At 72.7% G+C, this 54,319-nt stretch carries 60 protein-coding genes (1 of these 60 cut by a window edge); 28 read left to right on the top strand and 32 right to left on the bottom strand.

Annotation, left to right across the window (positions count from 1 at the left end):
- Positions 1-161: 161 nt before the first annotated feature.
- Positions 162-1,172, bottom strand: a complete 1,011-nt coding sequence (locus ACIPKM_RS08040) for an aldo/keto reductase family protein (protein WP_071296510.1) — start codon at positions 1,170-1,172, stop codon at positions 162-164.
- 193 nt (positions 1,173-1,365) lie between these two features.
- On the opposite strand from ACIPKM_RS08040, the gene ACIPKM_RS08035 reads away from it, so the two are divergent.
- Positions 1,366-2,010: a hypothetical protein gene (locus ACIPKM_RS08035; RefSeq protein ID WP_071296509.1), complete on the top strand. Its 645-nt coding sequence runs from the start codon at positions 1,366-1,368 to the stop codon at positions 2,008-2,010.
- A 58-nt stretch (positions 2,011-2,068) separates the two neighbouring features.
- Positions 2,069-3,061 carry an SDR family oxidoreductase gene (locus ACIPKM_RS08030; protein WP_071296508.1) on the top strand — a complete coding sequence of 331 codons (993 nt, stop codon included), beginning with the start codon at positions 2,069-2,071 and terminating at the stop codon, positions 3,059-3,061.
- Between the two features lie 118 nt (positions 3,062-3,179).
- Here ACIPKM_RS08030 and rocD read toward each other — a convergent pair whose 3' ends face one another.
- Positions 3,180-4,406 (bottom strand): ornithine--oxo-acid transaminase, encoded by a 1,227-nt coding sequence (gene rocD, locus ACIPKM_RS08025; RefSeq protein ID WP_402736523.1) that lies wholly within the window; start codon positions 4,404-4,406, stop codon positions 3,180-3,182.
- Complete coding sequence (ddaH, locus tag ACIPKM_RS08020) at positions 4,403-5,290, bottom strand: dimethylargininase (RefSeq protein WP_402736522.1); 888 nt, start codon at positions 5,288-5,290, stop codon at positions 4,403-4,405. The genes rocD and ddaH overlap by 4 nt, the downstream gene beginning before the upstream one ends.
- 246 nt (positions 5,291-5,536) lie before the next feature.
- Here ddaH and ACIPKM_RS08015 point away from each other — a divergent pair, with 246 nt between their 5' ends.
- The 4 genes from ACIPKM_RS08015 to ACIPKM_RS08000 are packed head-to-tail and all read left to right on the top strand — an operon-like array spanning position 5,537 to position 7,960.
- On the top strand, positions 5,537-5,974 hold the full coding sequence (locus tag ACIPKM_RS08015) for an Lrp/AsnC family transcriptional regulator (RefSeq protein WP_070417337.1): 438 nt from the start codon (positions 5,537-5,539) through the stop codon (positions 5,972-5,974).
- A gap of 10 nt (positions 5,975-5,984) precedes the next feature.
- A complete protein-coding gene (locus ACIPKM_RS08010) occupies positions 5,985-6,365 on the top strand; it encodes a hypothetical protein (protein WP_261646094.1) in 381 nt (126 codons plus the stop codon).
- A gap of 3 nt (positions 6,366-6,368) precedes the next feature.
- The gene (locus ACIPKM_RS08005; protein ID WP_402736521.1) at positions 6,369-7,202 is read left to right on the top strand and encodes a nitroreductase family protein; all 834 of its coding nucleotides are present in this window, start codon (positions 6,369-6,371) and stop codon (positions 7,200-7,202) included.
- Positions 7,199-7,960, top strand: coding sequence for a YqjF family protein (locus tag ACIPKM_RS08000; RefSeq protein ID WP_254790938.1), 762 nt, complete (start codon positions 7,199-7,201; stop codon positions 7,958-7,960). The genes ACIPKM_RS08005 and ACIPKM_RS08000 overlap by 4 nt, the downstream gene beginning before the upstream one ends.
- Here the strand turns inward: ACIPKM_RS08000 and ACIPKM_RS07995 are convergent.
- Positions 7,932-8,582 carry a hypothetical protein gene (locus ACIPKM_RS07995; RefSeq protein WP_070417340.1) on the bottom strand — a complete coding sequence of 217 codons (651 nt, stop codon included), beginning with the start codon at positions 8,580-8,582 and terminating at the stop codon, positions 7,932-7,934. The two genes, ACIPKM_RS08000 and ACIPKM_RS07995, sit on opposite strands and share 29 nt — an antisense overlap.
- A gap of 91 nt (positions 8,583-8,673) precedes the next feature.
- Between ACIPKM_RS07995 and ACIPKM_RS07990 the strand changes: the two genes are divergently transcribed.
- From ACIPKM_RS07990 to ACIPKM_RS07975, 4 genes are read left to right on the top strand one after another with little or no spacing between them, the layout of a single operon-like run.
- Positions 8,674-9,672, top strand: coding sequence for an SDR family oxidoreductase (locus ACIPKM_RS07990; RefSeq protein ID WP_071296503.1), 999 nt, complete (start codon positions 8,674-8,676; stop codon positions 9,670-9,672).
- Positions 9,669-10,007, top strand: a complete 339-nt coding sequence (locus ACIPKM_RS07985) for a hypothetical protein (RefSeq protein ID WP_071296502.1) — start codon at positions 9,669-9,671, stop codon at positions 10,005-10,007. The genes ACIPKM_RS07990 and ACIPKM_RS07985 overlap by 4 nt, the downstream gene beginning before the upstream one ends.
- Before the next feature lie 10 nt (positions 10,008-10,017).
- Complete coding sequence (locus tag ACIPKM_RS07980) at positions 10,018-10,605, top strand: dihydrofolate reductase family protein (RefSeq protein WP_071296516.1); 588 nt, start codon at positions 10,018-10,020, stop codon at positions 10,603-10,605.
- Positions 10,606-10,636: 31 nt separating this feature from the next.
- Entirely contained in the window at positions 10,637-10,834 is a 198-nt protein-coding gene (locus tag ACIPKM_RS07975; RefSeq protein ID WP_070417343.1) for a hypothetical protein, read from the top strand.
- A gap of 46 nt (positions 10,835-10,880) precedes the next feature.
- Here ACIPKM_RS07975 and ACIPKM_RS07970 read toward each other — a convergent pair whose 3' ends face one another.
- Positions 10,881-11,612 carry a tyrosine-protein phosphatase gene (locus ACIPKM_RS07970; protein WP_071296515.1) on the bottom strand — a complete coding sequence of 244 codons (732 nt, stop codon included), beginning with the start codon at positions 11,610-11,612 and terminating at the stop codon, positions 10,881-10,883.
- The gene (locus ACIPKM_RS07965) at positions 11,605-15,174 is read right to left on the bottom strand and encodes a bifunctional proline dehydrogenase/L-glutamate gamma-semialdehyde dehydrogenase (RefSeq protein ID WP_071296501.1); all 3,570 of its coding nucleotides are present in this window, start codon (positions 15,172-15,174) and stop codon (positions 11,605-11,607) included. Before ACIPKM_RS07965 ends, ACIPKM_RS07970 begins: the two co-directional genes overlap by 8 nt.
- 117 nt (positions 15,175-15,291) lie before the next feature.
- On the opposite strand from ACIPKM_RS07965, the gene ACIPKM_RS07960 reads away from it, so the two are divergent.
- Positions 15,292-15,768 carry a MarR family winged helix-turn-helix transcriptional regulator gene (locus ACIPKM_RS07960; RefSeq protein ID WP_071296500.1) on the top strand — a complete coding sequence of 159 codons (477 nt, stop codon included), beginning with the start codon at positions 15,292-15,294 and terminating at the stop codon, positions 15,766-15,768.
- A 71-nt stretch (positions 15,769-15,839) separates the two neighbouring features.
- Here ACIPKM_RS07960 and ACIPKM_RS07955 read toward each other — a convergent pair whose 3' ends face one another.
- The 4 genes from ACIPKM_RS07955 to ACIPKM_RS07940 form a co-directional block, all read right to left on the bottom strand.
- Positions 15,840-16,520: a hypothetical protein gene (locus ACIPKM_RS07955; protein WP_070417182.1), complete on the bottom strand. Its 681-nt coding sequence runs from the start codon at positions 16,518-16,520 to the stop codon at positions 15,840-15,842.
- A 179-nt stretch (positions 16,521-16,699) separates the two neighbouring features.
- A complete protein-coding gene (locus ACIPKM_RS07950; RefSeq protein WP_070417345.1) occupies positions 16,700-17,398 on the bottom strand; it encodes an anti-sigma factor in 699 nt (232 codons plus the stop codon).
- Positions 17,395-17,907 (bottom strand): sigma-70 family RNA polymerase sigma factor, encoded by a 513-nt coding sequence (locus tag ACIPKM_RS07945; RefSeq protein ID WP_071294337.1) that lies wholly within the window; start codon positions 17,905-17,907, stop codon positions 17,395-17,397. Before ACIPKM_RS07945 ends, ACIPKM_RS07950 begins: the two co-directional genes overlap by 4 nt.
- Positions 17,907-18,653 carry a YceI family protein gene (locus ACIPKM_RS07940; RefSeq protein ID WP_229084570.1) on the bottom strand — a complete coding sequence of 249 codons (747 nt, stop codon included), beginning with the start codon at positions 18,651-18,653 and terminating at the stop codon, positions 17,907-17,909. The genes ACIPKM_RS07945 and ACIPKM_RS07940 overlap by 1 nt, the downstream gene beginning before the upstream one ends.
- A gap of 40 nt (positions 18,654-18,693) precedes the next feature.
- Here ACIPKM_RS07940 and ACIPKM_RS07935 point away from each other — a divergent pair, with 40 nt between their 5' ends.
- Entirely contained in the window at positions 18,694-19,557 is an 864-nt protein-coding gene (locus ACIPKM_RS07935) for an NAD-dependent epimerase/dehydratase family protein (RefSeq protein WP_071294335.1), read from the top strand.
- A 26-nt stretch (positions 19,558-19,583) separates the two neighbouring features.
- Positions 19,584-19,922: a hypothetical protein gene (locus tag ACIPKM_RS07930; protein ID WP_071294334.1), complete on the top strand. Its 339-nt coding sequence runs from the start codon at positions 19,584-19,586 to the stop codon at positions 19,920-19,922.
- 300 nt (positions 19,923-20,222) lie between these two features.
- On the opposite strand, the gene ACIPKM_RS07925 is transcribed toward ACIPKM_RS07930, so the two are convergent.
- Complete coding sequence (locus tag ACIPKM_RS07925) at positions 20,223-21,161, bottom strand: DNA-3-methyladenine glycosylase family protein (RefSeq protein WP_402736538.1); 939 nt, start codon at positions 21,159-21,161, stop codon at positions 20,223-20,225.
- A 207-nt stretch (positions 21,162-21,368) separates the two neighbouring features.
- On the opposite strand from ACIPKM_RS07925, the gene ACIPKM_RS07920 reads away from it, so the two are divergent.
- The 4 genes from ACIPKM_RS07920 (at position 21,369) to ACIPKM_RS07905 (ending at position 25,028) form a co-directional block, all read left to right on the top strand.
- Positions 21,369-22,397 (top strand): 6-phosphofructokinase, encoded by a 1,029-nt coding sequence (locus ACIPKM_RS07920; protein ID WP_070419301.1) that lies wholly within the window; start codon positions 21,369-21,371, stop codon positions 22,395-22,397.
- A gap of 56 nt (positions 22,398-22,453) precedes the next feature.
- On the top strand, positions 22,454-23,431 hold the full coding sequence (locus ACIPKM_RS07915; protein ID WP_071294332.1) for an MDR family oxidoreductase: 978 nt from the start codon (positions 22,454-22,456) through the stop codon (positions 23,429-23,431).
- A gap of 80 nt (positions 23,432-23,511) precedes the next feature.
- A complete protein-coding gene (locus tag ACIPKM_RS07910; RefSeq protein ID WP_070417351.1) occupies positions 23,512-24,192 on the top strand; it encodes a GntR family transcriptional regulator in 681 nt (226 codons plus the stop codon).
- 41 nt (positions 24,193-24,233) lie between these two features.
- Positions 24,234-25,028: an ABC transporter ATP-binding protein gene (locus ACIPKM_RS07905; protein WP_071294331.1), complete on the top strand. Its 795-nt coding sequence runs from the start codon at positions 24,234-24,236 to the stop codon at positions 25,026-25,028.
- A 235-nt stretch (positions 25,029-25,263) separates the two neighbouring features.
- Here ACIPKM_RS07905 and ACIPKM_RS07900 read toward each other — a convergent pair whose 3' ends face one another.
- The 12 genes from ACIPKM_RS07900 to hemE form a co-directional block, all read right to left on the bottom strand.
- Positions 25,264-25,737, bottom strand: a complete 474-nt coding sequence (locus ACIPKM_RS07900; RefSeq protein WP_071294330.1) for a DIP1984 family protein — start codon at positions 25,735-25,737, stop codon at positions 25,264-25,266.
- A gap of 99 nt (positions 25,738-25,836) precedes the next feature.
- The gene (hemL, locus tag ACIPKM_RS07895) at positions 25,837-27,168 is read right to left on the bottom strand and encodes a glutamate-1-semialdehyde 2,1-aminomutase (protein ID WP_071294329.1); all 1,332 of its coding nucleotides are present in this window, start codon (positions 27,166-27,168) and stop codon (positions 25,837-25,839) included.
- A complete protein-coding gene (hemB, locus tag ACIPKM_RS07890; RefSeq protein ID WP_071294368.1) occupies positions 27,165-28,166 on the bottom strand; it encodes a porphobilinogen synthase in 1,002 nt (333 codons plus the stop codon). Before hemB ends, hemL begins: the two co-directional genes overlap by 4 nt.
- A gap of 50 nt (positions 28,167-28,216) precedes the next feature.
- The gene (locus ACIPKM_RS07885; protein ID WP_402736520.1) at positions 28,217-29,176 is read right to left on the bottom strand and encodes a uroporphyrinogen-III synthase; all 960 of its coding nucleotides are present in this window, start codon (positions 29,174-29,176) and stop codon (positions 28,217-28,219) included.
- A gap of 90 nt (positions 29,177-29,266) precedes the next feature.
- Positions 29,267-30,253 carry a hydroxymethylbilane synthase gene (gene hemC, locus ACIPKM_RS07880; protein ID WP_261645793.1) on the bottom strand — a complete coding sequence of 329 codons (987 nt, stop codon included), beginning with the start codon at positions 30,251-30,253 and terminating at the stop codon, positions 29,267-29,269.
- Positions 30,250-31,485 carry a ferrochelatase gene (locus tag ACIPKM_RS07875; protein ID WP_374930692.1) on the bottom strand — a complete coding sequence of 412 codons (1,236 nt, stop codon included), beginning with the start codon at positions 31,483-31,485 and terminating at the stop codon, positions 30,250-30,252. The genes hemC and ACIPKM_RS07875 overlap by 4 nt, the downstream gene beginning before the upstream one ends.
- Positions 31,482-32,207 carry a hydrogen peroxide-dependent heme synthase gene (gene hemQ / locus ACIPKM_RS07870; protein WP_071294326.1) on the bottom strand — a complete coding sequence of 242 codons (726 nt, stop codon included), beginning with the start codon at positions 32,205-32,207 and terminating at the stop codon, positions 31,482-31,484. The genes ACIPKM_RS07875 and hemQ overlap by 4 nt, the downstream gene beginning before the upstream one ends.
- A gap of 57 nt (positions 32,208-32,264) precedes the next feature.
- Positions 32,265-32,495 (bottom strand): DUF3618 domain-containing protein, encoded by a 231-nt coding sequence (locus ACIPKM_RS07865; protein WP_070417357.1) that lies wholly within the window; start codon positions 32,493-32,495, stop codon positions 32,265-32,267.
- A 43-nt stretch (positions 32,496-32,538) separates the two neighbouring features.
- Positions 32,539-32,997 (bottom strand): phage holin family protein, encoded by a 459-nt coding sequence (locus ACIPKM_RS07860; RefSeq protein ID WP_071294325.1) that lies wholly within the window; start codon positions 32,995-32,997, stop codon positions 32,539-32,541.
- On the bottom strand, positions 32,994-33,248 hold the full coding sequence (locus tag ACIPKM_RS07855; protein ID WP_070417359.1) for a hypothetical protein: 255 nt from the start codon (positions 33,246-33,248) through the stop codon (positions 32,994-32,996). Before ACIPKM_RS07855 ends, ACIPKM_RS07860 begins: the two co-directional genes overlap by 4 nt.
- Before the next feature lie 98 nt (positions 33,249-33,346).
- Complete coding sequence (locus tag ACIPKM_RS07850; RefSeq protein WP_402736519.1) at positions 33,347-34,696, bottom strand: protoporphyrinogen/coproporphyrinogen oxidase; 1,350 nt, start codon at positions 34,694-34,696, stop codon at positions 33,347-33,349.
- Positions 34,693-35,817, bottom strand: a complete 1,125-nt coding sequence (hemE, locus tag ACIPKM_RS07845) for a uroporphyrinogen decarboxylase (RefSeq protein ID WP_402736518.1) — start codon at positions 35,815-35,817, stop codon at positions 34,693-34,695. The genes ACIPKM_RS07850 and hemE overlap by 4 nt, the downstream gene beginning before the upstream one ends.
- 90 nt (positions 35,818-35,907) lie before the next feature.
- Here hemE and ACIPKM_RS07840 point away from each other — a divergent pair, with 90 nt between their 5' ends.
- Together ACIPKM_RS07840 and ACIPKM_RS07835 are read left to right on the top strand one after the other, a co-directional pair.
- Positions 35,908-37,230 (top strand): glutamyl-tRNA reductase, encoded by a 1,323-nt coding sequence (locus tag ACIPKM_RS07840; RefSeq protein ID WP_071294366.1) that lies wholly within the window; start codon positions 35,908-35,910, stop codon positions 37,228-37,230.
- Positions 37,227-37,658 carry an NUDIX domain-containing protein gene (locus tag ACIPKM_RS07835; RefSeq protein ID WP_302847771.1) on the top strand — a complete coding sequence of 144 codons (432 nt, stop codon included), beginning with the start codon at positions 37,227-37,229 and terminating at the stop codon, positions 37,656-37,658. Before ACIPKM_RS07840 ends, ACIPKM_RS07835 begins: the two co-directional genes overlap by 4 nt.
- 1 nt (position 37,659) lies before the next feature.
- Here the strand turns inward: ACIPKM_RS07835 and ACIPKM_RS07830 are convergent, their stop codons facing one another.
- Positions 37,660-37,935: a hypothetical protein gene (locus tag ACIPKM_RS07830; protein WP_071294322.1), complete on the bottom strand. Its 276-nt coding sequence runs from the start codon at positions 37,933-37,935 to the stop codon at positions 37,660-37,662.
- Between the two features lie 103 nt (positions 37,936-38,038).
- Between ACIPKM_RS07830 and ACIPKM_RS07825 the strand changes: the two genes are divergently transcribed.
- Together ACIPKM_RS07825 and ACIPKM_RS07820 are read left to right on the top strand one after the other, a co-directional pair.
- Positions 38,039-38,734 (top strand): DUF4232 domain-containing protein, encoded by a 696-nt coding sequence (locus tag ACIPKM_RS07825; protein ID WP_402736517.1) that lies wholly within the window; start codon positions 38,039-38,041, stop codon positions 38,732-38,734.
- Between the two features lie 19 nt (positions 38,735-38,753).
- Positions 38,754-39,170, top strand: a complete 417-nt coding sequence (locus tag ACIPKM_RS07820) for a GNAT family N-acetyltransferase (RefSeq protein WP_261645797.1) — start codon at positions 38,754-38,756, stop codon at positions 39,168-39,170.
- A gap of 10 nt (positions 39,171-39,180) precedes the next feature.
- Here the strand turns inward: ACIPKM_RS07820 and ACIPKM_RS07815 are convergent, their stop codons facing one another.
- Genes ACIPKM_RS07815 through ACIPKM_RS07800 form a run of 4 tightly spaced genes read right to left on the bottom strand, consistent with a single transcriptional unit; the run spans position 39,181 to position 43,917 of the window.
- Complete coding sequence (locus tag ACIPKM_RS07815) at positions 39,181-39,525, bottom strand: YciI family protein (RefSeq protein WP_261645798.1); 345 nt, start codon at positions 39,523-39,525, stop codon at positions 39,181-39,183.
- Between the two features lie 16 nt (positions 39,526-39,541).
- Positions 39,542-40,498, bottom strand: a complete 957-nt coding sequence (locus ACIPKM_RS07810) for a serine hydrolase (RefSeq protein ID WP_071294319.1) — start codon at positions 40,496-40,498, stop codon at positions 39,542-39,544.
- Positions 40,498-42,462 carry a M13 family metallopeptidase gene (locus tag ACIPKM_RS07805; RefSeq protein ID WP_092385735.1) on the bottom strand — a complete coding sequence of 655 codons (1,965 nt, stop codon included), beginning with the start codon at positions 42,460-42,462 and terminating at the stop codon, positions 40,498-40,500. Before ACIPKM_RS07805 ends, ACIPKM_RS07810 begins: the two co-directional genes overlap by 1 nt.
- A 39-nt stretch (positions 42,463-42,501) precedes the next feature.
- Positions 42,502-43,917 (bottom strand): hypothetical protein, encoded by a 1,416-nt coding sequence (locus tag ACIPKM_RS07800; protein WP_402736516.1) that lies wholly within the window; start codon positions 43,915-43,917, stop codon positions 42,502-42,504.
- Between the two features lie 100 nt (positions 43,918-44,017).
- Between ACIPKM_RS07800 and ACIPKM_RS07795 the strand changes: the two genes are divergently transcribed.
- The 4 genes from ACIPKM_RS07795 (at position 44,018) to ACIPKM_RS07780 (ending at position 48,714) form a co-directional block, all read left to right on the top strand.
- Positions 44,018-45,355 (top strand): uracil-xanthine permease family protein, encoded by a 1,338-nt coding sequence (locus ACIPKM_RS07795; protein ID WP_402736515.1) that lies wholly within the window; start codon positions 44,018-44,020, stop codon positions 45,353-45,355.
- A gap of 144 nt (positions 45,356-45,499) precedes the next feature.
- A complete protein-coding gene (locus tag ACIPKM_RS07790; protein WP_402736514.1) occupies positions 45,500-46,810 on the top strand; it encodes an MATE family efflux transporter in 1,311 nt (436 codons plus the stop codon).
- Positions 46,807-48,042, top strand: coding sequence for a lipopolysaccharide biosynthesis protein (locus ACIPKM_RS07785; protein ID WP_402736513.1), 1,236 nt, complete (start codon positions 46,807-46,809; stop codon positions 48,040-48,042). Before ACIPKM_RS07790 ends, ACIPKM_RS07785 begins: the two co-directional genes overlap by 4 nt.
- Positions 48,043-48,072: 30 nt before the next feature.
- The gene (locus ACIPKM_RS07780) at positions 48,073-48,714 is read left to right on the top strand and encodes a GNAT family N-acetyltransferase (RefSeq protein ID WP_402736512.1); all 642 of its coding nucleotides are present in this window, start codon (positions 48,073-48,075) and stop codon (positions 48,712-48,714) included.
- Positions 48,715-48,769: 55 nt separating this feature from the next.
- Here the strand turns inward: ACIPKM_RS07780 and ACIPKM_RS07775 are convergent, their stop codons facing one another.
- Positions 48,770-50,215: a family 20 glycosylhydrolase gene (locus ACIPKM_RS07775; RefSeq protein ID WP_402736511.1), complete on the bottom strand. Its 1,446-nt coding sequence runs from the start codon at positions 50,213-50,215 to the stop codon at positions 48,770-48,772.
- A 179-nt stretch (positions 50,216-50,394) separates the two neighbouring features.
- Here ACIPKM_RS07775 and ACIPKM_RS07770 point away from each other — a divergent pair, with 179 nt between their 5' ends.
- Positions 50,395-50,949 carry a hypothetical protein gene (locus ACIPKM_RS07770; protein WP_402736510.1) on the top strand — a complete coding sequence of 185 codons (555 nt, stop codon included), beginning with the start codon at positions 50,395-50,397 and terminating at the stop codon, positions 50,947-50,949.
- Here the strand turns inward: ACIPKM_RS07770 and ACIPKM_RS07765 are convergent.
- From ACIPKM_RS07765 to ACIPKM_RS07755, 3 genes are all read right to left on the bottom strand, one after another.
- Entirely contained in the window at positions 50,946-51,167 is a 222-nt protein-coding gene (locus ACIPKM_RS07765; protein ID WP_402736509.1) for a hypothetical protein, read from the bottom strand. The genes ACIPKM_RS07770 and ACIPKM_RS07765 overlap by 4 nt on opposite strands.
- Positions 51,160-51,339 carry a hypothetical protein gene (locus tag ACIPKM_RS07760; RefSeq protein WP_402736508.1) on the bottom strand — a complete coding sequence of 60 codons (180 nt, stop codon included), beginning with the start codon at positions 51,337-51,339 and terminating at the stop codon, positions 51,160-51,162. Before ACIPKM_RS07760 ends, ACIPKM_RS07765 begins: the two co-directional genes overlap by 8 nt.
- A 66-nt stretch (positions 51,340-51,405) precedes the next feature.
- Positions 51,406-52,608: a LacI family DNA-binding transcriptional regulator gene (locus ACIPKM_RS07755; protein WP_402736507.1), complete on the bottom strand. Its 1,203-nt coding sequence runs from the start codon at positions 52,606-52,608 to the stop codon at positions 51,406-51,408.
- 85 nt (positions 52,609-52,693) lie between these two features.
- On the opposite strand from ACIPKM_RS07755, the gene ACIPKM_RS07750 reads away from it, so the two are divergent.
- Together ACIPKM_RS07750 and nucS are read left to right on the top strand one after the other, a co-directional pair.
- Positions 52,694-54,019 carry an MFS transporter gene (locus tag ACIPKM_RS07750; RefSeq protein ID WP_402736506.1) on the top strand — a complete coding sequence of 442 codons (1,326 nt, stop codon included), beginning with the start codon at positions 52,694-52,696 and terminating at the stop codon, positions 54,017-54,019.
- A gap of 9 nt (positions 54,020-54,028) precedes the next feature.
- Positions 54,029-54,319 carry the 5' end (the start) of an endonuclease NucS gene (gene nucS, locus ACIPKM_RS07745; RefSeq protein ID WP_070417381.1) on the top strand. It continues 405 nt past the right edge of the window, so only the first 291 of its 696 coding nucleotides appear in the window; it begins with the start codon at positions 54,029-54,031; its stop codon lies beyond the right edge, outside the window.

Here is a 54,319-nt window from a genome sequence, read left to right as displayed (position 1 = left end):
ACTCTAAAACACCCCCCCCGCCCGGCGTCTGGCGGCGGGCCCCCCCCGGGCCCCCCCCCCCCCCCGGGGGGGGGGGGGGTTGTGGGGGGGGGGCGCCCCCCCCCCCCGCGCGGGGGGGGGGGGGGGGCCCCCCCCCCCCCCCCGCCTCCTGGGACGGGCACCTACGCCTCGCGCGTCTTCGGGCTGCTCTCCTCGGTCTTCGCCGGGTCGCGTTCGACCACCGAGCCGAGGGCGTCGTCGATGCGGGACAGCAACTCCGCGGGGATCGTCACCCCGGCAGCGCCGGCGTTGTCGTGCACCTGCTCCGGACGCGAGGCACCGATGATCGCGGACGCCACGTTCTGGTTCTGCAGCACCCAGGCGACCGCGAGCTGCGCCATCGACAGGTCCAGCTCGTCGGCGATCGGCTTGAGCTCCTGCACGGCGGACAGCACCTCGTCGCGCATGAACCGCTCGATCATCTTCGCGCCGCCCTTGTCGTCGGTGGCGCGGGAGCCCTCGGGCAGCGGCTGACCGGGCTGGTACTTCCCCGTCAGCACACCCTGCGCGATCGGGGACCAGACGATCTGCGAGATGCCGAGCTCCTCGGACGTCGGGACGACCTCGCCCTCGATGACCCGCCAGAGCGCCGAGTACTGCGGCTGGTTCGAGATGAGCTGGACGCCGAGGTCGTCGGCGATCTCGTGTCCCGCGCGGAGCTGCTCCGCCGTCCACTCGCTCACGCCGATGTAGAGCGCCTTGCCCTGCCGGACGACGTCGGCGAACGCCATCATCGTCTCCTCGAGCGGCGTCTCGTAGTCGAACCGGTGTGCCTGGTAGAGGTCGACGTAGTCGGTCTGCAGCCGCTCGAGCGAACCGTTGATCGACTCGAGGATGTGCTTGCGGCTCAGGCCGGTGTCGTTGTGCCCCTTGGGTCCGGTCGGCCCGAACACCTTCGTGGCGATCTCGAGGGACTGGCGTCGCTCCCCCTTCAGCGCCTCGCCGAGGACGGTCTCGGCACCGGTGTTGGCGTAGACGTCGGCGGTGTCGAACGTCGAGATGCCGACGTCGAGGGCTGCCCGGACGCAGGCGATCGCCGCGTCGTTCTCGACCTGGGAGGCGTGGGTGAGCCAGTTGCCGTAGGTGATCTCGGAGACCTTGAGGCCCGAGTTGCCGAGGTAGCGGTACTCCATGTGCGTGTCACTCCTGTCGTGGCCGCGTCGGTGCGGCTCCGTCGGCGACGGTAGTCCTCGGGACCTCCGTGCGAGCCAGTGACTGTACGCTGATGTTTCAGGCGCGATGGGCAAAGACGAAACCCCGGCGATGTGGCCTGGGCCAGTGATCGTTCCGGGGTCTTCGTGGACAACGGTAGCAGACAGGGGTCTGATGCAGGAAGACGAGCTCGAGCGCTTGATCACGGCCGATCGGCTCCGTTCGTACACCGAGCGGACGGGGTCCTCGACCGGCGCGTTGCGGCTGTACGAGTGGAACATGCGCGCCGCGGCGTCGGTCATGGAACTCACCGGCGTCGTCGAGGTGGTCGCTCGCAACGCACTCGACCAGGAGCTCCGCGCCTGGACGGCGGATCGAACCGGGAAGCCGTGGTTCGACGTCGCGCCGCTCGACGCTCGCGGACGCGCTGACCTGGCGAAGGCACGGGCTCGGGCGAGTCGAGACGGACGGCGCGACGAAGTGCACGGACGCGTCATCGCGGAGCTCGGCTTCGGGTTCTGGCGGTACCTCGTCGAGTCGCGGTACCTGACCGCGCTGTGGACACCCGCGCTGCACCGGGCGTTCCCGCACGGACCTGCGGACTCCTTGACGCGACAACGGGAGGTACGTGGCCGACTGCAGCAGCTGCACTTCGTGCGGAACCGGGCGGCGCACCACGAACCCATCCACGCACGTGACCTGCAGCGGGACCACGACTACGCGCTCGAGCTGCTCGGCTGGATCAGTCCGCACGCGGCGCTGTGGGCGGCGGACACCACCTCGCTCCGAGCCGTGCTCCGCGCCCGTCCCGACGGGTAGGTGCAGGATCGGAAGGGTTGCGGTGCAGTGGTGCACCGCCGGGAGCGAAGGAGCGTCCATGTCGGGAGCCAGCGTGCTGTTCATCGGCGGCAGCGGGGTGATCAGTGCCTCCTGTGTCCGCGAAGCCGTCGAGCAGGGGTTCGACGTCACCGTGCTCAACCGGGGGACCACCGGGGGCAGGCCGATCCCGGAGGGTGTGACGCGCCTCCAGGCCGACGTCTCGGACCGGAACGCCCTGGCGGAGGTGGTCGGCGACCGACACTGGGACGTCGTCGTGAACTGGATCGCCTTCACGCCGGACCAGGTGCAGGCCGACGTCGACTTCTTCGCCGGGCGGACCAGGCAGTACGTGTTCATCAGTTCGGCCTCGGCGTACCAGACCCCGGCGACGCACCTGCCGATCACGGAGTCGACGCCCCTGAAGAACCCGTACTGGCAGTACTCGCGGGACAAGATCGCGTGCGAGGAGTTGCTGATGGCGGCGTACCGGGAGCAGGACTTCCCGGTGACGATCATCCGGCCATCGCACACCTACGACGAGACGAAGCTCCCGCTGACGGGCGGCTGGACCGCGGTCGCGCGGATGCGGGCCGGCAAGCCGATCATCATCACGGGCGACGGCAGCTCGCTCTGGACGATCACGCACAGCCGGGACTTCGCGGTCGGGTTCACGGGGCTGCTCGACCGGGCCGAGGCGATCGGCGAGGCCTTCACGATCACGAGCGACGAGGCGCCGACCTGGAACCAGATCGCGCACGAGATCGCAGCGGCAGCAGGCGTCGAAGACCTGCGGATCGTGCACGTGCCGGCGGATGCGATCAACGCCGTGGACCCGGAGTGGGGTGCGGCGCTCCTCGGCGACAAGGCGAACAGTTCGGTGTTCGACAACAGCAAGGTGCGGTCGCTCGTGCCGTGGTACCGGCCGCGGACGCCCTACCGGCAGGGCGTGCGCGAGGTCATCGCCTGGTACGAGGCGAACCCCGACGCGCAGGTCGTCGACGAGCGGCTCGACGCCCTGATGGACGAGCTGGCGGCGCGCTGGGCGGTGTGACGGGCGGGGCGCTGCGGCGCGGCCGTGCTTCGTGAGCAGAAATGGTCGGGTCGCCCGAGGGCACCCGACCATTTCTGCTCACGAAGCGAGCGCGGAGCTCACGAAACGAGCGCGGAGCTCAGGCTCGCGCGCGCAACACCTCGGCGAGGGCGCCGATCGCCAGGCGCACCTCGTCGTCGGTCACGACGAGCGGCGGCGCGAAGCGGATCGTCGACCCGTGCGTGTCCTTCACGAGCACCCCGCGGTCGGCGAGGTCCTGCGCGATCTGCTTGCCCGTGCCGAGCGCGGGGTCGATGTCGATGCCCGCCCAGAGTCCGGCGACCCGGTGCGAGACGACCCCGGAGCCGACCAGGTCGTCGAGCAGCCCGCGGAGCAGCGGTTCGCCCTCGAGCGCCCGCTGCTGGAACGTGCCCTCGTCGAGCATCGCCACGACCTCGGAGCCGACGGCCGCCGCGAGCGGGTTCCCGCCGAAGGTCGACCCGTGCTCGCCCGGACGCAGGACGCCCAGCACGTCACGCCGACCGACCACGGCGGACACGGGGACGATCCCGCCGCCGAGCGCCTTGCCGAGCGTGATGAGGTCCGGGCGGACCCCGACGCGCTGCACGGCGAGGGTGTGGCCGGTGCGACCGAGCCCGGACTGGATCTCGTCGGCGACGAACAGGGCGCCGAACTCGTCGCAGATCGCCCGGACGTCCGGCATGTAGGACGGAGGCGGGATGACGACCCCGCCCTCGCCCTGGATCGGCTCGAGCAGCACCGCGACGACGGTCTCGTCCATCGCCTCGCGCAGGGCATCGGCGTCGCCGTACGGCACGGTGCGGAAACCGGGCGTGAACGGCCCGAAGTCGTCGTGCGCCGACGGGTCGTCCGAGAACGAGATGATCGTCGTGGTGCGACCGTGGAAGTTCCCCGAGGCGACGATGATCGTGGCGCGCTCGGCGGGGACGCCCTTGACGCGGTAGCCCCAGGCACGGGAGACCTTGATCGCGGACTCCACCGCCTCGGCACCGGTGTTCATCGGCAGGACCATGTCGGTCTCGGTCAACGCGGCGAGCGCCGAGGCGAACGGCCCGAGCTGGTCGTTCACGAACGCGCGCGAGGTCAGCGTGACCCGGTCGAGCTGCGCCCGCGCGGCATCGAGCAGCCGGGGGTTGCCGTGACCGAAGTTCACGGCGGAGTAGGCGGCGAGGCCGTCCAGGTAGCGCTTGCCGTCGACGTCCGTGACCCACGCGCCGTCGCCCGATGCGATGACGACGGGCAGCGGGCTGTAGTTGTGGGCGAGGGAGCGTTCCTCGACGGCGAGCGCCGCAGCGGTCCGCGAACCGAGCGACGAGGCCGTCATCGCGCGACCGAGGTGCCGGTGCCGACGGGGTGCAGGTCGAGCGTGCAGCACTTCACGCCGCCGCCGCCGAGCAGCAGCTCGGACAGGTCGACGCCGATCGGGTTGTAGCCCTTCTCGCGGAGCTGCGACGCGAACGTGGTCGCGCGCGAGGCGATCACGACGTTGTACCCGTCGGAGTAGGAGTTCAGGCCGAGGATCGCAGCGTCCTCCTCGGTGGCGATGATCGCGTCCGGGAAGCGCTCGCGCAGGATCGCCAGCGACGGCTCGTCGAAGGCGCTCTCGAGGTAGGCGATGTTCGACGTGCCGTCCGCGGCGGGCTCCGGGTCGAGGACCGCGATCGCCGTGTCGAGGTGGTAGAAGTTCGGGTTGATGAGCTTCAGGGTGACGACCTCGCGGCCGGAGATCCGCGCGAGCTCCTCGTGCGAGGTGCTGTCCGAGCGGAAGCCCGTGCCGGCGAAGATGGTGTTCCCGATGAGCAGGAAGTCGCCCTCGCCCTCGTTCGTCTCCTCGGGCTCGGCGACGGTCAGGCCCGCGCTGCGGAACCAGTCCATGTACGCCGGACCCTCGGGCTGACGCTCGGGGTACTGGAACTTCGCGCCGTACGCGACGCCGTCGAGCACGAACCCGCCGTTGGCCGCGTAGACCATGTCCGGCAGACCCTCGATCGGCTCGATGTACGAGATGTCGAAGCCGAGCTGCTCGTAGACGTCCACGAGGGACTGCCACTGCTCGACGGCCTTCGACGTGTCGGTCGGGTCCTCGGGGTGCATCCACGGGTTGATCCGGTAGCTGACCGTGTAGTGCGTCGGCTTGCACATCAGGATCGTCCGCTTGGTGGCGGTACGGGCCGGTGCATCGGTGGTCGAGGGTGCGGTGTTCGACATCAGTCCTCCTGAGAAGGGGCCGGGGCCCGAGCCTGCCAGGAACCGAAACGGAACGAAGGAGAGGTGCTCCGGCGAGATGCAGGCTCACTCGCCGTAGCGGACCAGGTCGACGCCACGTCGATCCTGACACAGACCGTCCGGCAAGTGCAGTACCGGGAGCGAAGCGCCGTGGCACCCGTTCGGGTGACGCACGTTTCGTGCGCCGAACCCACCGGGCGTGCAAGAAGTCCGCGTACCATGGGTGCAATGGATTCGCTCGACCACCGCATCCTGGATCAACTCCGGGAGAACGCCCGCGCCGGCTACGGCGACATCGGGTCGGTGGTCGGACTCTCGGCCTCCGCCGTGAAGCGTCGCGTCGACCGGCTGGTGGGCGACGGCGTGATCCAGGGCTTCACGATCAAGGTCGACCCCGCCGTCGAGGACCGCGGCACCGAGGCCTGGGTGGAGCTCTACTGCCGCGGCACGGTCTCCCCCGACGAGCTCCGCACCCTGCTCGACAGCGTGCCGGAGGTCATCGACGCCGGCACGGTCACGGGCAGCGCCGACGCCGTCGTGCACATGCGCTCGAAGGACCTCTCCGCGCTCGAGGAAGCCCTCGACAAGGTCCGCCTCGCACCCCAGGTGGACCACACGCGGTCCGCGATCGTGCTCTCCAAGCTGGTCAGTCGCGAGACCGCGTAACGTCCCGAACATGCGACGGATGTGGGCCGGGAGGCGCGGATCGCCTCCCACGGGTTCGCGCACGGCCCGCCGTCTGGTCACCGCTGCGAGCGTCGCCTACGTCGCGAACTGCGCCTGGGGCACCGCCGTCGCCGTGCGGCTCATCCGGACGAGGAAGCTGCGCGTCGTCCACCACGGCCTGTTCGTCGTGACCGCCACGCTGACCGGTGTCGCGGCGACCACCCCGGTCTGGACGCGAAGCCGATCGGCGCTCTTCCTGCTCCCGGCGCTCGTGCCGCTCGCGGTCGCACCACGCACGAACCCGCGCTCCGGAGCACACTGGCAAGTCGCGGTCGCCGCGGCGCCGTCCTACCTGGGGGCATTGCTCGCGGGCCGCCGAGCAGAGAGGTGAGCAGTGGAGCTCTTCGAGGCGATCAGACGCCGGCGGACCACCAACGGACCGTTCCTCCCCGACCCCGTGTCGCCCGAGCACCAGCGGCTGCTCATGGAGCTGGCCGGCCGGGCACCGTCGCAGCTCAACAGCCAGCCGTGGCGGTTCGTCCTCGTCGAGGAGCGCGACACGATCGACCGCGTCGCCGAGATCAGCGGCTCGTCGATGACCCGGACCATGGCCGAGGGGACGTCCTTCGAGCGGTACAAGCCGTACTTCCGGTTCTCCCAGGCCGAGATGGACGAGCGGCGCGACGGCATGCTGTTCGACAAGCTCCCCGGACCGCTCAAGCCCTTCACGAAGCAGGTGTTCACGAAGCGTGGGCAGCTGCTCATGAACACACTGCGGGTGCCGCACACCCTCGGTGAGGAGAACCGGAAGCTCGTCGCCGGGTCGCCGCTGCTGCTCGGCGTGCTGCTCGACCGGCACGAGTACCGGAAGGAGGAGCTCTCGGGCTTCTACTCGGTGTTCAGCATGGGTGCGGCGATGGAGAACATCTGGCTCGCCACGACCGAACTCGGACTCGGCATCCAGTTCGTGTCCTTCCCGATGGAGACGCCCGGGGCGTGGGAGGAGATCGAGGGACTGCTCCACGTCCCCGAGTCGCTCGAGCTGATGGCCGTCTACCGGATCGGGTACCTCCCGCCCGAGCGCCGGCGTCCCGCGATCGACTGGACGTCGAGCGAGCGGAAGCGGCCGTCGCAGTACGTCTTCCGGGGGACCTGCGACACCCCGCAGCTGGGGTGGGACGACGCGCCCGTGGCGGGGCACATCGCCCCGGAGGCGACCACCTCGTGACCGCGGCCGTGCCCGCCGGGGGCGAGCCGCGCCTCCAGGCCGTCGCTCCCGGATTGACCGGACGCCCCTGGATCTCGCAGGACTGGCTCGACGTCGTCTTCGTGCACTGGCGCGTCGACGTCTCGGCGGTGGCGCCGCTGCTCCCCGCCGGCACCCGGCCGGACACCCTCACTGCGGACGGCACCGACGACGGGGCGACCACGTGGGTCGGCCTCATCGCGTTCCGGTTCGAGGACACCCGGTTCCCGCCGATCTCGACGGGGAGGATCGGGGACTTCGTCGAGGTGAACGTCCGCGTCTACACGATCGACGACGAAGGGCGGCACGGTGTGGTGTTCCTGTCGCTCGACGCCGGCAAGCTCCTGCCGACGATCGGCGCGCGCGTCGCGACCGGTCTGCCGTACTGGTGGGCCGATGCCGAGACGCGGAACGGCGACGGCCGCGTCGGCTACGCGATGCGACGACACGGGACGCACCTGCGGTCCCTCGTCGAAGTGCGGGTCGGTGCGGAGGTGACCGAGCCGACGGTCCTCGAGACCTTCCTGACCGCGCGGTGGGGCATGCACGTGCACCGAGCCGGCCGGACCCGGTTCTGGCCGAACGAGCACGAGCCGTGGCCGCTCCACCGGGCCTCGGTCGTGTCGCTGCGGGACGACCTGATCGGTGCGGCCGGACTCCCGTTCGGCCTGGCCTCGCTCGAACCGGACTCGGTGCTCTACTCGCCGGGGGTCACGACGCGGTTCGGTCTGGGGCGCTGAGCGGCGGTGCCCCCGCGGTCCGCTCGGCGACGGCGAACTGCACGACGGCCATCACCACGGCGAGCGCCGCGAAGAGCGATCCCGGGCCGATCCAGACCGCCGCGAGACGATCCGGCACGGCCGGGGCCGTGAACCCCACGACGGACAGGCCCGTGCACGCCACGGCGACGAACACCGACGCCCACGCCACGAGCAGTCGGTCGACACGGGGCACCGACCGGGCGAAGCGGAACGTCATCGGGATCCAGCCCACCGCACCGAAGAGCACGCCGAACGGGAGACCGACGACGAGGCTGCCGATCGCGAGGATCGCTGCCGTCGTCACACCGACCGTCATCCGGACGACGTGCAACCGCCAGGAAGCCGTCATGGTCTGCTCGGCGTAGGCCGATCTCCCGGCAGCGGCCAGGGCGATCGCCCCAGCGGCGACGACGGTCCCGCTCCCCGCGCAGACGACCGCGCCGAGTGGCTCCCCGAAGCGGGCGGCGGCCAGGACGAGCAGCACCGCCAGGAGCATCACGAGGACCGGGAGCGTCCAGACCTCGTGGTGTCGCGTCGGGGTGCTGAGGACCCAGCCGGGTGGAGGCGTCTCCTCGGCGGTGTCCTCGTTCCGGGTCTCCACGAGCCCATCATGCTCGTGGCCGACCCCGCCTGCATCCGTCCGGGGGACAGCGGCTGAGTGGTGCACGGTCGACCGCAGGTACAAGGGAGCCATGACTCGAGTGGCAGTGGTGACCGGTGGTTCCGCAGGACTGGGACGGGCGACGGTGCGGGAGCTCGCCGCGCGGGGGTGGGACGTCGCCGTGCTCGCGCGGGGGCGGGACGGGGTCGAGGCCGCGGTCGCCGAGGTCGAGGCGGCCGGACGACGAGGGCTGGCACTGGTCGCGGACGTGTCCGACCGGGAGGCCGTCGAGGCAGCCACGGACCGTGTCGAACAGGAGCTCGGGCCGATCGACCTCTGGGTCAACGGCGTGATGGTCGGCGCGTTCGGACGGTTCATGGACACCGCACCCGAGGACTTCGAGCGCGCACTGCACGTGACCTACCTCGGCTTCGTGAACGGCACCCGGGCAGCGCTGTCCCGGATGGTCCCGCGCGACCGCGGGCAGGTCGTCCAGGTCGGTTCGGCCCTCGGCTTCCGGGGCATCCCGCTGCAGGCCGCGTACTGCGGGGCGAAGCACGCGATCGTCGGGTTCACCGAGTCGGTCGTGTCCGAACTCCTCGAGCAGGGCAGCAAGGTGCAGGTCTCCCGCGTCGACATGCCCGCGCTCAACACCATCCAGTTCCAGTGGGTGAAGTCGAAGCTGCCGCACCAGCCCCAGCCGGTCGCACCGATCTACCAGCCGGAGGTCGGCGCACGGGCGATCGCCGCCGTCGCCGAGCGGCCCCGTCGCCGCACCTGGGTCGGGGAGTCGACGGTCTACACGATCCTCGGCAACCGGATCAGCGGGCGGTTCGCGGACTGGTACGCCGCGAAGACGCTGGTGTCCGGGCAGCAGGACCCCGAGAAGGACGGCTCGGCGATCGGCGTGAACCTCTACGAACCGGTTCCAGGGGACCACGGGGCGCACGGGGTGTTCGACGACACCGCGCACGCCTGGTCGCCGCAGACCTGGTGGGTGGAACACCGCCGGCTCGGGAACGGGATCGTCGGCGCGGTGCTGGCCGGTGCGGCGGGAGCCGTGGCGCTGGCGGCGGGACGACGACGATGACGTCGGGCTCCGGTGTCGAGGCCTTCCGGGCCGCCGTGGGGTTCGGGCACGCGGTCCGGGCCGCACGGGGCGGTGGGCAGCCGGTGCTGGACGTCGTGCTCGCGGCGCGGCAGCTCACCCAGGCGGGGCTGGTCGGCCGCGCCGGGACTCCCGACGCACACACGCTCAGCGCGGTCGTGGACACCCTCCACGGCCTGACCATGGTGCCGCTGGCCGTCGCGGACCGGCGACGGCGCCGGTTCGCCCTCGGCCAGCTCGGGATCTCCCTGGTGCTGGTGATCGCCGAGTGCGCGGCCGTCGGCAGCGGACGACGTGCTGTCGGAGGTGCTCGGTAGCGTCCCGGGCATGAGCACGACCTACTCCGTCGCGTCCTCGCTGGACGGGTTCGTCGCCGCGCCCGGCGACGACCTCGACTGGCTGCTGCAGTTCGGCTTCGAGCCGTTCCAGGAACACCACGACCGCTTCTTCGCGGGCGTCGGCGCCCTCGTGATGGGGTCGACCACGTACGAGTGGCTGCTCGCCCACGACGACACCTGGGCGTACCCGGACCTGCCGACCTGGGTGTTCACCACGCGCGAGCTGCCCGTGCCGGACGGCGCCGAGGTGCAGTTCGTCTCGGGATCGGTCGCGGACCACCAGTCGGTCCTCGAGCGGGCGGCGGGCGATCGCGACGTGTGGGTCGTCGGCGGCGGTCTGCTCGCAGCGCAGTACCAGCAGGCCGGGCTGCTCGACGAGCTCCGGGTCACCGTGATGCCGATCGCGCTCGGCGCCGGTGCGCCCCTGCTGCCGGTGGCCGCGCCCACGCCGGTGTTCGAACTGGTCGGCACGACGCCGTTCGTGGGCGGCGCGGTCGAACTGCACTACCGGTCGACACCGGCGGCCGGTGACACGGACCCGCACTCCGTCGGCCAGGATGCGCGCACCGACGCCTGACGCCCACCAGCCGCGGCGTAGCGTCCGTGCCATGAGCGACAACGAACAGACCGAGCCCGTCATGGACGGCGCCACCGAGGCGACGAACCACGAGAAGCTGCACGGCCTCATCGAGCAGGTCGACCACGACCACGCCGGCGAGGGCGCCGGAGCGATGGCCGACCACCTCCGTGACCGGATGGACGAGACCGGCGTCGTGGACGAGGAAGCCGGCGACACCGAGGACTGAGCCCCGCCGGACGCCACCGCGCGCGTCCGCGGACGGTCCCCGTCGGTCAGGCGACGTCCGCGCGGAAGGTGCGCAGTGCCTCCAGGTCGTCCGCGTCGAGACCGGCACGCTCGACGAACCGGTCCACGTCGAACGCGGCGAGGGCCGCGCGGAACGCCCCCTCGACCGTGGTGCCGTGCTCGGCGCACAGCGCCTCGATCTTCGCCTCGTTCGAGGGGACTCCGATCGAAGCGAGCAGCGCCGGGGCGTTGTCGACCGTGACGAGGTGGTCGGCGACGATCGCCTCGGGTTCGACGCCGGCGAGGGACAGCAGGACGAGCGCGATGATCCCGGTGCGGTCGCGTCCGCCCGCGCAGTGGAAGAGGACACCGCCCGGTTCGGCTCGGGCGATCGCACGCAGGACCGAGCCGGTGCGCTCCGGCAGTTCGGCGAGGTGCGGGCCGTAGTACAGCGGTGTACCGACGAGCCCGGTCTCCCAGTACGCCTGCCAGAACGCGGGAGCCGCGTCGAGTCCGTCGTGGTCGATCACGACGGTCGTCACCCAGTCCGGCCGCGTACCGGTGTCCTTCTCGGTCTCCCACGGCGCGCGCAGGTCGACGACCGTGCGGACCCCCGCGTCGCGCAGCGCCTGCCAGCCGGCGGGGCTCACGCGGTCGACGTTCTCGGACCGGAAGACCTGCCCGGACGGGGTCGTCCCGCCGTCCCGCAGCGGGAGCCCGCCCAGGTCGCGGGCGTTGAACAGCCCCTCGGCGTGCAGGGTGCGGTCGGCGTCAGACATGCAGCTCCGCGAGGTCGGGGTCGAGGTCACCGAAGCGGTGCGCCGTGATCGACACCGTCTGTTCGCGCAGGAAGGGCAGCATCTCGATGATCCCGGCCTCGACCACGGGGGCGTCGTGGATGGCCACGTCGACGCTGGCACCCAGGGCTTCCTCGAGCGCGAGCGGGTCACCGCCCACGAGCCGGATCCGGGCGCCGGGTCCGCCGAACGCCGTGTGCGCCGGGCGGTCCTGCCCCTGGGCGAGCACGGCGTCGAGCGCATCCTGCTCGACCTCGTCGCCGGAGGACCAGTCCGGCCGGAACAGGTCACCGGAGGCGGCACGGCGGAGGAACTCGTCGTCCGACTCGACCAGGTGGTCGACGACGTGCAGCGGTGATCGGCTCGACGCGAGCAGTTGCGTGAGCGGTCCGGGGAGTGGCCGAGCCGTGCTCACGAGCAGGTCGGCCCGGGCGGCGGTCGCGGCGGCGAGCACGCGCACGAGGTCGCCGGACGAGGCGCCCTCGGCCTGCCGGACGATGACGGACTGCGGTCGCCAGCGCAGCACGTTCCGCTCGACGACGAGCCCGGCCGGGTCGTGCGCCACGCCGAACTCGGACTCGCGTGCGCGGACGTCGCTCAGTGCACCGGCGCGCACCTGGTCGAACTCCTCGAACGACAGGCCGCTGCGGGCCGCCTCGATCACGGCGGTGACCCGCGGCGGCAGGCCGTGCAGCTGGATGCTCTTGTGCACGGTCCGGGGCGTGGGCTCCCACCGGCCGAGCGTCGCGACGGACATCGAGCCGCCGGGTTTCGTCCCGGTGCCGACCGACGAGCGCTTCCACCCGCCGAACGGCTGCCGGTGGACGATCGCGCCCGTGGTGCCGCGGTTGACGGACAGGTTGCCCGCGCGGACCCCGGCGATCCAGTCCGCGACCTCGTCGGTGTCGAGGGAGTGGAGGCCGGCGGCGAGCCCGTGGTCGGTGCCGTTCTGGATCGCGATCGCCTGGTCGAGGGTGTCGGCGCGCATGATCCCGAGGACCGGGGCGAGGTACTCGGTCTGGTGGAAGTCGCTGCCGGGCCGGACACCGTCGCGGATCCCCGGCGACCACAGCCGGCCGGAGTCGTCGAGCGGGACCGGCTGCACCAGCCAGGACTCCCCCGGGCCGAGCTCCGTGAGCCCGGCGCGCACCGTGCCCTCGGGCTCGGCGATGAGCGGCCCCACCTGCGCCGTCGGGTCGTCCGGCCAGGCGACACGCAGGGTGCGGGTGGCGTCGACGAGCTGTCGGCGGAAGTGCTCGCTCTCGCCGACCGCCCCCACGAGGATCACCAGCGAGGCCGCGGAGCACTGCTGCCCGGCGCGACCGAACGCCGACCGGACGATGTCCTGCACGGCGAGGTCGAGGTCCGCGCTGGGAGTGACGACGATCGCGTTCTTGCCGCTCGTCGCGCCGGTGAGCGGCAGACCGGCCCGCCACCAGCGGAAGGAGCGTGCGGTGTCGGCCGAGCCCGTGAGGACGATCCGGTCGACGGCTGGGTGCGCGATGAGGTCGCGGCCGAGCTGGTCCTCGTCGAGGTCGACGAGCTGGAGCAGGGAGTGCGGGACCCCGGCGTCCCAGAGCACGTCGGCGAGCACCGCCCCGGAACGCTTCGCCTGGGGCGCGGGCTTCAGGACGACCCCGCTGCCCGCGGCGAGTGCGGCGAACACGCCCTCGGCCGGGTTCGCGACGGGCGACGTCCACGTCGGCGCCACGACCGTGAGGCGCGGCGGCACGTACCGGGCACCGTCGCCGTCGAGCACGGCCAGCCGCCGGGCGCTGTCGGCGGCGTGGTGGGCGGAGTCGATCGCGGCGCTCACGTCGGAGTCGGCCTCGCTGAAGGTCGTGCCCGTCTCCGCCGCCGACACCTCGATGAGGTCGGCACGCCGCGTCTCGAGCTCGTGCGCGATGAGGTCGAGGAGCTCGGCGCGGTCGGACGGGTCCTGCCGTCCCCAGTTCACCCCGGCCTGCGCCGTCCGGGCGACGATGCGCTCGAGCTTCGACCGGTCGGCGACCTTCGAGCCGCGGATCGTCTGCGCACCGAGCTGCGAGCGCGGCACCCGCCGGAGCACGTCGATCGCCCACTCGCGGTTCGCCGCGGTCGACGGGTCGGTGTCGGGTGCGTTCGTGAAGGCGTCACGGTGCACGGGGTCGCCGATCGGGGCACGGCGGTCCTGCGTCCGGTTCGTGGCCGGCACCGGACCGGGAGCGTCGAGGGCCGCGATCGCCGCCAGCCACCGGCCGCGTTCACGCTCGAAGACGCTCTCGTCCTGACCGATGTCGCCCGATGCGGCGACGAAGCCGTCCGGACTGGCGCTCTCCTGCAGCCGCCGCACGAGGTACGGGATCGCGGCGTCGAACTGGTCGGGGTGCACGACCGGGGTGGAGACGACCACCCGTCCGACGTCGGCACGGACGGCGTCGGCGGACGCGGACGCCATCCCGAGCAGCACCGCGACGTGCACGCCGTCGGTGACGCCGCGGCGCTGGGCGAGGGTCCACGCCGTCGCGAGGATGAAGAGGTTGTGGCTCGCGACCCCGATCCGGACCGCGTCGATGCGCTCCGGCGTCAGGGCGGCGTCGAGCAGCCGGAGGTGGGCGGTGTCGGTCTCCTGCTTCGACCCCCACGTGGCGAGGGGCCACCCGTGCAGGATCGCGTCGACCCGTTCCGTCGCGAGCGAGGCGCCCTTGACGAGTCGGACCGTGATCGGCGCACCGCCACGGGCACGCCGCTGCTGCGCCCAGGCGGTCAGGGAATCGAGTGCGCCGGCGGCGTCGGGCAGGTACGCCTGCAGCACCACGCCGGCGTCCAGCCCGAGGAACTCGTCGCGGTCGAGGAGCGTCCGGAACGCAGCGAGCGTCACGTCGAGGTCGCGGTGGTCCCCGGCGTCGAGCGTGACGGACTTCGCGGTCGGGGACGACGCGGCGAGCCGGTACAGGGGGACGAGCCGGTCCACCACCCGTTCGACGGTCTGGTCGAACGCCCACGCGGACATCTGCGGCACGACCGAACGCACACCGATCGACACGTGGTCGACGTCGTCACGCGCCAGCAGGTCCATCGTCGCCTGCAACCGTCGGTCGCTCTCCGCGCTGCCGAGCACGGCTTCGCCGAGCAAGTTCACGTCGACGACCGCACCCGGGCCGCCGACCTTCGCGAGGGCGGGCCCGAGCTTCGCGTCGGTGGCGTCGACAACCAGATGCCCGGTCATCCGCCGCAGGATCTTCCGCGCCGTGGGCACCACTGCCCACGGAGCCATGGTCGCGAACCCGCCGCCGAGCGTCACCGCGCCGCGCAGGGACCAGGACAGGAAGTCCGGGACGTCGCGGCTGACCTGCTCGAGGTTGCGGGCCACGACGCGTGGGTCCTCGGGGCGGATCACCTTGTCGACGAGACCGCGCGTGAAGTCCAGCCCCCGGTCGTCCCGCAGGGCCTCGGCCAGGCGGACCGCCCCCGCGTCGGGCTTCGTCCCCGCGGACGCCGCCAGCCACCGCCGCACGAGGGCGACGGCGTCGTCGGTGCAGTCCTGCAGTCGGGCGCTCGGCATGCACCGATCGTATGCTGCGCCACCGACCGCACCTCGGAGCGAGCCGTGCGCCACCGGCGAGTCATCCGAGCGGATGATCATGCCGTCGAAGCGTCCGGAGGTCGATACGCTGACGCCATGTCGAACGAGGGCGCCGAGGGCCACGACTGGGCGACGTGGGACGCCTACCACGACGTCTGGCGACGCCTCGACCGAGCGCTCGACCAGGCCGTGCAGCACGGCGCAGGCATCTCGATCCCCGAGTTCGAGATCCTCATCGGACTGCACCGCGAGCCGGACCACCGGTTGCGGGTCCGCGACATCGCGGCCGGGATCGGCTGGGAGAAGTCACGCGTCAGCCACCAGGTCACGCGCATGGTGGCGCGGGGCCTCGTCGAGCGCGCGGACTGCCCCACCGACGGACGGGGCAGCTGGGTGGAGATGACCCCGGACGGTCGCCGCGCGGTGCTCGCCGGCATCCGTGCGCACACCGGTGCGCTCGAGGACCTGTTCTGGAGGCCCGTGGGGACCGACGCGGACACGCTGCGGTCCGTCAGTGCTCGCGTCGAGGCCGCGATCGGCCCCGACGATTCGGATCCGGACAGCGCCGACTGAGACGACGAGCACCGAGACGACGACACCCCCGCCCCGGGACGGCCGGGACGGGGGTGCGACGTGCGGGGGTGTTACTTGATCTTGGCGGTGATGGTGGCGGTGCCGACGAGGAGGCCGGACTTCACGGCGTCGGTCTTGAAGGTGCTGTTGAGCAGCTTCGCGGCGTCACCCGAGACGTGCACCGTGGTGCCGGTCAGGATCGCGTTGTCACCCTCGAGCTGCAGCGGCTTGAGCGTGCCACCGTGCAGCGAGAACAGGTACGCGTTGTTCACCGCGACCTTGCCGTTGACCAGCACGTCACCGTAGAGCTTGGACGAGCCCGGGTTCACGACGAAGTTCTCCAGCGTGACCGTCGTCTCACCGGCGGTGAGGGTCAGACCCGAGTCGTCGTGGTTCAGCAGACCCTGCACGTACGGACGGTAGTCACCATCCGGCGACCAGTACGTCACCGAACCGGACGTGATCGGGAACGACACGGACCCGTCGGCGAGCTTGGCGTCACCGGAGACACCCGGGGTCAGCTTCAGCGCGGTCAGGGCGTCGGTGAAGCCGGAGTCGAGCTTCACCGCGGTGTCGCCACCGAGGACCTCGGGCACCGACGCGACGGGGCCGGGGATCTTCGACGAGGACGACGACACGGTGTGCACCGACGGGGTCGAGGCCTGCGCCGAGGTGATGCCGAACGCGGCACCACCCAGCACGAGCGCACCCGTCGTGGCGAGCGTGATGGAGGTCTTGAGGCTCTTGCGCATGGTGATCAATCCTTTGCTGTTGTCGCGCTCGGCGCGGCTGCTGTGTGCGCGCCGAACACACCCTGGTGCAGGGTGGAGAACCAGCGATGTGCGGCTGGTGAGCGCTTCCGGGGTGTTCCCCGGTCGATGTCAGTGATTCGGCACCCTCGCCCAGCCGGATTGGTCCGGATCGGGATCCGTCAGAGATCGACGTCCGCGAGCACCCGGTCGTCGCCGCGGAGCCGTACCTGCACGCTGGCGATGTCGTCGCGCTGCACGTCGGTCGAGGCGGACAGTCCCCGGGCGTCCTCGCCAGCGGCCGACCACGACGCCACGGTCTGCACGGACCCGTCGTCGCGCACGACCACGAGGTCGTACATCACGGACCCGTCGGCGGCCCAGGACTTCCCGCCGTAGGAGCAGCCCCAGTCGAAGCGGGTGCCCCACGGTTCGCCGCTGACGGACAGGTCGACGTCGAGGCCGCGCTCCCCCACGAGCGCGTACCGGTCGGCCGACGCCGTGGCGGGGCCGGCCTGGACGGACGGGTCCACCCGTGCGGTGCCGACCGCGAGTCCGCCGAGGACCGCGGCGACCACCGCGGCGGCGGCCGTGGCCGCGACCCAGATCCGGCGGCGACGGCGACGGTGTCGAACGCGGTGCGCGACGGAGGCGAGGGTGCTCTCGGAGCCGGTGTCGCGCCTCCCGTCCGGGTCTGCGATCTCGACCGCCTGGTCTGCCGGCAGCTTGGACAGCAGGCCCGGGAGACCGACCAGCTCCGCGACGGCGGCCGCACAGCGGTCGCACGTCTCGAGGTGCCGCTCGTACTCGAGCCGCTCGTCCGGCGGCAGGGAACCGAGCACGTAGGCGGCGTCCCACTCGGCGTAGCGGTCGTCGCTCATCGCGTCACTCCTCGTTCCTGCAGTGCGAGCCGGAGGGCCCGCAGCCCGTAGTGCAGCCGCGACTTCGCGGTGCCCTCGGGGATGTCGTGTCGTCGGGCGATCTCGGGGACCGTGTGTCCGAGCCAGTACGCGTCCACCACCACCCGACGGTGGTCGGGGCTGAGGGAGGCGAGGGCGTCCGCGACGACGATGCGGTCGAGGACGGCGTCGGTGCGGTCCGCCTCGACCCGGTCGACGGGGGACTCGGTGCCGTGCTCACGGCGGTTCCGCGCGGACCGGGCATCGTCGACGACGAGGTTCCGGGCGACGGTGAAGAGCCACGCCCGAGCGCTGTCCGGGGCGCGTTCGAGCACGGCCGGGCGCTGCCACGCGCGCACCATCGTCTCCTGCACGACGTCCTCGACCGTGTGGCCGTCCCGCGTCAGGTGCCGGACGTACCGGGTGAGCGCGTCGCCGTGCTCCCGGTAGAGCGTCGCGAGCAGCTCGTCGGCGGATCGGCCCGTGGCCATCACTTCGCCAGGTCGAGTGAGAACTCGACGGACCCCTTCGGGTCCACCGTGACGAAGCCGAGGGACGGTGCTTCGACCCCGTAGTCCTCGAAGGTGATCGGGATGCTGCCGGCGACCTGCACGGTGCCGTCCTTCGCGACGGCGACCTGGGCGTCGGCGGTGACGGGCTGCTCGACGCCGTGCAGGTCCATCGTGCCGGTGAGCGTGACGTCCTGCGTCGAGCCGTCGAGCGCGCCGGACACGTCGACGGGCTTCGTCAACGTGAACGTCGCCGTGGGGTGCTGGTCCGTCTGGAGCGCGGTGTCGCGGAAGTAGGCGTCACGGGCGGACTCGGGCGTGCTGATCTTCGCGACCTCGACCGTGACCGTCGCCTTCGTGAGGGAGCCGCCGCTGACCTCGGCGCTGCCCTCGACGTCCTTCGTGCGTCCGACCACGTTCACATCCTGCCCCTGGAGCTTCTCGTGCACGCGGTAGCCCGCGAACGAGTCGCCGGTGCTGGTCCAGCTGCCGTCGGCCTCGGCGGCGGTGAGGGTGCCGGAGCCGCCGGACGGCGCGGCGCTGACGGAGGGGGCGGCGGCGGCCTGCCCGTTGACGGTGTTCGCGTAGATGACCGGTCCGGCGATGGCTGCGGCCGCGCCGACGACCACGACGCCGGAGGCGATGCCGATGATGACCTTGGTTCGTGTGCGGAGTCCCATGCCCTGACGACGAGACAGCGGGCCGGATCGTTCACCGGCGTTCGGCATGGACGGCGGATCGTCCACCGGCGTTCGGCATGATGGGGCGGTGGACATCGTCATCGCCGGCTGCGGCGACCTCGGGATCGAGACCGGCCTGCGCTTCGCCGCCGCCGGGCACCGCGTGGTCGGACTCCGGCGGCGGGGCGAGCTGGTCCCGGCCCCGCTCACCGGGCGGAGCGTCGACCTGCGCCGGTCGGTCCCGGAGATCCCGGCGAGCACGGCGGTGGTGGTCGTGGCCGTCGCCGCGGGGAGCCGCGACGTGGACGAGTACCGCGCGACGTACGTCGACGGGCTGCGGAACGTCCTGGACGGCATCGACGCGTCCGGAGCGAGCCCGCGCCTGGTCGTCGTGTCCTCGACCGCGGTCTACGACGTCGACGACGGTGGCACGGTCACCGAGGACACCCCCGCGGACGGCGGTTCCCCCACCGCGGACGTCCTGCTGGAGGCCGAGGCGCTGCTCCGCGAGCGAGCCCCGGGGGCGGTGCTCGCTCGACTGTCCGGTGTGTACGGTCCCGGGCGGGAGCGCCTCCTCGACCAGGTCCGGGGCGGAGGGGCTCGGTCGGCTCCGGCCGACGGGTCGTCCCCGCACACGAACCGGATCCACCGGGACGACGCGGCTGCGGCCCTGGTGCACCTCGCGACGCTGGACGACCCCGCACCGACGTACCTCGTGACCGACGACGAACCGGCTCGGCTCGACGACGTGTACGCGTTCCTCGCCGCCGAGCTCGGGGTCGCGGTGCCGCCGAGGGCCGAGGCCGGCGCCGGCACTGCCGGCCGGCAGGGTGCCGGTGACAAGCGCCTGTCGAACGCCCTGCTCCGCTCGACGGGCTGGGCACCGCGGTACCCGACGTTCCGCGAGGGCTACCGCGCCGTGCTCGCCGGCGTCGGCACCCGGCACCCCTGAGCCGCCGCGCTCGGTACGATCCGGACGTGCACGAACCCGCCGTCCGCCCCCACTCCACCCCCACGCTCGTCGTCGCCGGGGCGATCCTGTCCATGTCCGGGACGGCGTTGGCGTTGCTCTGGTCGGTCATGTGGGTGCCGGTGCTCGTCACGGGGACGGGGGCTTCGCTCTTCCTGTGGCCCCTCGTGCTGGCGTTGTCGCTCCTCCCGTGGGGCGGGGTCGTCGTGGCGCTGGTGCTCGGTGTCGTCGCGCGCCGGCGTGCGGAGGCTCGCGGGTCGACCGCCGTGGTCGTCGCGAGCGCTGTGCTGTCGGGGCTCGCGCCGATCGCGCTGTGGTTCGGCGGACCGTTCTCGGCGGTGGCCTGACCCGCGGCGCGGCCGGCGCGGCGCCCGGCGCGGCGCGCGCGGCGGCGCGGCGCGCGCGGCGGCGCGGCGCGCGCGGCGGCGCGGCGCGCGGCGGCGCGGCGCGCGGCGGCGCGGCGCGCGGCGGCGCGGCGCGCGGCGCTCCGCACAACCAAAGGCACGTTGCGCCACGCGGATGCACGGCTCGGGCGCACTTTGGTTGTGCGAACGCCTCCGGCGCCAGCGGCCCGGCGGCGCGCCAGCGCGCGGCGACGCCGCGCAGCGGCACGGCGCCCGCGGCGCGCGGCACGGCGCCAGCGCGGCTCAGTGGTACCGGTGGTCCTGGATCGTCAGGCGCGGCCCGAACGACGGCTTCCGGAAGCCCGACCCCCCGATGAGCCGCACGACCCGCTCCCGGTGCCCCCGCCACGGCTCCAGCAGCTCGAGCATCCCGTCGTCGTCCACCGGTCCCCCGGTCAGCGCCCACCCGACGAGCGCCGCCACGTGGAAGTCCCCCACGCTCGGGGAGTCCGGATCGCCGTGGGCGCGCTGCGCGGTCTCCGCCGCCGTCCACTTCCCGACGCCGGGGACCGACTGCAGCCGCGCGGACACGAGGGCCCCACCGCGACCGAGCGCCAGCGTCCGTTCGAGCGCCGGAGCCACCCGGACCGCCCGCATCACCGTCGCCGAACGACCGGGCTCGATGCCGGCGCGGTGCCACTCCCAGCTCGGGATCGCACCCCACCCGGCAGCGGTCGGCGGGACGAACATGTCCGCCGGGGCCGGTCCGGGCGCCGGTGTGCCGTACCGCCGCAGCAGGTACCGCCAGGCACGCCAGGCCTGCCGCGAGGTGACCTTCTGCTCCATGATCGCGGGCACCAGGGACGCCATCACGGTGTTGGTGCGGAGCAGGCGGAGGCCCGGTTGCCGGTGCCGGGCGTCGACGAGGAACGGGTGCCGGGACACGTCGAGGTCCGACCAGTCGTCACCCCGGCCGAGCAGTTCGGGAGCGTGCGACACCGCCCACTCGGCACCGTCGCCCCACGCCGAGACCGCGATGGCGTCGGGACCGGCACGGCGCACGAGCACCGAGGCCGGGCCGTCCGGTGTGCGGAGCGCGAGCCACGTGTCGGAGCCGACCACGCGGAAGGCGGGGTCGCCGGAGCCGCGCTGCAGGGGCCGGAGCGTCGCGCGGACGTCCACCGCGCCTCCTGGCCGGTAGACGGTGTCGACGCGCGACACGGCCTCGCCGACGCGCGACACGGCCTCGCCGACGCGCGACACGGCCTCGCCGACCCGCGCCGCAGCCTCGCCGACCCGCGCCGCAGACCCACCGACCCGCGCCGCGGCGCCCTCGACGCCACCGGCGGCGGAGGACGGAACGGTGAGGGACACACGCAGGATGGTAATGCGGAACCACCGTCAGTCATGATGGGCGTGTCCCACTGCACCCCGACGACGGAGTTCCCCATGCGCATCGGCATCCTCACCTCCGGAGGCGACTGCCCCGGCCTGAACGCGGTCATCCGCGCCATCGTGCTGAAGGGCATCGCGATCTACGGACACGACTTCGTCGGCTTCCGCGACGGGTGGCGCGGCGTGGTCGACGGCGACATCGTCCCGCTCGGCCGCAAGGACATCCAGGGCATCGCCAAGCAGGGCGGCACGATCCTCGGCACGAGCCGGACGAATCCCTTCGAGGGCCCGAACGGCGGCGTCGAGAACATCGAGCGCACCCTCGAGCGGCACGGCATCGACGCCATCGTCGCGATCGGCGGCGAGGGCACGCTGGCCGCCGCGAAGCGCCTCACGGACGCCGGACTGAAGATCGTCGGTGTCCCGAAGACCGTCGACAACGACCTCGGCGCGACCGACTACACGTTCGGCTTCGACACCGCCGTCGCGATCGCGACCGAGGCCATGGACCGTCTTCGCACCACGGGCGAGTCGCACTCGCGCTGCATGGTCGCCGAGGTCATGGGCCGGCACGTCGGCTGGATCGCCCTGCACTCCGGCATGGCCGCGGGTGCGCACGCGATCCTCATCCCGGAGCAGAAGACGAGCATGGAGCAGATCGCCGCGTGGGTCCGGGCGGCCTACGACCGTGGTCGGGCGCCGCTGGTCGTCGTCGCCGAGGGCTTCGTCCCCGACCACGAGGACAACGCACACACCGAGCGCGGCCTCGACGCGTTCGGGCGTCCGCGCCTGGGCGGGATCGGCGAGCGCCTCGCACCGCTCATCGAGGAGATGACGGGCATCGAGACGCGCGCCACCACGCTCGGCCACATCCAGCGCGGCGGCACGCCGACGGCGTACGACCGGGTCCTCTCGACGCGGCTCGGCCTGGCGGCCATCGACTCGGTGGTCGAGGAGCGCTGGGGCCGCATGGTGGCGCTCCGGGGCACCGACATCGAGCACGTCTCCTTCGAGGAGGCGCTCGGCGAGCTGAAGACCGTGCCGCAGGCCCGGTACGACGAGGCCGCCATCATGTTCGGCTGACACGCGTCCGCAGGTCGGCCGGTCGTGGTCCTGGAGGCGCGGGTAGCGTCCGACGCGTGACCCGCGCAGTCCTCGTCTCCAGTTCCACCCCGCCCACCGTCACCGAGGTCGACGTCGCCGACCCGACCGAGGGCGAGGTGCTCGTCGACGTCACGTACTCGAGCGTCAACTACAAGGACGGCCTGGCGCTCGCCCGGAACCCCGGCGTCGCGCGGGTCGACCCGCTCGTGCCCGGCATCGACGTCGTCGGCACCGTCTCGGCCCTCGGCCCGGGCGTGCACGACGTCGCGATCGGCGACCGGGTCGTCGTGAACGGCGCCGGGCTCGGCGAGAGCCGGCACGGCGGCTGGGCGGAGCACGCGGTGGTGCCGTCGGGGTCGCTCGTCGTGCTGCCCGGTTCGATCGACGACTCGTTCGCGGCCGCGATCGGGACCGCCGGGTTCACCGCGATGCTCAGCGTGCTCGCACTCGAACGGTTCGTCGAGCCGGGCAGCGGTCCCGTCCTCGTGACGGGTGCGTCCGGCGGCGTCGGCACGGTCGCGATCGCGCTGCTCGCCGCCCGCGGGTACGAGGTCACGGCCTCGACCGGACGCGCCGCGAACGACGCCTCGCTCCGGGCACTCGGCGCGACCGACGTCATCGACCGCGCGACCCTCGCCGAGCTCGGCCGGCCGATGCAGCGGGCGCACTGGGCGGGCGCGGTGGACAGCGTCGGCGGTGCGACCCTCGCGAACGTCCTCGCGGCGACCCGGTGGGGCGGGGCGGTGACGGCGTGCGGCCTGGCGCAGGACTCCGCGCTCCCGACCTCGGTGATGCCCTTCATCCTGCGGGCGGTGTCGCTGCTCGGCATCAACTCCGTCGACGCCCCGCTGCCCCTCCGGCAGCAGGCGTGGCAGCGGCTCGCGACCGATCTCGACCCGGCGCTCCTGGCGGGCGTGACGCGGGTCGCCGGGCTCGAGGAGGCCATCGCCGTCGGACCCGAGGTCGTCGCCGGCAACGTGCACGGGCGCACGGTCGTCGCGGTCGATCGCTGAATACTAAGATTTCACAAGCGTTTGCATATTGACACGTTAGGATTTGAGTACAGAACACCTGAGCCTGTGAGGAGTCCGGCATGCCGGTACCCAAGTCCACCGTCGAGAACTCGCCGCGGAAGCTCCTGCGCGACGTCGTGCTCGAGAAGATGCTCGCCGCGATCCAGGACGGCACGCTCCAGGCGGGCGAGCGCCTCAACGACGACGAGCTCGTGCAGTGGCTCGGGGTCAGTCGCACCCCCATCCGTGAGGCGATCGCCAAGCTCGTCGACTACGGCCTGGTCGAGATGGAGGCGAACCGGTACACCCGCGTCGCCACCCCGACCGGCAAGCAGGCCGCCGACACCACCCAGGTCCTCGGCGGGTTCGTCGAACTCGCTGCGCGCTGGGGCGTACCGAAGCTCGACGCCTCCGCAGCCAAGGCGCTGACCGAGCACCTCGAAGCCGTGCGCTCGTACTCCGAGCAGCAGGACAAGCGCATGGACGCCGAGCTCGAGACGGTCATCTCGCTGCTCGTCGACGCCGCCGACAACGAGCTGCTCGACAAGTTCGCCGAGTCGCTCCTGCCCCGTGCGCGGTTCCTCTCGCTCGCCCAGGGGGCGTGGCAGTTCTGGGACTACAAGCACTCGGTCGACCCGCTGCGTGCGGCCATCGCGAAGCGTGACGGTGACGCCGCCGCGGCCGCGATCCGGGCGCTGACCGCGACCGCCGAGCAGCAGGCGGACGAGCTCCGCGCTGCCGGGACCGCCGCCGCCGGCTGACCCGTCCAGCGTTCCCCGGCCGCCTGGGCCACGATGGACCCGTGAGCAGCAACGACGACGTCCTCATCCGAGCGGCCGGGGTCCGGGTGACCCGGTCCGGCCGGGACCTCCTGCACGACATCGACCTGACCGTCCGGCGCGGGGAGCACTGGGCGCTCCTCGGGCCGAACGGTGCCGGGAAGTCGACGCTGCTCGCGGTCCTCGGCGCCACCGGGCACCCGACGGCCGGCACCGTCGAACTGCTCGGCCGACGACTCGGACGCGTCGACGTCCGGGAGCTCCGCGAACACATCGGGCACGTCGACCCCCGCCACCGGATGCTCTCGCCGCTGACCGTCGTCGAGACCGTGCTCACCGGGCTCACCGGCACGACCGACCTCATGATGCGGTGGGAGCCGACGCCCGCGCAGGTGGCCACCGCCGAGCAGCACATCGCCGACGTCGGGCTGACGGCGCGTCGGGACGCCCGCTGGCCGGTCCTGTCGCAGGGCGAACGCGGACGGACGCTCATCGCCCGGGCGCTCATGTCCGAGCCGCAGCTGCTCTTGCTCGACGAACCGGCCACCGGGCTCGACGTCGCCGCGCGCGAACACCTGCTCGAGACCGTCGACGCCCTGCGCCACCGGCACCCCGAGCTCGGGAGCGTGATGGTGACGCACCACCTCGAGGACCTGCCCGCGTCGACCTCGCACGCGATGCTGCTGCGCGACGGGGTCGCGGTCGCCCAGGGCACCTCGGACGAGGTCATCACGTCGTCGGCGGTCTCGCACGCCTTCGACTTCCCGCTCGCGATCCTCCGGGCCGAGGGACGCTGGGCCGCCCGCCGCGCGTCCTGAGTCGCTGCACACCGGACTCCGGGGCGGTGCTGTCCCCTGTCCCACCCTCGGCGATCCGGTCGGTACGCGGTGATGCGTGGTGCCTCGTGCCCCGTCGCCGGTGCGCGGTGCTGGGCTGCGTTGTGCCGGCTCGCGCCACGGCGCTGCCCACTGCGCCACATGAGGACCGGTTTGCCCGCCGGTCCGTCGGGTCCGTACCCGCCCCGGTCCGCCTACCGACGCACCGCCCGTCCGATCAGTCCGTCGTCTCCAGGAGCGCCACCTCCCAGTTGCTGCGCTGGATGGTCGCGTCGAGCTCGCGGAGCTCCTTGGCGAGGTCGTCCGCCCGGGACCGCAGCGTCGCGGTCGGCAGGGCGGCGAACGTGCGGAGTTCGCTGCGGAGCTGTCGGTACCCGCCACCTCCTCCCGCGGTCGCGTCCGCGGCGCCGGTCACGAGCGCGTGCCGGAGGCGCAGGGCGTCCCGGCGTGCGAGGAGCGTCGTGATGGTCTCGCCCGAGGCCAGCCGAGTAGACGCGTTCGTCGCGTTGATCCTGGCGAGCAGCACCTCGAGGTCGTCGACGGCCCGCTCGGCCTCGGCGAGCAGGGACGCCGCGTCCTCGTCGGGCTCCTCGCCCTCCTGGTAGCGGGCGTTGGCGGCGATCCGCGAGCGCAGCTGCTCGATGCGCTTCTGCAGGTCGGCGCGCTCGATGAGGGCCTCGGCGAGTTGCATGTCGCCATCCAACCAGCGCACGCGGCACACCGCCGGGTGCGGCGGACGGGAGGCGCGGGTCCGGCCCGACCCGCGCCTGACGTCAGGTAGGTGGTGGCGTCACGCCGTGGCGCGCGCGGCCGCCTTCGCCGCGGCCGGCAGTGCGTCGAGCACCCGTCCGACGGCCCGGTCGTCGTGTGCCGCCGTGACGAACCACGCCTCGAAGACGCTCGGGGGCAGGGTCACCCCCGCGTCGAGCATGGCGTGGAAGAACGGCGCGTACCGGAACGCCTCCTGCGCTCGGACGTCGTCGTAGTTCCGCGGGGCGGTCTCGGTGAACGCGAACGAGAAGAGGTTGCCGGCGTGCTGGACGGTGTGGGCGACGCCCTCGGCGGACAGGGCGTCGCTCGTCGCCGTCGCGATGGTCGCCGCCGTCCGGTCGAGGTGGGCGTAGACCTCGGGCGTCGCGGCCCGCAGCGTGGCGATGCCCGCGGCGACGGCGAGCGGGTTCCCCGAGAGCGTGCCCGCCTGGTAGACGGGGCCGAGCGGGGCGAGGTAGTCCATGACCTCGCGCCGACCACCGAGTGCGGCGAGGGGCATGCCGCCGCCGATGACCTTGCCGAACGTGACGAGGTCGGGCTTCCACCCGGCGCCGTCCGGCACGACCTTCGACGCCTCGAGGCCCCACCACCCGGCAGAGCCCACCCGGAAGCCGGTCAGGACCTCGTCGACGATGAGCAGCGCACCGTGCGCCTGCACGATCTGCGCCAGGGCCCGGTTGAACCCACGCTCGGGGGCGAGGACGCCCATGTTCGCGGCCGCTGCCTCGACGATCACGCCCGCGATGCGCTCGGAGTGCTCGTCGAACGCGCGACGGACGGCATCGAGGTCGTTGTAGGGCAGCACCAGGGTCTGCGCGGCGGTCTCGGCGGTGATGCCGGCACTGCCGGGGAGCGCGAGCGTGGCCACACCCGAACCGGCCTCGGCCAGCAGGGAGTCCGAGTGGCCGTGGTAGTGCCCGGCGAACTTCACGAGCAGGTCGCGACCGGTGTACCCGCGGGCGAGCCGGATCGCGGTCATCGTCGCCTCGGTGCCCGTGGACACCATGCGGAGCTTCTCGATCGGGCCGTCGCCGTCCACCGACACCCGCTGCTTCACGAGCTCGGCGAGTTCGGTCTCCCCCGGGGTCGACGCCCCGAAGCTCAGCCCGCGCGCCGCCGCCTGCTGCACGGCCTCGACCGTCGCGGGGTGGGCGTGCCCGAGGATCGCGGGCCCCCACGAGGCGACGAGGTCGACGTACTCCCGCCCCTCGGCGTCGGTGACGTAGGCACCCTTCGCGCTCGTCAGGAAGCGGGGCGTCCCGCCGACGGAGCCGTACGCCCGGACCGGCGAGTTGACCCCGCCGGGGATGCTGTTCTTCGCGCGGCCGAAGAGCTGGTCGTTCGTGGTCATTCTGGGGCCTTCCCGGTCGAGGCGATGCCGTCCACGGCACTGGTGCTGCCGGAGGTGCGGAGTCCCGCCTCCTCGTTGAGCTTGCGAGCGATGTCGACCGCGAAGTAGGTGAGGATCGCGTCGGCGCCGGCGCGCTTGATGCCGACGAGCGCCTCCATCGCCGCGGCGTCGCGGTCGATCCAGCCGTTCTGCGCGGCTGCGGTGATCATCGCGTACTCGCCGGAGATCTGGTACGCCCAGACCGGTACCGGCGAGGTGCGTGCGGTCTCGGCCAGCACGTCGAGGTAGCTCATCGCCGGCTTCACCATGACGATGTCGGCACCCTCGGCGATGTCCTGTTCGACCTCGCGGAGGCCCTGCCGACCGTTCGCGGCGTCGATCTGGTACGTGCGGCGGTCGCCCACGAGCGAGGAGTCGACGGCCTCGCGGAAGGGTCCGTAGAACGCGCTCGCGTACTTGGCCGCGTACGCCAGCAGCGCCGTGCCGCTGTGCCCGGCCGCGTCCAGCGCGTCCCGTGCGGCGGCGATCTGGCCGTCCATCATGCCGCTCATGCAGACGAGCTCGGCGCCGGCCTCGGCCTGCACGACCGCCATGTCACGGTACCGCTCGAGTGTGGCGTCGTTGTCGACCGAGCCGTCCGCGGCCAGGACGCCGCAGTGCCCGTGGTCGGTGAACTCGTCGAGGCACAGGTCGGACTGCACGACGAGGGCGTCGCCGACCTCCTCGCGTGCGACGCGGATCGCGACGTTGAGGATGCCGTCCGGGTCGGTCGCGCCGGATCCCTGCGCGTCCTTCGACGTCGGCACGCCGAACAGGTTCACGCCGCCGATCCCGACCGACGCCGCCTCGTGCAGGGCACGGCGGAACGAGTCGAGCGAGTGCTGCTGGACCCCGGGCATGCTCGTGATGTCGATCGCCTCGGTCGCCCCCTCGCGGATGAACATCGGCAGCACGAGCTCGGCGGGGTGGAGCCGGGTCTCGGCGACGAGTCGACGCATCGCGCCGGTCGCGCGGAGTCGTCGGGGGCGGACCTGGGGGAAACGGCCGGTCACTTCGGTGCCTTCCTGTTCGGGGCGATGGGGTTCAGGGACTCGACGACGGCGTCGAGCAGGGCTTCTGCGGATCGGGTCCGGGCGACCACGTGCACGGGCAGGCCAGCGGCACGGGCTTCGGCAGCGGTCCCGGGTCCGATGCACGCGACCACGGTGCGGGGGTGGAGCGGGGTCATCCGCCGGGCGATCTCGCGAGCGACGCTGCCGCTCGTCACGAGCACGGCGGCGGGCGGGGAGTCGAGGACGACCGGCTCGTCGCCGGTCCCCACGGTACGGTACGCGACCACGTCGTCCACGTCGATCCCGCGGGCGCGCAGGGTGTCGACGACGGTCGGGGCAGCGAGGTCCGAGCGTGGGAAGAGGACGGTGCCGGAGGTGTCCGGCAGCGCGTGGGCGAGCGCGGCGCCCGAGGACTCGGACGGCACCAGGTCGACGACCCAGCCCGCAGCACGCGCGGCACGGGCGGTCGGCTCGCCGACCGCCGCCACCCGCAGGTCGGACGGGAGGCGCGCCACCCGTTCCGCGACCACCCGCACGGCCGTCGCACTGGTCACCACCATCCACGCGTACCCGGCCACGTCGGTGCCGTCGGTGCGGGCGGTGCGGGCTGTGCCGTCGGTGCGGGCGGTGCCGTCGGTCGCGGGTCCCGAATGGGCACGATCCGGCCCGGTCGGCGCGGCTGGGCGGCCGGTTCCGCCCGCTCGCCGACCGGCCGACGGCGCGTCCTGCCCACTCGCCGACGGCGCGTCCTGCCCGCTCGCCGGCTGCGCGTCCTGCCCACTCGCCGACTGCGGACCGGACCCGGCCGGCGGAGGTGCGTCGTGCCTCCTGGACCCACCGGACGCGATCAACCGGTCGACCGCAGCCTCGAGGGCGGACCGATCCGTGGGTGCCGCGTCCGCGATCAGCGGGACGACGAGCGGGTCGAGCCCGCGCTCGCGGGCGGCCGCGGCCACCCGGTCACCCCACGCCCCGCCGCGCGGGACCAGGACGACCGGCTGCCGTGCCGCGTCCGCGGTGCTGACGTCGGGGTGCGTGGCGACCGCCTACTCCGCCGAGGTCGCGAGGTCCGCCAGGTCGGCCGCACCGTTCTCGAGCAGTTCGGCGGCGACCCGGCCACCGAGCTCGAGCGCCTCGGTCAGGCGGTCCTGTGCGGAGCCGTCGAGCACGGCGGCGTGTGATGCGGTGCGGTACTCGGAGCCGTCGGGCCGGTAGACCGTCGCGGAGACGAGGAGCATCTCGGCATCGACGATCGCGGTGGCACCGATCGGGGCGGAGCACCCGGCCTCGAGCTTCGCGAGCACCTCGCGCTCGGCGGACACGGTCAGGCGGGTCGGCGCGTGCTCGATCTTCCGCAGGGCCGCGAGGAGGTTCCGGTCCGTCTCATCCGCGCGGGTCTCGATCGCGAGCGCTCCCTGCCCGGGGGCGCTCGGCCAGAAGCCGAGGTCGAGCAGCTCGGTCGCCGCGTCGAGCCGGTCGATGCGCGTCAGGCCGGCGGCGGCGAGGACCACCGCGTCGAGGTCGTCGTCGACGCGTCCGAGGCGGGTGTCGATGTTGCCGCGGATGTCCACCACGTCGAGGTCGGGACGCTTGGCCTTGAGCTGCGCGACGCGGCGGGGCGAACCCGTCCCGACCTTCGCGCCCTCGGGCAGGGTCTCGATGGTCGCGGCGTTCCGGGCGACGAGGACGTCTCGGGCGTCGGCACGCTTCGGCACCGCGGCGATCGTCAGCCCCGGGTACGGCGCGGTCGGGAGGTCCTTGAGGGAGTGCACGAGGACGTCGACCTCGCCCGCGACGAGTGCTTCGCGGAGCGCGCTGGCGAACACGCCCGTGCCGCCGAGGCTCGCGAGCGAGGCGCGGTTCGTGTCGCCCTCGCTCGTGACCGTGACGAGCTCGACCGGTCGACCGGACGCCGTCGCCAAGCGGTCGGCGACGTCCTGCGACTGGGCGACCGCGAGCCGGCTGGCACGGGTGCCGAGCCGGATCGGGGCCGGGCCGTCGGGGCTGCCGGTCGGCGCGGACGCGTCGGTCACGGGGCGAGTCCGGCCGCGGCGGGCTTGAACCCGGCGCGCACGTTCTCGCAGCACCCCGGACGGCAGACGTCGTACCAGGGACCGAGGTCGGTCAGGTGCGGGCGCTCGCTCGTCGGGGTGCCGTTGACACGCTCGAGGACGAGGTCCACCAGACCGGAGACGTAGGCCGGGTCGACACCCGGGGTCTGCGTGCGCACCGACCAGAAGCCGAGCTCCTGAGCGGTCTCGGTTGCCTCTTCGTCGAGGTCCCACATGACCTCCATGTGGTCGCTCACGAAGCCGAGCGGGACGATGAGCACGGCGCGGGTCGGGCCGCCCTTGAGCTCCTCGTTCATGTAGTCGTTGATGTCGGGCTCGAGCCACGGCTGCGTCGGGGGGCCCGACCGCGACTGGTACACGAGCTTCCACGGCGGCGTGCTCGTGCCGCGGAGCGACGCGTGCTCGGGCTGCTCGAGCAGCTCCGCCCACGCCTGGTCGAGCACGACCTGCGCGACGGCGAGGTGTTGGGCCTCGTACGCGCCGTGCTCGTCGAAGCCCCGGTAGTCGGGGCCGGACTTGGCGGCGTCGGTCGACGGGATCGAGTGCGTCGAGAACAGCACGTGCAGCTCGGTCGCGACGTCGAGGCCGTCGTTCTCGGCGATCGCACGCGCCATGCCGTCACGGACGCCGTCCACGAACGGGCGGACGAAGCCCGGGTGGTCGAAGAACTGCCGGACCTTGTCGATCTGGATGGTGTCGATCAGACCGGTCTCGGACAGCACGCGGGCGTAGTCCTCGCGGTACTGGCGACAGCTCGAGAACGACGAGTAGGCGCTCGTGGCGATCGCGATGAGCTTGTTGTAGCCCTTGTCGGCCGCCTCGGTGAAGGCCTCTTCGAGGTAGGGCTCCCAGTTGCGGTTGCCCCAGAGGACCGGCATGTCGATGCCACGCGAGGCCAGCTCGGCCTCGAGCGCGGCCTTGAGCGCACGGTTCTGCGCGTTGATCGGGCTGACGCCGCCGAAGTGCCGGTAGTGGTGGGCGACCTCTTCGAGGCGCTCGTCCGGGATGCCCCGGCCCCGGGTGACGTTGCGCAGGAACGGGATGACGTCGTCCTGGCCCTCGGGTCCGCCGAAGCCGGCGAGCAGGATCGCGTCGTACGCGACCGGGACCTCGACGTGCTCGGGACCGTCGGCGGCCGCGGGGGTCGCGGCGAGGACGGCCTGACCGTTCGTGATCATGCTGGTGTCGGTCACGAGAGCACCTCCGGCAGCTCGGTGGTCGTCACGCGACGACCGGTGAAGAAGGGCACCTCTTCCCGCACGTGCATGCGGGCTTCGGTGTAGCGCAGGTCGCGCATGAGGTCGACGAGGTCGACGAGGTCCGGGCTCTCGAGCGGCAGGATCCACTCGTAGTCGCTCAGCGCGAAGGTGGCGATCGTGTTCGTCAGCACGCGGCGGTACTTCGCGCCGGCGATGCCGTGGTCGCGGAGCATCTTCGAGCGCTCCTCTTCCGGCAGGAGGTACCACTCGTAGGACCGGACGAACGGGTAGACCGTGATCCAGGCCTCTGGCTCCTTGCCGCGCAGGAAGGCGGGCGTGTGCCGCTTGTTGAACTCGGCTTCGCGGTGCATCGCCATGGCGTGCCACACCGGTTCGGCGTCCTGGAAGAGCGCGGTGCGGCGGATCTCGCGGAGCACCGCCTGGATCGCCTGCGCGTCGTCGCCGTGCAGCCAGACCATCACGTCGGCGTCGGCGCGGAAGCCGGACACGTCGTAGAAGCCGCGGATCGTCACGCCGCGCTCGGCAGCGGCGGCGATGACGGCGTCGAGCTCGGCCACCGCGTCGTCGCCGACCGTGTGGATCGGCCCGAGCGGACGGCGGAAGACGGCCCACAGGGCGTAGGCCGTCAGCATGTTGGGGTCGATGCCGTCGGGGGAGGTCTCGTGTGCGTCGTGCGTGGGCACGGTGGAACTCATGTGTCCATTGTCCTATCGGTCACAAAGGTGACGCCGCTCCCCTTTCGACGGCGAGCGCTACCGCCGTCGGAGCACCGCTACGACGATACCCCCGACCACTGCCACGCCCGCTGCGAGCCCGGCCAGGTACGGCACCGGCTTCTCGTCGATCCCGCGCTTGACCTTCGACGCGGCGATGCCGATCTGCTTCGGGACGTTGAGCTTGTCCTCGATCGCGTCGAGGGTGTCGAACAGCTGGGCGCGGGTCGACGCGACGCGGTCGGCCAGGTCGTCGTGCTGATCGGTCACGTGGGTCCTCCGGGGTGTGGGGTGGTGGACGGGGCGGTCGTCGCTAGAAGCGGCCGCCGACGTCGGGCTTGCGGGTGCCGTACTGGGTCGGCGGGGTCGGCTTCTTGCCGAGGCCCTTCACCGCGTTGACGTCGTTCTTCACGCTGTCGATGGTGCGCTTCGGCGTGATCGGGAGCCCCTTCTTCAGGCGCTTCCAGCCGAGCAGGCCGAGGATGCCGGCGACGATGAGCATCACGACGGCGATCACGAGTGCTGCGAGCCACGCGGGCATCACGGTCGCGAGCCCCATGACGGCGGCGGTCAGCAGCACGCCGATCGCGTAGAGGACGATGACGAGCGCGCCCACGAGCAGACCCGCGGCGAGGCCGAAGATCTTCGCTTTCGTCAGCATCTCGGCCTTGAGCAGGTTCAGCTCACCCGTCACCAGCTCCTTGACGAGCTTGGGGACGTCGCCGACCAGGCCGAACAGCGAACGCGGCTTGCGGTCGCGGGTGTCTGTCATGAGGCCTGGCTGTCCTTCTTCTGCCCGACCTTGCGGACGACCTTCTTCGTCTGCTCACCGACGAACTCGGCGACGTCGGGGGTCTTGTCGGCGATGAATTCCTCGGCGACGTGGACGCCCTTCTGGACGCCGTTGCTGTTCCAGATCTTGCCGCTGACGGTCTTGATCTGCTCGTACCGCGCCCGTCCGGCTCGCGATCCCAGGACGTACCCGAGAGCGGCGCCGGCGACGAACAGGAGCTTGCCTCGCATGTGCGATTCCTCCGTTGGGTCAGTGTGCGTGGTCATGCGCCGAACGGAATACGTCCGGCGTTCCTGCAACAGTAGCCCTCTCCCAGTGTGCGGTCCGCTCAGGAATCCAGGATGTGCTCAGCGGCGGTCCGTGCGGCCGCGACGATGCCGGCCAGCCCCCGGCCCGTCGACGCCTCGCCGATCCCGACGACCCCGTCGGCGAGCCCCGCGGCGGTCGTGTCCGGACCGTGCCACCGGACACGTGCGGCACCGACGACGGCGGGCGGCGCGATCGGCACGCCGAGCAGGGCGGAGGCGTCCTGGGCGGCGCGGGTCCCGATCGCGTCGTACGGGTCGACCTGGAGGCTCCTCCCGGTCTCGACCGCGTCGGCCGCGGCTCCAGGGGTGGTCGCCGCGACCCCCGGATCCGTCGTCGCGTAGCTCAGCCGCAGGACGTGCCGGCCCCCGGCCGCCTCGGCCAGCCACGGCCACTTCACCGTCGCGTGCGTGATCGCCTTCGCCCGGACCCCGGGTGCGTCCGGGTGCACGAGCATCCCGGTCCCCCGCGGCGCCGCGTCGAGTTCGTGTTGGTCGACCACGAGCGTCACGAGCTCGATGCCCGTGCGCACGGGTCCGGCCGTGCGGGCGGGGTCCGCCGTCGAGGCGAGGACGTGCTCGGCCACCAGTCGCTCGGTCTCGCCGTCGTCGGTGCGGACCTCGACGGCGTGCTCCTCGATCGCGGTGGCCCGGGTGTGCAGGCGGACGTCGACCCGGTAGGTCTCCATGTCGGCCACGAGCTCGTCGACGAGCCGCACGGTGCCGCCGCGGATGCCCTGCACGGCGGACCCCGCCGTCGCACGGGCCCGGAGTGCGAGGACCGCGCGGGCGAGGGAGCCCTCGCGCAGCAGCGCCGCCCGGAGCCCGGGAGCCACCCGGTCCGGGTCGAGGTCGTCCGGGTGCGTCGAGTGCACGCCGGCGACGATCGGCACCACCAGGTCGTCGAGGACCTGCTCGCCCATGCGCTTCCGGACCAGCTCGCCGAGCGACGGCGCCTTCGACCCGACGAGGGACGGCAGCAGGGAGTCCATCTGCGCCCGGAGCGCCGCCTTCTGCCCGACCACCGCGAGGACGTCGGCCGCCATCGGGCTCCCCGGGATCCCGAGCAGTCCGGTCTGCGGGATCGGGGACGTCCGGCCGTCCCGGGTCATCAGCCACGCACCGCGCGGGTCCGGCGTGGTGACCTCGTTGCCGAGGCCGAGTTCGATCGCCAGCCGGCCGACGGCGTCGTTGCGGGTCGCGAACGAGTCCGCCGCCATGTCGAGGTCGAGTCCCGCGACGGTGTGCCGACGGACCATGCCGCCGAGCACGCCGGAGCCCTCGACGAGGACGACGTGCGCGCCGCCCTTCGCCAGGTCCCGCGCCGCGACGAGTCCGGCGACCCCGCCGCCGACCACGACGACGTCGGTCACGCCCGCACTCCGGTCGCCGCGGCCGTCCCGTCCCCGAGCTCGTGGACGAGGGCCACGATGCGGGTGAGCACGGTCGGGTCGGTCTCCGGCGGCACACCGTGCCCGAGGTTGACGACGTGCGCCCGGGCCGCACCACCGCGGCGGACGACGTCGCGCACGTGGGCCTCGAGCACCTCCCACGGGGCGGAGAGCATCGCCGGGTCGATGTTGCCCTGCACGGTGACCCCGGTGCCGACCCGGCGCACGGCCTCGTCGAGCGGCAGCCGCCAGTCGACGCCGACCGCGTCGACGCCGACCCGGTCCGTGCCGAAGGTCGTCATGTCGCGCAGGACCTCGCCGCTGCCGACGCCGAAGTGGATGCGCGGGACGCCGAGGTCGGCGACGTGGGCCAGGGCGTCGGCCGAGTGCGGTGCGACGCGGGTGACGTAGTCCTCGCGGGAGAGCGAGCCCACCCACGAGTCGAACAGCTGTGCGGCGGAGGCCCCGGCGAGCACCTGTGCCCGGAGGAACGCCCCCGACACCCCGGCGGCCCAGGCGAGCAGGCGCGACCAGGTCTCCGGGTCCGAGTGCATGAGCGTCCGGGCGCGGATGTGGTCCTTCGACGGTCCGCCCTCGACCAGGTAGGCCGCGAGCGTGAAGGGCGCCCCGGCGAACCCGATGAGCGGGGTGTCGCCGAGCTGCTCGACCGTGCGCGCCACGGCGTCCGTGATCGGGGCGAGGGCAGTCGCGTCGAGCTGGCCCAGCGCGTCGACGTCGGCCGGGGTGCGGATCGGGGACGCCAGCACCGGCCCGCGTCCGGGGACGATCTCGACGTCGACGCCCGCGAGCTTGATCGGCACGACGATGTCGCTGAAGAAGATGCCGGCGTCGACCCCGTGCCGGCGGACCGGCTGCAGCGTGATCTCCGACGCCATCGCCGGGTCGAGGCAGGCGTCGAGCATGGCCGTGCCGACGCGCAGTTCGCGGTACTCCGGCAGGGACCGGCCGGCCTGACGCATGAACCACACCGGCAGGGTCTCCGGCCGGTCGCCGCGGAGCGCCCGGACGAGGGGCGAGCCCGACGTCCGCCCGGAGACGAGCGGGTGCGAGGCGGGGAGGGCGGTCGTGGATGCGTCGGTCACCGCACGATTCTCCCATCGGCGAACGGAACGTATCCCGAGCACGCACGATGGGAACGGGAGCCGGGCGCAACGCGAGTTACCATGGAAGACGTGCTCATCTGTCTCACGGCGTCGCATCGCAACGCCAGCTTCGATCTCCTGGAGCGACTGAGCATCGGCGCACCGACCGCCGCGAGCCGTCTCGTGACGGACTCCGACGTGCTGGACGGGGCCGTCGTCCTCGCCACGTGCAACCGCTTCGAGGCCTACCTCGACATCGCCGGCGACGACCGCGACTCCGCCGTCTCGGCCACCGTCGACGCCGTCGCCACCGCGAGCGACCTCGACCCCGCCGAGGTCCTCCGGTCCGTCAACGTGCTCGGCGGCAAGGACGTCGTGCAGCACCTCTTCGCCGTCTCGAGCGGCCTCGAGTCCGTCGTCGTCGGCGAGACCGAGATCTCCGGGCAGGTCCGCCGCTCGCTCGAGGACGCCCGCTCGAACGGCACCACCACCTCGGACCTCGAGCGGCTCTTCCAGGAAGCCGCGCACACCTCCCGCGGCGTCAAGACCCGCACCCGCATCGGCGCTGCCGGCCGGTCACTCGTGCGGCTCGGCCTCGAGCTCGCGTCCTCCCGCGTGACCGACTGGGGCCGGACCCGCGTGCTCCTGATCGGCACCGGCAGCTACGCCGCGACGACCATCGCCGCCCTGCGCGACCGCGGCGCCGACACCATCCAGGTCTTCTCCCCCTCCGGCCGGGCGCCGTGGTTCGCCGCGAAGCACGACCTCGTCGCCGCGCACGACCTCCGCCAGGCCATCGGTTCGAGCGACGTCGTGATCACCTGCACCTCGAGCGAGGTCCCGGTCGTCGAACCGGCCGACCTCGACGACGGCGTCCGGCGCATCGTCATCGACCTCGGACTCCCCCGCAACGTCGACCCCGACGCGGCCGACGTCGACGGCGTCGAACTGCTCGACCTCGAGACCATCAGCATCCACGCCCCGATCGCCGAGCTCAACGCCGAGTCCGAGGCCCGCGCGATGGTCGAGGACGCCGTGTCCCGCTTCCGCGCCCAGGCCCTCGAGCAGTCGACGACGCCCGCGCTCGTGGCCTTCCGCAAGCACGTCTTCGACATCCTCGACGACGAGATCGACCGCGCGAAGCGTCGTGCGGACGGCGACGACGCCTCGGCCGAGCAGACCGAGCGCGCCCTGCGGCACCTCGTCGGCGTCCTGCTCCACCGTCCCTCGGTGCGCGCTCGCGAACTCGGTCGCGCCGGTCGCGGCGAGGAGTTCGTCGGGGCGCTCGACGCCCTCTTCGGTGTCCGTCCCGAGCCCGAGGCGGAGCTGCCGTCGCCGGTGGTGCCGCTCGCGGAGCGCACCGCGCCCGAGCGGATCGACCGCGACCGCACCGACGAGGCGGACGCGAGCTGAGCCTCCAGGGCCACCCCGCGACCCTGCGTGTCAGTGCGCTGCTGCTGGTGCGCGACCGCCGCGTGCTCATGGTGCGCGCGCGGATGCGCGACGTCCTGTACCTGCCCGGGGGCAAGGCGGAGCCGCACGAGAGCGACGTCGAGGCCGTCGTCCGCGAAGCCTTCGAGGAGACCGGCCTGCGGCTGACCGCCGACGACGTCGAGCCGTTCGGCACCGTCACCGAACCGGCGCACGGGCAGGCCCCGGGCACGATGGTCGCGATGGCGCTGTTCCTGGTCCGTCCAGGAGGCGCGCTCGACTCCGCCACGCCGGTCGCCTCGGCAGAGGTGGACGAGGTCGAGTGGGTCACCTCCGCGGACGCGGACCGGTGCCCGCCGGCGGGCGTGGAGACGCTCCGCCGCCTCGTGGCGGCGGAGCTGATCGACTAGGTCAGACCTGGTCGCGGTCGGTGTAGTGCCCGACCTCGCCGTCCGGGGTGGGTTCGGCCTCGCCGGGGATGTCCGACTCGACGTACTCGCCCTCGCCGTCGCCGCCCTCGGGACGGGTCTCGCCGGGGATGTCGCTCGAGACGAACTCGCCCGCGGGCTCGTTCGACGCCACGGGCGGCTCGCCCGGGATCTCGCTGTCCGTGAAGGACCCGGCACGGGGCTCGACGCCGTCCGACCGGCCCTCGTCGCCGCGTGCCTGTTCGTGCTTGCCTGCCATGTCGACCTCCGTTGCTCGTGCGTTGGCGCGTGCCCTGGAGTGTCCTCGGGGCGGCTGGGCGCCACCCGAGTCGTGTACCCCGGGGCAGTGGTTGCGTTGGCTCATGCAACGTCGCGCTGGTTCCCCACTGCTCGTGGCCGTCGGCATCGTCGCCGTCGGTCTGCTCGCCGGCTGCTCGTCGGGCGGCGCCACGACCCCGTCGGCCACGACGACGGAGACCGTCACGGCGACACCGACATCGACACCGACGCCTTCGTCCGCGTCGTCCGGCTCGGCGTCGTCGCCGAGCACGTCGGGCGGCGCGTCGGGCGGATCGTCCGGTGGTTCCTCGGGTGCAGGGTCCTCGGGCGCTGGGTCCTCGGCGTGCGCCACGTCCTCGCTCGCCGGGAGCATCGAGGCCGGCAGCGGTGGCGCTGCCGGCAGCACGTACGTCCACCTCGTCCTGCGGAACACCGGGTCGTCGACGTGCACGCTGCAGGGCTGGCCGGGGGTGTCCTTCGTCGGCGACACGAACGGCACGCAGATCGGCAACGCGGCGACGCTCGACCGTGCGGCGCCCCACCCGACCGTCACGCTGGCGTCCGGGCAGAAGGCCGTGGCACCGCTCAAGGTCACGAACTCGGAGAACTACCCGGAGTCGACGTGCGACCCCACCTCGCCCGACGGCTTCCGGGTGTACCCGCCCGGGTCGAAGGAGTCCCTGTTCATCCCGTACACCGCGTTCGCCGCGTGCCGGTCGGAGGACGTGACGGAGCTCGACGTGCAGGCCTTCGTCCCCGCGGGGCAGGCCGCCGACTGACGTCTGCCACGATGGGACCGTGGTGGTGATCGCGGAGGAACGACCGGCCGGGGACGAACTCCTGGCGCTGTACCGCGACGTCGGGTGGACGGCGTACACGCGGGACTCGGAGACCCTCGTCGCCGCGGTCCTCGGGTCCCACCTCGTGCTGACCGCCCGGGACACGACGGGCTCGCTCGTCGGGCTGGTCCGGACCGTGTCCGACGGCGTGACGATCGTGTACGTGCAGGACGTCCTCGTCGCACCCGAGCACCACCGGGCCGGCATCGGCGGGGCCCTACTCGACGGCGTCCTCGAGCGGTACGCACACGTGCGCCAGACCGTGCTGACGACCGACGCCGAACCGGGGCAGCGGGCGTTCTACCAGTCGCGGGGCTTCGTCGAGGTGCACGACGTCGTGCCGACTCCGCTCCGCTCGTTCGTCCTGCTCCACTGACCGGAGTCGCTCAGGACTCCGGGTCGTCCATGAACGCGCGGACCTCCTGCGCGCACCGGCAGGCCGCTGCGAACCGGGCAGCCCACACCAGGGCGTCGTCGCGCGTCGGGACGTCGAGGATGCAGAAACCCCCGATGAAGGTGTCCTTGCCGGGGCGGACGGCCGGGTCGTGCACGGTGCCGTCGGTGTCGACCAGGGCACCGGTGTCGGGCGGGAGGAGTCCCCCGCCGAACACCCACACGCCGGCGGCCTTCGCGTCGCGCAGCACCGCGTGCGTCGCGTCGGAGACGGCCTGGAGGTCGGCCACGGGGAACACCATCGTGCCCTCGTCGAAGGAGATCAGGTACTCGGTCACGAGCGTGAGGGTACGCTCAGCGGGCCGCGGGCTCGTGCACGGTCTCGAGCACCTCGGTGCCCATCGTCCGCAGGGCGTCGATGACCGCCAGCCGCCGCTGCAGCGAGTCGTCGTCGAACGTCACCGTGACGGCGTAGCTCACCGACGACCCGGGCCCGCGCAGGATCCCGGCCTCGGCCCGCACGCCCGTGCTCGACCCGGTCGCCGAGACGACCTGCAACCCGTGGTCCAGTGCGCGGTGCGCGAGCGGGTCCAGCCCGAACGACCCCGCGACGAGGCTGAGGTCGGACGCGAGGGACAGCCATCCGAGCACCCGGTTCGACACCGCCTCGTCGACGACCTCGCCGAGTGCCAGGCCCCGCATGAGCCAGGCGAGCTCGCCCGTCGGCGCGACCGAGGCGTCCGGAGCGTCGTCCGGCCCGCGACGGTCCCGCACCCGGTCGATGAGGGCGGTCCGTTCGATCCCGAGCGACTCGGCGCGCTCGCGGACGGCGTCGATCCCGACGGTCGAGAGCAGCGCGTTCATCGCCCAGGCGTCCGCACCGGCACCGACGAGGGTCGCCAGGTCGGACACCTGCATGGTCGGCTCCTGCAGGAACTGCCAGAGCCCGGCACCGGTCGCCGTGTCGCGCGCCATGCGCTGCAGCCGGTCGCCGTGCAGCCCGCCGTCCTCGAGCCGCGCCGCGACCTCGACGAGGAGCAGCACGCGGCCGAGGCTCGCCACCGGTTGGACGAGCGTGTCGTCCACGGCCAGCAGGGCCTTGCCCGTCGAGGTGTCGATCACCGAGGCGCTGACGGACGCGCCGTCCCGTGCGATGGCGCCGAGCGCCTGCAGCGTCGCGGCGAACCGGTCGTCGGCACCACCGCGGTGCCGCCCGCGCGCACGCCCGTCGGCCCCGCCGGCGTGCTGCCGTCGCCGCGACCGGCGAGCCGCTCCCGGCTCCGACGACGGAGCCGCGTCCGGCTCGGCCATCACCAGATCGAGACGCGCTCGGCCGGGTCGAGGTACATCGCGTCCCGCTCGGTCACGCCGAAGGTGTCGTAGTAGACGTCGATGTTGCGGACCACCTGGTTGCAGCGGAACTCGGTCGGCGAGTGCGGGTCGATGCTCAGCAGACGGGCGGCTTCCTCCGGACGGATCGCCATCCGCCAGGCCTGCGCCCAGCTGAGGAAGAAGCGCTCGGCACCGGTGAGGCCGTCGACCACCGGCGGCTCCTGCCCGTCGAGGGACAGCAGGTACGCCTTCCACGCGATCGAGAGCCCGCCGAGGTCGCCGATGTTCTCGCCGATCGTCAGGGCACCGTTGACGTGGCCGTCCGGGACCTCGGTCGGGACGAGCGCGTCGTACTGCGCGATGAGCGCCTTCGTGCGCTCCTCGAACGCGGTGCGGTCCGCCTCGGTCCACCAGTTCTCGAGTCGGCCGTCGCCGTCGTACTGGGAGCCCTGGTCGTCGAAGCCGTGCCCGATCTCGTGCCCGATGACGGCACCGATCGCGCCGTAGTTCGCGGCGGCGTCACGCCCGGCCTCGAAGAACGGGAACTGCAGGATCGCCGCCGGGAACACGATCTCGTTGAACCCGGGGTTGTAGTACGCGTTGATCGTCTGCGGGGTCATGAACCACTCGTCGCGGTCGATCGGCTTGCCGATCTTGCCGAGCTCGCGGTCGACCTGAAAGCTCGCGACGGCGCGGACGTTGCCGATGAGGTCGTCGGCGGACACCGGCAGCGCGGAGTAGTCCCGCCACTTCACCGGGTACCCGATCTTCGGCGTGAACTTGTCGAGCTTGTCGAGGGCCCGAGCACGCGTCTCGTCGGTCATCCAGTCGAGGGCGGTGATGCTCTGCCGGTAGGCCTCGACCAGGTTCGCGACGAGGTCGTCCATCGTCGCCTTCGAGGTCTCGTCGAAGTGCTCCTGCACGTAGATGCGGCCGACCGCCTCGCCCATGGCCCCCTCGACCAGCGAGACCCCGCGCTTCCAGCGCTCGCGCTGCTTGGGCGCACCGGTGAGCGCGGTGCCGTAGAACGAGAAGTTCGTCGCCGAGAAGGCGCTCGTCAGGTAGGCCGCGGAGGCGCGGATCACCTGCCAGCGCAGCCAGTCCTTCCAGACGTCCAACGGCTGGTCGCGGAGCAGCTCCGCCAGACCGGTCACGAACGACGGTTCGCGGACGACGACGGTCTCGAAGGCGCCGGCCGGTGCGTCGATCGCTTCCCACCAGAGGCGGAGGTCGATGCCGTCGGCGAGCGCCGCGACCTCGGCCCACGGCAGCTTGTTGTAGGTCTTCTGGCTGTCGCGGGTGGTGACGTTGTCCCAGTGCTTCGACGCCAGTGCGGTCTCGAGTGCGATGACGTGCTCGGTGCGGTCGCCGCCGTCCTCGAAGCCGGCGAGCGGGAACATCGCGGCGACGAACTCGCGGTACTTCGTGCGGATGTCGGCGAAGCGGTCCTCGCGGTAGTACGACTCGTCGGGCAGCCCGAGGCCGGACTGTTCGAGGAAGACCACGTAGGACTCCGGGTCGCCCGGGTCGTTGTCGACGAAGAGCTGCAGGAAGCTCGGCAGGCCGAGGCGCTCGAAGCGTCCGACCATGCGGATGACGTCGTCGACCGAGTCGACGGCGGCGATCTCGGCGAGCAGGGGCTCGATCGGCGCGGTGCCCAGGGCCTCGAGCCGGTCCTCGTCGGTGAAGGAGGTGAAGAGGTCGCCGACCTTGCGGTCCTCGGTGCCGGGCGCGGCCTGCTGGGAGCGCTCGATGATGTCCCGCACGGCGATCTCGGCGGCCTCGGCCAACACCGTGAACGAGCCGTACCGTGCCTTGTCGTCGGGGATCGGCGTCGATGCGATCCACGAGCCGTTCACGTGGCGGTACAGGTCGTCCTGCGGGCGGACCGTGGCGTCCAGCTCGTCGGTGTGGATCCCGGAGGTGCTTGCGACGTCGGTCATGCGGTCAACGATAGCCACCGTCGCCCTGATCGAGCGGTGTCAGCCACGGTGGGCACCCCGGCGCCCGAGTGCCCGCGCTCCCGCGAGCCCGCCGAGCCCCGCTGCGAGGAGCACCCCGGCGACGCCGAGCGGCACCGAGGGGTCCTCACCCGTGTACGCGAGCCGCCCGCTGGGCACGGCGGTGATCCGGCCCGCGGTGGCCTGCGGTGCGGCCTGGTGGTTGCCGGTGGAGACGCCGGGCCCCGCGCCGGGACCGTGACCGTGCTCGGGTGCGGGGCGGACCGGGAGCTTCGGCAGCACGAGTCGGAGCGCACCCTGCTCGACCCCCTGCACCCGCTGCCGGGCGACCACGACGTCCCCGGGCAGCGTCGCCCGCGGGACGACGAGTTCCCAGCCGCGACCGATCGCGGCGGTGATCGGTCGGCCGTCGGCCCCGTCCACCGGCGTCCCGCTCGCGGTCTCGAGCGCCACCACGCCGCCGGGCTCGCCGGTGCCGGAGAGTCGCACGGAGCCGTCGGCGAGCTCCTCGACCGAGCCGGTGATCGCGATCGGCACGGTGACGAGGGCGCTCGTCGTCCCGATCGGTGTCCCGTCGTCGAACGTCGTGACCGTGATCCGGTGGAACCTGACGGTCTCGGGGAAGGGCAGCTCCGCGCGCCAGGTGGTGTCGGTCGAGGTGGTGGCGACGACCGGCTCGCCGTCGGCACCGAGGACCGGACCGGACGCGTCCGCGAACCGGAGCGTCGTGCCGACGGGCGCCCGTCCGGCGAGGGTGGTGCGCCGGGTCTCGCGGGAGGCCGAGGCGGTGCCGACCTCGGCCGCTCCGGAGAGCTCGTACGAGTCCCGGCCGATGCCGTTGACCGTGCCGTCGAACACGCGCTCCACCACGATGTCGTGTCGGCCGGGGGCGCGGTCGCGCAGGACCGCGCGCCAGGGCGCACCGGCTTCGGCGACGACGTCCGCGACGGGTTCGCCGTCGTCGGTGACGACGTAGCGTGCCGGACGGCTCACCCCGCTGCCCTCGAGCGTGATGGTGCGGGTGAACGGATCGATCGTCGGGACCCACGTCGGCGGGAGCAGCCCGAGCACCTCGACGGGCAGGTCGACCGTCTCGCCGGTCACCTGCGACGTCACGTGCACCACGCGGGGTCCGGGGCCGACCCGGAGTCCGGCGCTCCACACGCCGTCGCGGACCTCGGTCCAGACGGTGTCGGCACCGTCGACCGCGATCGCGACGCTGCCGCCCGTGGGTCCGGTCCCAGTCAGCTCGACGCGTCCGGTGGCGTGCTCGATCGAGCGGACCTGCGCGGTGAAGTCCGCCGCGGGGTTCGTCCGCGCGTGGGCCGGCGCGGCGACGGCGCCGCTCAGGCCGACGACGGGCGAGAACGCCACGGCGAGCGCGGCGCACCAGGCGGCGATCCGCCGGTGCGGGGTGGATCGGACGGACTTCGACATGGGCAATGCTCCTCGTGTGGTACGTCATACATCATATGCGGAGCGCGGACATCCTCGGCGGGATCGTCACGAGCGGTGGACTGCCGCTAGCGTCGACCCCATGGGACTTCCGTGGAAGCTGCACGGGGACGGCGCGACCGTCTCCGCGACGACGATCGTCGCGCCGGACGAGCGCCTCACCTGGGGCCGGACGATCGGCCTCGGCGTGCAGCACGTCGTGGCGATGTTCGGCGCGACCTTCCTCGTGCCGTTGCTCACCGGCTTCCCGCCGGCGACGACGCTGCTCTTCAGCGGCATCGGCACGATCCTGTTCCTGCTCATCACCGGCAACCGGCTGCCGAGCTACCTCGGGTCGTCCTTCGCGTTCATCGCCCCGATCGCCGCCGCGACGAAGATCGGCGGCATCCCGCTGGCGCTGTCGGGGATCATCGTCGTCGGGGTGCTCCTCGCGGCCGTCGGCGCCGTGGTGCACCTGGCCGGCGCCGGGTGGATCGACCGCCTCATGCCGCCCGTGGTCTCCGGCGCGATCGTGGCCCTCATCGGCTTCAACCTCGCCCCGGCCGCCCGCGACAACTTCACGAAGGCCCCGGTCGTCGCGGTGATCACGCTCGCCGCGATCATCCTCGTGACCGTGCTCTTCAAGGGGCTCATCGGACGCCTGTCGATCGTCATCGGCGTCGTCGTCGGGTACGTGGCGGCACTGATCGCCGGCGAGGTCTCGTTCGACGCCGTCGGCAAGGCCGCCTGGATCGGTCTGCCCGAGTTCACCGCGCCCGCGTTCGACCCGTCGCAGCTCGCGATCTACCTGGCGTTCGTGCCGGTCGTCCTCGCGCTCATCGCCGAGAACGTCGGCCACGTGAAGGGCGTCGGACAGCTCACCGGCCGTGACCTCACCCCGCTCACCGGGCGAGCACTCTTCGCCGACGGCATCTCCACCGTCCTCGCGGGCGTCGGCGGCGGCTCGGCGACGACCACCTACGGCGAGAACATCGGCGTGATGGCCGCCACCCGGGTCTTCTCGACCGCGGCGTACTGGGTGGCCGCGATCGTGGCCGTCCTGCTCGGCCTCTCCCCGAAGGTGGGCGCCGTCATCTCGTCCGTCCCTCCGGGGGTCCTCGGAGGAGCGACCACCGCGCTCTACGGGCTCATCGGCGTCATCGGCATCCGGATCTGGGTCGAGAACCGCGTCGACTTCGCGAAGCCGAAGAACCAGCTGACCGCGGGCATCGCGCTCATCATCGGCATCGCCGACTTCACGTTCTCGTTCGGTCAGGCGAGCTTCGGCGGGATCATCCTCGGCACGGTCGCGGCGATCGTGGTCTACCACGTGATGGACCTCGTGGGCCGTGCCCGCGGGACCGACGAGGCGACGCCCGAGGTGCCGGAAGCGGCCCACGCCGCCACCGGCGGGGTCCCCGCCGAACCGCGCGCTGACTGACGCGAGCACCCGCCGGACGGGAGGCGCGGGTCGGCGCCGACCCGCGCCTCCCGTCCGACCCGTCACCGGTCCGGGCGTGCGCGCACCACGCGTGGTCCGCTTCGCCGCCAGAATGGGTCGGTGCCCGGACCGACGCGACCCGCAGTGACCACCGAGCGGCGCGCGGTCGACCGCGACATCGTCCGCCTCGCGGTGCCGGCGCTCGGTGCGCTCGTCGTCGAGCCGCTGTTCCTGCTGACCGACACCGCGCTCGTCGGGCACCTCGGTGCGACGCCCCTCGCTGCCGTCGGCCTCGCCGGCGCCGTCCTGCAGACCGTCACGGGGCTGCTCGTCTTCCTCGCGTACTCGACGACCCCGGCCGTGGCCCGCGCGCTCGGCGGCGGCGACCGACGCGGGGCCGTGCACGCCGGCATCGACGGGATGTGGCTCGCGCTCGTGCTGGGCGTGGTCCTCGCGCTCGTGGGATGGCCGCTCGCCGGACCGCTGGTCGACCTGTTCGGTGCGTCGGCCGACGTGTCGGCGGCGGCGACCGCCTACCTGACGGTGTCGCTCATCGGGCTGCCCGGGATCCTGGTCGTCACCGCCTCGACCGGGCTGCTCCGTGGGCTGCAGGACACGAGGACACCGCTCGTCGTCGCCACCGTCGGGTTCGTCGCGAACGGACTGCTCAACGCCGTCCTCATCTACGGCGCCGGCTGGGGTGTCGAGGGGTCGGCCGCCGGCACCGTCATCGTGCAGTGGGCGATGGCGATCGTCTACGTCCGGATCGCGGTCCGCGCCGCGCGGGCCTCGAGCGCACCGCTGCGCCCGGGCGCCTCGGGCGTCGCGCGGGCGCTCCGGTCCGGTGCCTGGCTGTTCCTGCGGACGGCCTCGCTGCGTGTGGCGATGCTCGCGACGGTCGGCGCCGCCGCGGGGCTCGGGACGACCGGGCTCGCGACCACCCAGGTCGGGCTGACCGTGTTCTCCACCCTGGCGTTCGCGCTCGACGCCCTGGCGATCGCCGGGCAGGCACTCGTCGGACACGGGCTCGGGGCTCGGGACCCGGCGCGGGTGCGGCTGGTGACGCGGCGGCTCGTCCTGCTCGGGATCGCCGGCGGTGTGCTGCTCGGGGTGCTGACCCTCGCCGTGAGCGGGGTGCTCGGGCCGGTCTTCTCCGACTCGTCCGCCGTGCGTGGCGCGCTGCCCCTCGTCCTCGTGCTCATCGCCGTGGGGATGCCGGTCGCGGGCTACGTGTTCGTGCTCGACGGGGTGCTGATCGGCGCCGGGGACGCGCGGTACCTGGCGATCGCGGGCGGGGTGAACCTCGTCGTGTACCTGCCCCTGCTCTGGTGGGCGGGTGGGACCCTCGCGGGGCTGTGGGCCGCGTTCGCGCTCGGGTACATCGGGGTGCGGGCGGTGACGCTCGGGGTGCGGGCACACCGGCGCGGGTGGGTCGAACAGGCGTTGGCGCGGTGAGCGTGCGTCCGGCTCCCGCTCCGGCCGCGGCCTCGTCCGTCGCGTCGTCGGCCCTGCTCGCCACCGTCGGCATCGGGGTGCAGGGCGTCGCGAAGCTGCTCGTGACCGTCGTCGTCGGTCGGGTGTTCGGTACCGAGACCCTCGGGCAGACCACCGCGCTCCTGTCGCTCTCCGTCTTCGTCGCGCTGCTCTGGCCGAACGCCGCCGGCAACACGGCCTCGCGGTACCTGGCGATCGCGCTGCGCGGACGGCACTCCGACGCCGCGGTGAACCGGCTGCTCGGGTTGTCCATGCTCGTCTCGACCCTGGTGCTCGCCGCCGTCACCGTGCCGATCGCCCTCGCGTGGGGCAACGGCCCGGGCACGGTGCTCGGTGGCGTCGCGGTCGTCGTCGGGTACGGGCTGTACTGCTACGCCCGCGGAGCGCAGCTCGGCTACGGCCGTGCTCCGAAGGTCGCGCTGTGCGACGGCGTGACGAGCGTGCTCGCGCTCGGGCTGCTCGTGCTCGCCTGTGTCGCCCGGCTCGAGCCGTTCGTGCTGCTGCCGCTCGCGATCGGGTACACCGTCTTCGCCGTCGCCTGCTGGCCGCGGGGGAACGGGTTCGGGCCTGCTGCTCGCGAGCCCGTCGGCGGGGTGCTCGGATTCGCGGCGTGGAATGTGCTCGCAGTGGTGACCTCGAACGGGCTGCTCCAGCTGACGATGATCTCGGCGCAGGTCACCGTCTCCGCCCACGACGCCGGCGTCTACGCGGCCGCGTTCACCCTGGCGACCCCCGCGTCGATGCTCGGGCAGGCGCTGGGGCAGGTGCTCGTGCCGGCGTTCGCCCACCGGACGGACGGAGGGTCGCTCCGGTCCCGCGGGGCCGTCCTGTTGGTGGTCGGCTTCGCTGCCGGCACCGCCGTGGTGTTCGGCCTCGTGGCGCTGCTCGCCGGGTGGTTCCTGCCGATCGTCTACCCGGCCGAGGGCGCTGCGGCCGTGGCGGACCTGCGGTACCTGATGGTCGGGGTGTGGGTGTTCACCGTCGGGCTCGTGCCGGCGGCGTTGTTGCTCGCGGCGGGGCGGTCGCGGCAGGTGGCGCTGGCGTCCGTGGCCGGGTTCGTCGTCGGAGCGGTGCTCATGGCCGCGCTCGGGCCGGTCGCGGGGGTGGCCGGGGGGACGACCGGGTTCCTCGTGGGGAGCGCGGTGAACCTCGTGGCGGTGGTGGGGCTCGGGGTGCGTCGAGGGAGCCCGTAACCTGCCGTCGGGGACTCGTACCGTGGGACGATGGACCTCGAGCGAATCTGGCCGCTGTTCGGATTGCGGCTCACCACTCCGCGGCTGGAGCTCCGGCCGCTGCGCGATGACGACCTCCCGGGCCTCGTCGACGCAGCGCTCTCCGGCGTGCACGATCCCGCTCGCATGCCGTTCGGTGTCCCGTGGACGGACGCCGAACCGGACGCCCTGGCTCGTTCACTCGCGCAGTACCACTGGAAGCTCCGGTCGGGGGTGACCAGCACCGCGTGGGGCGTGAGCTTCACGGTGCTCCACGACGGCACACCCATCGGCGTGCAAGAGCTCCACGGCCGTCGCTTCGCGGCGCGGAAGACCGTCGAGAGCGGTTCTTGGCTCGCGCGGCCTCATCAGGGCCTCGGGTTCGGCACGGAGATGCGAGCTGCGCTCCTGCTGTTCGCGTTCGACCATCTCGGTGCCGAATGGGCGGAGTCGAGCGCGGCGGCGTGGAACCACCCGTCGCTGCAGGTCTCGGAGAAGCTCGGCTACCTGACGAACGGTGTGACTCGTGCGCAGACGCGCGACGATGAAGTCGTGGACGAGGTCCGGGTCCGGCTGAAGCGGGACGACTTCGTCCGCCCGCACTGGACGCTGCGGACTACGGGGACCGAAGCCGCGATGGAACTGCTGCGGTAGCCGTCCGCTAGGTCGACGGAGGCACGGCCGGCGAACCGCAGGTCCACTCGCGGGCCTACGAGCCGGCGGTCTCGATCATCGCGAGCACGTGTGGGGCGCTCCAGCGCAGGAGCGCGTCGGACGGTGGCGCTTCGAGGTCCTCGCCCCAGATCGCGACGGCCGCCCCCGACGTCGGACCCGCCAGACGTGCGCCCGAGTCCCCGTCCCAGGTCCGGAGCGACCAGTTCTCGCGGAGATCGGCGACGGTGTACTCGCTGTCGGCCGCATCGAGGTCCGTCGGCACCTCGTACAGGTAGTACGAGTTGTAGTTCAGCAGGTCGATCCCGGCCGCGTACAGGTCGTTCGCACCCGCCCGTCGCTCGCGGCGCTCGCGGCGTTCCGTCGCGTCCTCGGTGTCACCGTCGAAGCTCCAGTAGGTGACGTGGATACGCGGATCCAGTCGCCCGATCGCAGCCCGGTCGATCCCGTCGTTCCACGCCCACACCGCACGGTTGCCGACGGCGGCCGCCATCGTGTTCAACCACTGGACGCGTTCGTCGGCGGTGACGTCGTCGCCCCACTCGTCGCCGCCGATGTGGACGGTGCGGCTCGACGGGAAGGTCCGCGTGACCTCCTGCAGGAGTCGTGCCGCCAGCGCGGAGCTGCCGGGCGCCGACGTGTCGAGTTCGCTCTCGCCCGAACGGATCCGGTCCACCCACTGCTTGCCGTGTCCGGCCTCGAGGAGAGCGAACGCCGCAGCCATGTGACCGGGGGTGTCGATCTCGGGAATGATCGCGATGCCTCGTTGCGCGGCGTACCGGGAGATCTCCCGTGCCTGCGCCGCGCTGAGGAACGGCCGACCGGTGATCCGACTCGTGTAGACGCCGTCCCGGAGATCGGCGTTCGCGAGGGTCTGGCCGAGGACCTCGCTCTCGATGCCCACGTTCTGGTCGTCGGTGAGGTGGAGGTGCAGGAAGCGACCACCGTGATCAGCGAGGAGCGCGATGTACTGCTCGATCAGCGCCACCGGGTAGTAGGCACGAGCCACGTCGAGCATCACGCCGGTGTCGGGACGTGCCCGGGTCGCACGGGCGGTGGTGACGGTCGTGGCCGAGGTGCCGCACTTCGACAGGGAGAAGGCTCCCGTGCACGCGAGGACCGCGTACTTCCCGGCCGGCGCACGAGGAGGCGCGGTGTGCGTCGCGTGGATCGTCGCGCTCGCACCGGCAGCGAGTGACTGCACCGAGACGTGTCCGAGGGTGTACCGCTTGCTCCCGGCCGTCAGGGAGAGCCATGCGTCGGCCGCCGGCTTGCGCGCCACCGAGGTGTTCTTGACCGTCAGCGTCGTGCGCACCGTGGTGCGTGTCGACGTGGTGGTGCTGCTCGCGGTGACCTTGGTGACCACCAGCCGCGGAGCTCCGGACGCATCAGCAGTGCCCGCCGATCCGCCGATCGCGTCCGCTCCGATCACGACTGCCGCCGACATCGCGATCACCAGGCCGACGGCGATGCTGCGCTTCACGCGGGAACCCGCGGCTGCCGTCGTCCTCGCATCCGGATCGCGTCTCCCGAGCCCCACAGCACCCCACCCTCGAACCGCTCCGGCGCGGACGGTCCGAGCAGGATCGCACGATCGTACTGGACGCCGTCCCCTGCGACGAGGCAGGCCCCGCAGGACGGGTCGCGCCCTAGGGTGATCGGGTGTCTTCCCCCGTCGAGGCCCCCGGTCCCACGACCACGCCCACGCCTGAGACCGAGGCGACGGGCACACGCCGGACCCTGCTCGCCGTCCTCCCGTTGACGACGGCGTGGGCGGGAGCGGCAGCCGTCGTGGTCGTGCCGACCGCGAGCGTGGTGGTGGGTGCCGTCGTCGAGCGCTCCCCCGCCGCGTTGCCGTTCATCCTCATCATGGTGCCGGCGATGATCGGCGGAGCGGCGGCGGTGTTCGTGTTCGGACTCGCCGCGGGCGCACTCGCGGGTCTGCCCGACCGGTGGCTGGGTCGACGCCGTCCGAGCGTCACCGGCGACGTGGCCGCCGTGCTGATCCTGACGCTGCTCGTGGCGGGGACGTCGGGTCTCGCCCAACTGCTCGTGCCGTACCTGTTCCCGTGGCCCGTGACGGCTCAGGTGATCGGTGTGGCAGCCGTGACGGCCGTGTCGACACTGCTCGTCGTCGCGGCCCACCGCAGACGCGAACGTCGGCGGCACGACCTCCGACCGACTGCAGCACAGCCGACGACCGAGGCGCGACGCTAGCGCGCTCGTCCCCGCCGGAGTGCGACCAGTCCGGCGACGGCCAGGACGAGGCCCACGACACCGCACAGCATCCCGCCGAAGTACACCGCCGCAGCGCCGAAGTTCACGCCGCCTCCGATCGGACTGAGGATCACCCAGACCGACCCGACGGCCGTCGCGACGAAGCCGATCCCGAGGACGACGACCCCCGTCGTCACGAGTCTCCGGCCGTCAGTCACGGTCGGCTTCGCGGTCTGCTTCGCGGGCTGCACGCTTGGCAGCGCGTCGTGCTCGCGCCTGGGCGTCCTGTTGCTCCTGGAGCGGGCTCTTCTGCATCGATCCCCGCGCTGCGAGCACGATCATCACGACGACCAGCACGAGCACGACCGGGACCAGGAAGGTCAAGAACACGCAGCGCCCCCATCGGTCACGAGGCTCTCGGTCGAGCCTCGTGTGCATCGTAGCCCGCGGGACACCTCAGTGCCGGCTCCCGTCCGCCGGCCCCTCCGCCCGCGGCGGCCCCGTCGTGTCCCCGATGCGGAGCTCCGATCGGAACGCCGCCGGCTGGGGCTCAGCCCCTTCGAGCATCGCCAGGGCAGCACGGGCCGCCGCCTGCCCCTTCTGCACGAACGGCTGCACGAGCGTCGTCAGCTGCCGGATGCGGGTGCGGTGGAACAGGCTGTCGTCCACGGTGATGCCGTCGAACCCGACGACGCTGACGTCCTCGGGCACACGGAGTCCGGCGTCGAGCGCGGCCGAGATCACCCCGACGGCGAGGACGTCGCTCTGCGCGATGACCGCGGTCGGCCGGGGCCCGTCGGGGGCGAAGAGCGCGGTGCCGGCGATCCGGCCTTCCTCGACCGAGCTGCCGGCGGCCTCGATCGCGACCGAGTCGGGGTAGACCCCACGGACCCCGCGCAGGCGTTCGAGGGACGTGAAGGCGATGCCAGCGGCCTCGCGCTCGGCGTCGATCGGCCCGCGGCGGTGCGCACCGTCGAGCGGCAGCGACACGACGGTGACCGCCTCGTGCCCGAGGTCGCGCAGGAAAGCGGCCGCGCGGCGGGAGGCCTCGCGGTTGTCGAGCTGGATCGGCACCGCACCCTCGATGTCGTCCGCCTCGATCGCGACGACGGGGATCTGCCGGCGCCGGAGCACGGCCACCGCGGGGTCGATCCGCACGTTGCACCCGACGAGGACGACGGCGTCCATGGGGGCGTCGACGAGGGGGACGGCACCCTGTTCGTCGTCGAGGGGGCTCCGGACGAGCAGCAGCGAGGCACCGGCGGCACCGGCCACCTCGGCGATGCCGTCGAGCGTCAGGACGTTCACCGGGTCGCGGAAGGCATCGCTCAGCCGTTCGTCCATGACGACGCCGATGACGCCGGAGCGACCGCGGCGCAGCGAACGGGCACGCGGGTCCGGGCCGCCGTAGCCGAGCTCGGCGGCGGCGGCCAGCACACGCGCCTTGGCGTCCTCGGAGACCGGGCCGCTGCCGCTGAACGCGAGCGAGGCCGTCGAGGGCGCGACCCCGGCAGCGCGGGCCACCGCGGTGAGGGTCGGACGGCGGGGGCGGACCGGGACGGGACCGGTCGGGACCGCACCGGCGCGCGGGGCATCGGCGGCGTCCTCGCGGTGGTGCTCCGTCCGCGACGCGCCGGGTCCTGTTGCCGGTTCGTCCATCGCCCGTTAGCGTAGCCGGAAACAGCGGTCGAATCGATTCGACCGAGCCGCGACACGCACAGCAGCGAAGCACGATGGGACCACCATGACGACGACGTCCGCCCGCACCACACCCTCGACACGGGCCTGGATCACCGCGGTGTTCGTCGTGTTCACCCTGTCCGGCCTCGACATCGCGACCTGGCTCGGCCGGATCCCGAGCGTCCGCGACTCCCTCGGAGCGAGCACCTTCGAGATGGGCCTGCTCGTGCTCGGCATGGCGGTCGGCTCGATCGGCGGCCTGACCTTCGCCGGGCACATCGTCGCGAAGCTCGGGGCTCGCCGGGGCGTCCAGGTGGCCGCAGCGTGCCTGGCCCTCGGGATGGTCTTCGCCGGGCTGGCGGTGAGCCTCGGGTGGGGCTTCGCCGCCATCTGGATCGCGCTCATCGCGTTCGGGTTCGGCAACGGCCTGTGCGACGTGTCGATGAACGTGTCCGGCGCCGCGGCGGAGAAGGCCGGCGGCCGCACGATCATGCCGCTGTTCCACGCCGCGTTCAGCCTCGGCACGCTCGCCGGTGCCGGCCTCGGAGCCCTCGCCGAGGCGCTCGAGGTCCCGGTCGCGTGGCACTTCATCGTCCTCGTCGTCGTCACGAGTGCCGCGATGCTCGTCGCCGTCACGCGCTTCCAGGACGAGCACCGCTTCGAGGAGCACGTCGCCACCGACACCAGCCCGGTGCTTACGCCGGTCAGCCGCTGGCAGGTCTGGGCCCAGCCGTCGACCCTGCTCATCGGCGTGATCGTGCTCGGCATGGCCCTGGCCGAGGGCTCGGCGAACGACTGGCTACCACTGGCCATGATCGACGGGCACGGCCTCGACAACGCCGCGGGCGCCGCCGTCCTCACGGTGTTCCTCGCCGCCATGACCGTCGGCCGGGTGGCCGGCAGTCCGCTCATCGACCGGTTCGGGCGGGTGCCGATCCTCCGCATCAGCGCCGCCGTCGCGGTCGTCGGCCTCGGCATGCTCATCTTCATCGACAACGTGCCGCTCGCGATCGTCGGGGTCGTGCTCTGGGGTCTCGGGGCGAGCCTCGGCTTCCCGATGGGCATGTCCGCCGCGGCCGACGACCCCCGGACCGCCGCCGCTCGGGTCAGCGCCGTGGCGACGATCGGGTACGTGGCGTTCCTCGCGGGACCGCCGCTCATCGGGTTCCTCGGCGAGCACGTGGGGCTGCTCGGTGCGCTCCTGGTGGTCTTCGTGTTCATCATCGCGGCGGGACTCGCGTCGGGTGCCGCCCGTGAGCGCGGCGCCGCCGCCCGGCCGACCCGCCGGGGCGGCGACGTGGACGGCGGAGACGAGCCGCGCCTCCAGGCCCAGCGCGCCGACGCGGCCACGAGCGCCGACAGCACCACGGGTGGTCGCGACGCCGGTTAGGCTCTCCGGGTGCGTCTCGTCATCGCCCGCTGCTCCGTCGACTACGCGGGCCGGCTCTCAGCCCACCTGCCGCTCGCGACCCGTCTGCTCATGCTGAAGGCCGACGGTTCGCTGCTCGTCCACTCCGACGGCGGCAGCTACAAGCCGCTCAACTGGATGAGCCCGCCGTGCTCGATCGAGATCACCGAGCCGGACGAGGAGCAGTCGAGCGCCGGCATCACGCAGGTGTGGACGGTCACGCAGAAGAAGACGCAGGACAAGCTCATCGTCTCCCTGTACGAGGTCGTCTCCGACGAGTCC

It is taken from the genome of Curtobacterium sp. NPDC086286 (assembly GCF_044746255.1).
In the GTDB taxonomy this organism is placed as follows: Bacteria; Actinomycetota; Actinomycetes; order Actinomycetales; family Microbacteriaceae; genus Curtobacterium.
Note: the sequence above shows the minus strand (reverse complement) of the source record. Positions and strands in the feature narration are given on the sequence as shown.

What these genes read in the sequence shown, in the direction of transcription:
- ACIPKM_RS07985 (WP_071296502.1), top strand. Translation starts at nt 9,669, where the DNA reads ATGACGTCGGGCTCCGGTGTCGAGGCCTTCCGGGCCGCCGTGGGGTTC.
- ACIPKM_RS07900 (WP_071294330.1), bottom strand. Translation starts at nt 25,737, where the DNA reads ATGCAACTCGCCGAGGCCCTCATCGAGCGCGCCGACCTGCAGAAGCGC.
- ACIPKM_RS07960 (WP_071296500.1), top strand. Translation starts at nt 15,292, where the DNA reads ATGTCGAACGAGGGCGCCGAGGGCCACGACTGGGCGACGTGGGACGCC.
- ACIPKM_RS07945 (WP_071294337.1), bottom strand. Translation starts at nt 17,907, where the DNA reads ATGGCCACGGGCCGATCCGCCGACGAGCTGCTCGCGACGCTCTACCGG.
- rocD (WP_402736523.1), bottom strand. Translation starts at nt 4,406, where the DNA reads ATGACGGCCTCGTCGCTCGGTTCGCGGACCGCTGCGGCGCTCGCCGTC.
- ACIPKM_RS08040 (WP_071296510.1), bottom strand. Translation starts at nt 1,172, where the DNA reads ATGGAGTACCGCTACCTCGGCAACTCGGGCCTCAAGGTCTCCGAGATC.
- ACIPKM_RS07780 (WP_402736512.1), top strand. Translation starts at nt 48,073, where the DNA reads ATGGACCTCGAGCGAATCTGGCCGCTGTTCGGATTGCGGCTCACCACT.
- ACIPKM_RS07990 (WP_071296503.1), top strand. Translation starts at nt 8,674, where the DNA reads ATGACTCGAGTGGCAGTGGTGACCGGTGGTTCCGCAGGACTGGGACGG.
- ACIPKM_RS07805 (WP_092385735.1), bottom strand. Translation starts at nt 42,462, where the DNA reads ATGACCGACGTCGCAAGCACCTCCGGGATCCACACCGACGAGCTGGAC.
- ddaH (WP_402736522.1), bottom strand. Translation starts at nt 5,290, where the DNA reads ATGTCGAACACCGCACCCTCGACCACCGATGCACCGGCCCGTACCGCC.
- ACIPKM_RS07970 (WP_071296515.1), bottom strand. Translation starts at nt 11,612, where the DNA reads ATGTCTGACGCCGACCGCACCCTGCACGCCGAGGGGCTGTTCAACGCC.
- ACIPKM_RS08015 (WP_070417337.1), top strand. Translation starts at nt 5,537, where the DNA reads ATGGATTCGCTCGACCACCGCATCCTGGATCAACTCCGGGAGAACGCC.
- ACIPKM_RS07825 (WP_402736517.1), top strand. Translation starts at nt 38,039, where the DNA reads ATGCAACGTCGCGCTGGTTCCCCACTGCTCGTGGCCGTCGGCATCGTC.
- hemB (WP_071294368.1), bottom strand. Translation starts at nt 28,166, where the DNA reads ATGCGTCGACTCGTCGCCGAGACCCGGCTCCACCCCGCCGAGCTCGTG.
- ACIPKM_RS07860 (WP_071294325.1), bottom strand. Translation starts at nt 32,997, where the DNA reads ATGACAGACACCCGCGACCGCAAGCCGCGTTCGCTGTTCGGCCTGGTC.
- ACIPKM_RS07800 (WP_402736516.1), bottom strand. Translation starts at nt 43,917, where the DNA reads ATGTCGAAGTCCGTCCGATCCACCCCGCACCGGCGGATCGCCGCCTGG.
- ACIPKM_RS08030 (WP_071296508.1), top strand. Translation starts at nt 2,069, where the DNA reads ATGTCGGGAGCCAGCGTGCTGTTCATCGGCGGCAGCGGGGTGATCAGT.
- ACIPKM_RS07830 (WP_071294322.1), bottom strand. Translation starts at nt 37,935, where the DNA reads ATGGCAGGCAAGCACGAACAGGCACGCGGCGACGAGGGCCGGTCGGAC.
- ACIPKM_RS08035 (WP_071296509.1), top strand. Translation starts at nt 1,366, where the DNA reads ATGCAGGAAGACGAGCTCGAGCGCTTGATCACGGCCGATCGGCTCCGT.
- ACIPKM_RS07950 (WP_070417345.1), bottom strand. Translation starts at nt 17,398, where the DNA reads ATGAGCGACGACCGCTACGCCGAGTGGGACGCCGCCTACGTGCTCGGT.
- ACIPKM_RS07965 (WP_071296501.1), bottom strand. Translation starts at nt 15,174, where the DNA reads ATGCCGAGCGCCCGACTGCAGGACTGCACCGACGACGCCGTCGCCCTC.
- ACIPKM_RS08010 (WP_261646094.1), top strand. Translation starts at nt 5,985, where the DNA reads ATGCGACGGATGTGGGCCGGGAGGCGCGGATCGCCTCCCACGGGTTCG.
- ACIPKM_RS07755 (WP_402736507.1), bottom strand. Translation starts at nt 52,608, where the DNA reads ATGGACGAACCGGCAACAGGACCCGGCGCGTCGCGGACGGAGCACCAC.
- ACIPKM_RS07920 (WP_070419301.1), top strand. Translation starts at nt 21,369, where the DNA reads ATGCGCATCGGCATCCTCACCTCCGGAGGCGACTGCCCCGGCCTGAAC.
- ACIPKM_RS07795 (WP_402736515.1), top strand. Translation starts at nt 44,018, where the DNA reads ATGGGACTTCCGTGGAAGCTGCACGGGGACGGCGCGACCGTCTCCGCG.
- ACIPKM_RS07910 (WP_070417351.1), top strand. Translation starts at nt 23,512, where the DNA reads ATGCCGGTACCCAAGTCCACCGTCGAGAACTCGCCGCGGAAGCTCCTG.
- ACIPKM_RS07940 (WP_229084570.1), bottom strand. Translation starts at nt 18,653, where the DNA reads ATGCCGAACGCCGGTGAACGATCCGGCCCGCTGTCTCGTCGTCAGGGC.
- hemL (WP_071294329.1), bottom strand. Translation starts at nt 27,168, where the DNA reads ATGACCACGAACGACCAGCTCTTCGGCCGCGCGAAGAACAGCATCCCC.
- ACIPKM_RS07750 (WP_402736506.1), top strand. Translation starts at nt 52,694, where the DNA reads ATGACGACGACGTCCGCCCGCACCACACCCTCGACACGGGCCTGGATC.
- ACIPKM_RS07855 (WP_070417359.1), bottom strand. Translation starts at nt 33,248, where the DNA reads ATGCGAGGCAAGCTCCTGTTCGTCGCCGGCGCCGCTCTCGGGTACGTC.
- ACIPKM_RS07980 (WP_071296516.1), top strand. Translation starts at nt 10,018, where the DNA reads ATGAGCACGACCTACTCCGTCGCGTCCTCGCTGGACGGGTTCGTCGCC.
- ACIPKM_RS07955 (WP_070417182.1), bottom strand. Translation starts at nt 16,520, where the DNA reads ATGCGCAAGAGCCTCAAGACCTCCATCACGCTCGCCACGACGGGTGCG.
- hemQ (WP_071294326.1), bottom strand. Translation starts at nt 32,207, where the DNA reads ATGAGTTCCACCGTGCCCACGCACGACGCACACGAGACCTCCCCCGAC.
- ACIPKM_RS07810 (WP_071294319.1), bottom strand. Translation starts at nt 40,498, where the DNA reads ATGGCCGAGCCGGACGCGGCTCCGTCGTCGGAGCCGGGAGCGGCTCGC.
- ACIPKM_RS07975 (WP_070417343.1), top strand. Translation starts at nt 10,637, where the DNA reads ATGAGCGACAACGAACAGACCGAGCCCGTCATGGACGGCGCCACCGAG.